Origin of the sequence: Nocardia sp. CA-145437 (assembly GCF_050956485.1) — a bacterium.
In the GTDB taxonomy this organism is placed as follows: domain Bacteria; phylum Actinomycetota; class Actinomycetes; order Mycobacteriales; family Mycobacteriaceae; genus Nocardia.
On the sequence record NZ_CP191204.1, the window covers coordinates 2845998 to 2899843 of the forward strand.

At 67.7% G+C, this 53846-nt stretch carries 61 protein-coding genes, 4 tRNA genes and 1 riboswitch (2 of these 66 cut by a window edge); of the genes, 30 read left to right on the top strand and 35 right to left on the bottom strand.

All coding sequences use genetic code 11. From position 1 onward, the window contains the following. A protein-coding gene (locus ACQPYY_RS13045) for an alpha/beta fold hydrolase (protein WP_433593918.1) crosses the window boundary here: on the bottom strand, positions 1-401 show its 5' end (the start). It extends 1162 nt beyond the left edge of the window; the window shows 401 of its 1563 coding nt (coding positions 1-401); it begins with the start codon at positions 399-401; its stop codon lies off the left edge, out of view. 232 nt (positions 402-633) lie between these two features. On the opposite strand from ACQPYY_RS13045, the gene zapE reads away from it, so the two are divergent. From zapE to ACQPYY_RS13060, 3 genes are all read left to right on the top strand, one after another. Next, positions 634-1656: a cell division protein ZapE gene (zapE, locus tag ACQPYY_RS13050; RefSeq protein ID WP_379097110.1), complete on the top strand. Its 1023-nt coding sequence runs from the start codon at positions 634-636 to the stop codon at positions 1654-1656. 146 nt (positions 1657-1802) lie between these two features. Beyond that, positions 1803-2606, top strand: coding sequence for a tyrosine-protein phosphatase (locus tag ACQPYY_RS13055; RefSeq protein ID WP_433593919.1), 804 nt, complete (start codon positions 1803-1805; stop codon positions 2604-2606). A 310-nt stretch (positions 2607-2916) separates the two neighbouring features. Next, a complete protein-coding gene (locus tag ACQPYY_RS13060) occupies positions 2917-4842 on the top strand; it encodes an ABC-F family ATP-binding cassette domain-containing protein (RefSeq protein ID WP_433593920.1) in 1926 nt (641 codons plus the stop codon). Here ACQPYY_RS13060 and ACQPYY_RS13065 read toward each other — a convergent pair. Both ACQPYY_RS13065 and ACQPYY_RS13070 read right to left on the bottom strand, forming a co-directional pair. Further along, complete coding sequence (locus tag ACQPYY_RS13065) at positions 4823-5359, bottom strand: GNAT family N-acetyltransferase (RefSeq protein WP_433593921.1); 537 nt, start codon at positions 5357-5359, stop codon at positions 4823-4825. The two genes, ACQPYY_RS13060 and ACQPYY_RS13065, sit on opposite strands and share 20 nt — an antisense overlap. Positions 5360-5367: 8 nt before the next feature. After that, entirely contained in the window at positions 5368-6600 is a 1233-nt protein-coding gene (locus tag ACQPYY_RS13070) for an MFS transporter (protein WP_433593922.1), read from the bottom strand. Positions 6601-6916: 316 nt separating this feature from the next. Between ACQPYY_RS13070 and ACQPYY_RS13075 the strand changes: the two genes are divergently transcribed. Further along, positions 6917-7900: a hypothetical protein gene (locus ACQPYY_RS13075; protein ID WP_433593923.1), complete on the top strand. Its 984-nt coding sequence runs from the start codon at positions 6917-6919 to the stop codon at positions 7898-7900. A gap of 127 nt (positions 7901-8027) precedes the next feature. Continuing rightward, positions 8028-9455, top strand: coding sequence for a rifampin monooxygenase (gene rox / locus ACQPYY_RS13080; RefSeq protein WP_433593924.1), 1428 nt, complete (start codon positions 8028-8030; stop codon positions 9453-9455). Between the two features lie 187 nt (positions 9456-9642). On the opposite strand, the gene ACQPYY_RS13085 is transcribed toward rox, so the two are convergent. From ACQPYY_RS13085 to ACQPYY_RS13125, 9 genes are all read right to left on the bottom strand, one after another. Continuing rightward, on the bottom strand, positions 9643-10854 hold the full coding sequence (locus ACQPYY_RS13085; protein WP_433593925.1) for a hypothetical protein: 1212 nt from the start codon (positions 10852-10854) through the stop codon (positions 9643-9645). An 82-nt stretch (positions 10855-10936) separates the two neighbouring features. Next, a complete protein-coding gene (locus ACQPYY_RS13090; RefSeq protein ID WP_357094104.1) occupies positions 10937-11242 on the bottom strand; it encodes a hypothetical protein in 306 nt (101 codons plus the stop codon). Between the two features lie 93 nt (positions 11243-11335). Continuing rightward, a tRNA-Gly gene (locus ACQPYY_RS13095) sits at positions 11336-11408 on the bottom strand. Positions 11409-11546: 138 nt separating this feature from the next. Next, entirely contained in the window at positions 11547-12896 is a 1350-nt protein-coding gene (locus tag ACQPYY_RS13100; RefSeq protein WP_433593926.1) for a hypothetical protein, read from the bottom strand. Then, complete coding sequence (locus ACQPYY_RS13105; RefSeq protein WP_433593927.1) at positions 12893-14566, bottom strand: cutinase family protein; 1674 nt, start codon at positions 14564-14566, stop codon at positions 12893-12895. Before ACQPYY_RS13105 ends, ACQPYY_RS13100 begins: the two co-directional genes overlap by 4 nt. Positions 14567-14583: 17 nt before the next feature. Then, positions 14584-15240 carry a hypothetical protein gene (locus ACQPYY_RS13110; RefSeq protein WP_379097140.1) on the bottom strand — a complete coding sequence of 219 codons (657 nt, stop codon included), beginning with the start codon at positions 15238-15240 and terminating at the stop codon, positions 14584-14586. A 515-nt stretch (positions 15241-15755) separates the two neighbouring features. After that, positions 15756-16634, bottom strand: coding sequence for a MinD/ParA family ATP-binding protein (locus tag ACQPYY_RS13115; protein ID WP_433593928.1), 879 nt, complete (start codon positions 16632-16634; stop codon positions 15756-15758). Positions 16635-16637: 3 nt separating this feature from the next. Further along, the gene (locus ACQPYY_RS13120) at positions 16638-17498 is read right to left on the bottom strand and encodes a hypothetical protein (RefSeq protein ID WP_433593929.1); all 861 of its coding nucleotides are present in this window, start codon (positions 17496-17498) and stop codon (positions 16638-16640) included. 757 nt (positions 17499-18255) lie between these two features. Next, positions 18256-19629: a hypothetical protein gene (locus tag ACQPYY_RS13125; RefSeq protein WP_433593930.1), complete on the bottom strand. Its 1374-nt coding sequence runs from the start codon at positions 19627-19629 to the stop codon at positions 18256-18258. Between the two features lie 362 nt (positions 19630-19991). Here ACQPYY_RS13125 and ACQPYY_RS13130 point away from each other — a divergent pair, with 362 nt between their 5' ends. Further along, the gene (locus ACQPYY_RS13130) at positions 19992-20648 is read left to right on the top strand and encodes a hypothetical protein (RefSeq protein WP_433593931.1); all 657 of its coding nucleotides are present in this window, start codon (positions 19992-19994) and stop codon (positions 20646-20648) included. 4 nt (positions 20649-20652) lie between these two features. On the opposite strand, the gene ACQPYY_RS13135 is transcribed toward ACQPYY_RS13130, so the two are convergent. From ACQPYY_RS13135 to ACQPYY_RS13150, 4 genes are all read right to left on the bottom strand, one after another. Next, complete coding sequence (locus ACQPYY_RS13135; protein WP_433593932.1) at positions 20653-20967, bottom strand: DMT family transporter; 315 nt, start codon at positions 20965-20967, stop codon at positions 20653-20655. Between the two features lie 9 nt (positions 20968-20976). Further along, positions 20977-21040: riboswitch (guanidine-III (ykkC-III) riboswitch) on the bottom strand. Positions 21041-21123: 83 nt separating this feature from the next. Beyond that, positions 21124-21741, bottom strand: coding sequence for a LysE family translocator (locus tag ACQPYY_RS13140; protein WP_433593933.1), 618 nt, complete (start codon positions 21739-21741; stop codon positions 21124-21126). Between the two features lie 39 nt (positions 21742-21780). Then, a complete protein-coding gene (locus ACQPYY_RS13145; protein ID WP_433593934.1) occupies positions 21781-21981 on the bottom strand; it encodes a DUF397 domain-containing protein in 201 nt (66 codons plus the stop codon). Beyond that, a complete protein-coding gene (locus tag ACQPYY_RS13150) occupies positions 21978-22877 on the bottom strand; it encodes a helix-turn-helix domain-containing protein (protein WP_433593935.1) in 900 nt (299 codons plus the stop codon). Before ACQPYY_RS13150 ends, ACQPYY_RS13145 begins: the two co-directional genes overlap by 4 nt. A 142-nt stretch (positions 22878-23019) precedes the next feature. On the opposite strand from ACQPYY_RS13150, the gene ACQPYY_RS13155 reads away from it, so the two are divergent. Together ACQPYY_RS13155 and ACQPYY_RS13160 are read left to right on the top strand one after the other, a co-directional pair. After that, positions 23020-23223 carry a hypothetical protein gene (locus ACQPYY_RS13155; RefSeq protein WP_433593936.1) on the top strand — a complete coding sequence of 68 codons (204 nt, stop codon included), beginning with the start codon at positions 23020-23022 and terminating at the stop codon, positions 23221-23223. A 4-nt stretch (positions 23224-23227) separates the two neighbouring features. Beyond that, entirely contained in the window at positions 23228-23452 is a 225-nt protein-coding gene (locus ACQPYY_RS13160) for a hypothetical protein (protein ID WP_433593937.1), read from the top strand. Positions 23453-23471: 19 nt separating this feature from the next. Here ACQPYY_RS13160 and ACQPYY_RS13165 read toward each other — a convergent pair whose 3' ends face one another. Next, positions 23472-23837, bottom strand: a complete 366-nt coding sequence (locus ACQPYY_RS13165; protein ID WP_433593938.1) for a hypothetical protein — start codon at positions 23835-23837, stop codon at positions 23472-23474. Positions 23838-23846: 9 nt separating this feature from the next. After that, positions 23847-24494 carry a hypothetical protein gene (locus tag ACQPYY_RS13170; protein ID WP_433593939.1) on the bottom strand — a complete coding sequence of 216 codons (648 nt, stop codon included), beginning with the start codon at positions 24492-24494 and terminating at the stop codon, positions 23847-23849. Positions 24495-24782: 288 nt separating this feature from the next. Here ACQPYY_RS13170 and ACQPYY_RS13175 point away from each other — a divergent pair, with 288 nt between their 5' ends. Beyond that, the gene (locus ACQPYY_RS13175) at positions 24783-25499 is read left to right on the top strand and encodes an LppP/LprE family lipoprotein (RefSeq protein WP_433593940.1); all 717 of its coding nucleotides are present in this window, start codon (positions 24783-24785) and stop codon (positions 25497-25499) included. A gap of 131 nt (positions 25500-25630) precedes the next feature. Here the strand turns inward: ACQPYY_RS13175 and ACQPYY_RS13180 are convergent, their stop codons facing one another. Then, positions 25631-26359, bottom strand: a complete 729-nt coding sequence (locus ACQPYY_RS13180) for an Imm52 family immunity protein (RefSeq protein WP_433593941.1) — start codon at positions 26357-26359, stop codon at positions 25631-25633. A gap of 235 nt (positions 26360-26594) precedes the next feature. Between ACQPYY_RS13180 and ACQPYY_RS13185 the strand changes: the two genes are divergently transcribed. The 5 genes from ACQPYY_RS13185 (at position 26595) to ACQPYY_RS13205 (ending at position 30161) form a co-directional block, all read left to right on the top strand. Then, the gene (locus ACQPYY_RS13185) at positions 26595-27434 is read left to right on the top strand and encodes an acyl-CoA thioesterase domain-containing protein (protein ID WP_433593942.1); all 840 of its coding nucleotides are present in this window, start codon (positions 26595-26597) and stop codon (positions 27432-27434) included. A gap of 86 nt (positions 27435-27520) precedes the next feature. Continuing rightward, entirely contained in the window at positions 27521-27772 is a 252-nt protein-coding gene (locus ACQPYY_RS13190) for a hypothetical protein (RefSeq protein ID WP_433593943.1), read from the top strand. Between the two features lie 62 nt (positions 27773-27834). After that, positions 27835-28551, top strand: coding sequence for a PP2C family protein-serine/threonine phosphatase (locus tag ACQPYY_RS13195; RefSeq protein ID WP_433593944.1), 717 nt, complete (start codon positions 27835-27837; stop codon positions 28549-28551). 5 nt (positions 28552-28556) lie between these two features. Next, positions 28557-28964 (top strand): hypothetical protein, encoded by a 408-nt coding sequence (locus ACQPYY_RS13200; RefSeq protein ID WP_433593945.1) that lies wholly within the window; start codon positions 28557-28559, stop codon positions 28962-28964. Between the two features lie 786 nt (positions 28965-29750). Next, positions 29751-30161, top strand: a complete 411-nt coding sequence (locus tag ACQPYY_RS13205; RefSeq protein WP_433593946.1) for a hypothetical protein — start codon at positions 29751-29753, stop codon at positions 30159-30161. 103 nt (positions 30162-30264) lie between these two features. Here ACQPYY_RS13205 and ACQPYY_RS13210 read toward each other — a convergent pair whose 3' ends face one another. From ACQPYY_RS13210 to ACQPYY_RS13245, 8 genes are all read right to left on the bottom strand, one after another. After that, entirely contained in the window at positions 30265-31428 is a 1164-nt protein-coding gene (locus tag ACQPYY_RS13210; protein ID WP_433593947.1) for an IS110 family transposase, read from the bottom strand. A gap of 542 nt (positions 31429-31970) precedes the next feature. After that, positions 31971-32351, bottom strand: a complete 381-nt coding sequence (locus ACQPYY_RS13215) for an effector-associated constant component EACC1 (protein ID WP_379097203.1) — start codon at positions 32349-32351, stop codon at positions 31971-31973. A gap of 47 nt (positions 32352-32398) precedes the next feature. Further along, the gene (locus ACQPYY_RS13220) at positions 32399-32764 is read right to left on the bottom strand and encodes a hypothetical protein (protein ID WP_433593948.1); all 366 of its coding nucleotides are present in this window, start codon (positions 32762-32764) and stop codon (positions 32399-32401) included. 150 nt (positions 32765-32914) lie between these two features. After that, entirely contained in the window at positions 32915-33904 is a 990-nt protein-coding gene (locus ACQPYY_RS13225) for a TauD/TfdA family dioxygenase (protein ID WP_433593949.1), read from the bottom strand. After that, positions 33901-34323: an arsenate reductase ArsC gene (locus ACQPYY_RS13230; protein WP_433593950.1), complete on the bottom strand. Its 423-nt coding sequence runs from the start codon at positions 34321-34323 to the stop codon at positions 33901-33903. The genes ACQPYY_RS13225 and ACQPYY_RS13230 overlap by 4 nt, the downstream gene beginning before the upstream one ends. A 16-nt stretch (positions 34324-34339) precedes the next feature. After that, positions 34340-35056 carry an aquaporin gene (locus tag ACQPYY_RS13235; RefSeq protein ID WP_433593951.1) on the bottom strand — a complete coding sequence of 239 codons (717 nt, stop codon included), beginning with the start codon at positions 35054-35056 and terminating at the stop codon, positions 34340-34342. Next, complete coding sequence (locus ACQPYY_RS13240) at positions 35053-35430, bottom strand: ArsR/SmtB family transcription factor (RefSeq protein ID WP_433593952.1); 378 nt, start codon at positions 35428-35430, stop codon at positions 35053-35055. The genes ACQPYY_RS13235 and ACQPYY_RS13240 overlap by 4 nt, the downstream gene beginning before the upstream one ends. 63 nt (positions 35431-35493) lie before the next feature. After that, complete coding sequence (locus tag ACQPYY_RS13245) at positions 35494-36024, bottom strand: ArsI/CadI family heavy metal resistance metalloenzyme (protein WP_433593953.1); 531 nt, start codon at positions 36022-36024, stop codon at positions 35494-35496. Positions 36025-36126: 102 nt separating this feature from the next. Between ACQPYY_RS13245 and ACQPYY_RS13250 the strand changes: the two genes are divergently transcribed. Then, complete coding sequence (locus ACQPYY_RS13250; protein WP_357289140.1) at positions 36127-36486, top strand: Rv2640c family ArsR-like transcriptional regulator; 360 nt, start codon at positions 36127-36129, stop codon at positions 36484-36486. Positions 36487-36531: 45 nt separating this feature from the next. Here ACQPYY_RS13250 and ACQPYY_RS13255 read toward each other — a convergent pair whose 3' ends face one another. From ACQPYY_RS13255 to ACQPYY_RS13285, 7 genes are all read right to left on the bottom strand, one after another. Next, positions 36532-37146: a class I SAM-dependent methyltransferase gene (locus tag ACQPYY_RS13255; RefSeq protein WP_433593954.1), complete on the bottom strand. Its 615-nt coding sequence runs from the start codon at positions 37144-37146 to the stop codon at positions 36532-36534. Positions 37147-37251: 105 nt separating this feature from the next. After that, complete coding sequence (locus ACQPYY_RS13260) at positions 37252-37695, bottom strand: nuclear transport factor 2 family protein (protein ID WP_379097228.1); 444 nt, start codon at positions 37693-37695, stop codon at positions 37252-37254. 93 nt (positions 37696-37788) lie between these two features. After that, positions 37789-37861, bottom strand: a tRNA-Gly gene (locus tag ACQPYY_RS13265). A 217-nt stretch (positions 37862-38078) separates the two neighbouring features. Further along, positions 38079-38153: transfer RNA gene (locus ACQPYY_RS13270), tRNA-Val, on the bottom strand. Positions 38154-38170: 17 nt separating this feature from the next. Beyond that, positions 38171-38243: transfer RNA gene (locus ACQPYY_RS13275), tRNA-Gly, on the bottom strand. 116 nt (positions 38244-38359) lie between these two features. Continuing rightward, positions 38360-39232 carry a DMT family transporter gene (locus ACQPYY_RS13280; RefSeq protein ID WP_433593955.1) on the bottom strand — a complete coding sequence of 291 codons (873 nt, stop codon included), beginning with the start codon at positions 39230-39232 and terminating at the stop codon, positions 38360-38362. 114 nt (positions 39233-39346) lie between these two features. Continuing rightward, entirely contained in the window at positions 39347-39835 is a 489-nt protein-coding gene (locus ACQPYY_RS13285) for a MarR family winged helix-turn-helix transcriptional regulator (protein ID WP_357093990.1), read from the bottom strand. A 120-nt stretch (positions 39836-39955) separates the two neighbouring features. Here ACQPYY_RS13285 and ACQPYY_RS13290 point away from each other — a divergent pair, with 120 nt between their 5' ends. From ACQPYY_RS13290 to ACQPYY_RS13310, 5 genes are all read left to right on the top strand, one after another. Next, a complete protein-coding gene (locus tag ACQPYY_RS13290) occupies positions 39956-40456 on the top strand; it encodes a DUF1772 domain-containing protein (protein ID WP_433593956.1) in 501 nt (166 codons plus the stop codon). A 230-nt stretch (positions 40457-40686) separates the two neighbouring features. Beyond that, the gene (locus ACQPYY_RS13295) at positions 40687-42432 is read left to right on the top strand and encodes an N-acyl-D-amino-acid deacylase family protein (RefSeq protein WP_433593957.1); all 1746 of its coding nucleotides are present in this window, start codon (positions 40687-40689) and stop codon (positions 42430-42432) included. 163 nt (positions 42433-42595) lie between these two features. Next, positions 42596-43819 (top strand): C45 family autoproteolytic acyltransferase/hydolase, encoded by a 1224-nt coding sequence (locus tag ACQPYY_RS13300; RefSeq protein ID WP_433593958.1) that lies wholly within the window; start codon positions 42596-42598, stop codon positions 43817-43819. 295 nt (positions 43820-44114) lie between these two features. Further along, complete coding sequence (locus ACQPYY_RS13305; RefSeq protein ID WP_433593959.1) at positions 44115-45410, top strand: tyrosine-type recombinase/integrase; 1296 nt, start codon at positions 44115-44117, stop codon at positions 45408-45410. Between the two features lie 75 nt (positions 45411-45485). Next, positions 45486-46727 carry a hypothetical protein gene (locus tag ACQPYY_RS13310; RefSeq protein WP_433593960.1) on the top strand — a complete coding sequence of 414 codons (1242 nt, stop codon included), beginning with the start codon at positions 45486-45488 and terminating at the stop codon, positions 46725-46727. 12 nt (positions 46728-46739) lie between these two features. On the opposite strand, the gene ACQPYY_RS13315 is transcribed toward ACQPYY_RS13310, so the two are convergent. Next, on the bottom strand, positions 46740-47450 hold the full coding sequence (locus ACQPYY_RS13315) for a creatininase family protein (protein ID WP_433593961.1): 711 nt from the start codon (positions 47448-47450) through the stop codon (positions 46740-46742). Positions 47451-47695: 245 nt separating this feature from the next. Here ACQPYY_RS13315 and ACQPYY_RS13320 point away from each other — a divergent pair, with 245 nt between their 5' ends. From ACQPYY_RS13320 to ssb, 10 genes are all read left to right on the top strand, one after another. Then, on the top strand, positions 47696-47869 hold the full coding sequence (locus ACQPYY_RS13320; protein WP_433593962.1) for an excisionase family DNA-binding protein: 174 nt from the start codon (positions 47696-47698) through the stop codon (positions 47867-47869). Beyond that, complete coding sequence (locus ACQPYY_RS13325) at positions 47866-48036, top strand: hypothetical protein (protein WP_433593963.1); 171 nt, start codon at positions 47866-47868, stop codon at positions 48034-48036. Before ACQPYY_RS13320 ends, ACQPYY_RS13325 begins: the two co-directional genes overlap by 4 nt. 11 nt (positions 48037-48047) lie before the next feature. Next, positions 48048-48269, top strand: a complete 222-nt coding sequence (locus tag ACQPYY_RS13330; protein ID WP_433593964.1) for a hypothetical protein — start codon at positions 48048-48050, stop codon at positions 48267-48269. Then, positions 48266-49036 carry a hypothetical protein gene (locus ACQPYY_RS13335; protein WP_433593965.1) on the top strand — a complete coding sequence of 257 codons (771 nt, stop codon included), beginning with the start codon at positions 48266-48268 and terminating at the stop codon, positions 49034-49036. Before ACQPYY_RS13330 ends, ACQPYY_RS13335 begins: the two co-directional genes overlap by 4 nt. A 199-nt stretch (positions 49037-49235) precedes the next feature. After that, positions 49236-51110, top strand: a complete 1875-nt coding sequence (locus tag ACQPYY_RS13340; RefSeq protein WP_433593966.1) for a hypothetical protein — start codon at positions 49236-49238, stop codon at positions 51108-51110. Next, entirely contained in the window at positions 51107-51283 is a 177-nt protein-coding gene (locus ACQPYY_RS13345) for a hypothetical protein (protein WP_433593967.1), read from the top strand. The genes ACQPYY_RS13340 and ACQPYY_RS13345 overlap by 4 nt, the downstream gene beginning before the upstream one ends. Continuing rightward, positions 51280-52179 carry a terminase gpP N-terminus-related DNA-binding protein gene (locus tag ACQPYY_RS13350; protein WP_433594641.1) on the top strand — a complete coding sequence of 300 codons (900 nt, stop codon included), beginning with the start codon at positions 51280-51282 and terminating at the stop codon, positions 52177-52179. Before ACQPYY_RS13345 ends, ACQPYY_RS13350 begins: the two co-directional genes overlap by 4 nt. Beyond that, a complete protein-coding gene (locus ACQPYY_RS13355; protein WP_433593968.1) occupies positions 52176-52619 on the top strand; it encodes a hypothetical protein in 444 nt (147 codons plus the stop codon). Before ACQPYY_RS13350 ends, ACQPYY_RS13355 begins: the two co-directional genes overlap by 4 nt. Positions 52620-52660: 41 nt before the next feature. Next, on the top strand, positions 52661-53569 hold the full coding sequence (locus ACQPYY_RS13360; RefSeq protein WP_433593969.1) for a hypothetical protein: 909 nt from the start codon (positions 52661-52663) through the stop codon (positions 53567-53569). A gap of 174 nt (positions 53570-53743) precedes the next feature. Continuing rightward, positions 53744-53846 carry the 5' end (the start) of a single-stranded DNA-binding protein gene (gene ssb / locus ACQPYY_RS13365; protein ID WP_433593970.1) on the top strand. 365 nt of this gene lie beyond the right edge of the window, so 103 of the gene's 468 nt are visible here — the first part of the coding sequence; its start codon is at positions 53744-53746; the stop codon falls past the right edge of the window.

The following is a 53846-nucleotide window of genomic DNA, read 5'->3' on the forward strand; positions in this document are numbered from 1 at the left end:
GAGGACCGGTCGGATCCGGAGGTCAGCACCAGCGGCGCCACGTCCTTGGGCGTCCGGTCGTAGCGGGCGCGCAGCACCGCGTTCTTGAAGATGCCCGACACATTGCCCGCGATATCGATCTGCGCGGTGTACTCGGCGCATTCGAGCACCAGACCCTGCGGCGGCGCGCCGAGCGAGAGCAGGCTGAACGTCGGTGCGGTGCAGTCCTTCCACTGCAATTCCGCCTTGGGCACCTCGGGTGCGGGCGGGGGCGTGTCGGCGGGCGCGGTGGTGGGGGCGTTTCCGGCCTGGTGCGGGTGTTCCACGGCGACGGCGGGCCGGTCGGACGGCCCGGCCCCGCAGGCGGTGGTCACCAATACCGTCAGTGTCGACGCCAGCAGAGCGGCCCGAGTCCAGCGCATGCGCTACAGCCTGCCAGGTCGGGCACGCGGTTTCAGCCTCGGGTGCGGGCGCGTTGGACATCGGATGCAATCCGCGTCGGGTGCGGGATGCAATCCGCGTCAGGTGCGGGATGCGATCCGCGTCGGGTGCGGGATGCGATCCGGGTGCGGGCGCGGACGGGTTCTGTGAGCTGAATCGCATTCGGCACATGCTGCGTAAAGCCCCACGCGGGCCCGGATCTACGCTGACGCAGTGCAGAAACGCCTCGTCGACAGCCACCCGGAGGTTCCGGCCGACCAGCTCGTGGCCCAGATGGTTCCGCCGCCCACCTTCGACGAGGTGAGCTTCGGTTCCTACATCCCGGATCCGAAGGAACCGTCGCAGGCCGCGGCCGTGCTGAAGGCCGAACTGTTCGCCGATCAGGTCACCAAGCTGCGTAAGGCAGCGGACAAGAAGAGCCTGTTCGGCAAGAAGAAGCCGGTGCAGGGCATCGGCCTGTATCTCGACGGCGGCTTCGGCGTGGGCAAGACCCACCTGCTGGCCTCGATCTTCCACAGCGTGCCGAACCCGAAGTCGTTCGGCACCTTCGGTGAGCTCACCAATCTGGTTGGCGCGCTGGGCTTCAACAACGCCGTGGAGCGGCTGTCGGCCAACAGCGTGCTGTGCATCGACGAGTTCGAGCTCGACGATCCGGGCGACACCATGCTGGTCTCGCGGCTGCTGACCGAGCTGACCGCGCGCGGCGTCTCGGTGGTGGCGACCTCCAACACCCTGCCGGGCCAGCTGGGCGAGGGCCGTTTCGCGGCGCAGGACTTCCTGCGCGAGATCAAGAAGCTGGGTTCGCTGTTCGAGCCGATCCGCGTGGACGGCCCCGACTACCGGCACCGCGATCTGCCGCCCGCCCCGGAGCCGACCTCGCAGGAGCTGCTGGTCGAACGGGCCACGGCCACACCGGATTCCACGCTCGACGACTTCGACGAGCTGTTGAAGCACCTGAGCACCCTGCACCCGTCCCGCTACGGCGCGCTGATCAGCGGCGTGTCGGCGGTGTACGTCTCGGGCGTGCACCCGGTCACCGATCAGGCTGTCGCACTGCGCATCGTGGTGCTGGCCGACCGGCTCTACGACGCGGGTACCCCGGTGACGGTGTCGGGCGCGAAGCTGGACGAGATCTTCACCCAGGAGATGCTCGACGGCGGCTACCGCAAGAAGTACCTGCGCGCGATCTCGCGTCTGCTGGCGCTGTCGCGTTTCGAGGCTCCGGTTCACGCCTGATCCGGTTCCGGTGGGCTCGGGGTCTCCGGTGAGATCCCGGGCGTTGCCCACCCCGGTGGCTTTCATAGTTTGCCGGGGTAATAGATTTCGGTGGTCAGCCAAAACCGGGTCGAATTCGGTTTTCGGCCCCGGAAGGGAGCCCCACCTTGCGTAACCGTGCTGTTCAGGCCGCCGCGGCGGTCACCATCGCCCTGTCCGCGAGTCTCGGTTCGGTGGCGACCGCCTTCGCCGCCGACCCGCCGGCCGCCACCAGCAGCGTGCTGGTCAACACCGACGGCCGGGCCCTCGGCCTGACCGGTGTGCTCAACGCCCGCGACGCCGGCGGCTACCGGACCGCTGACGGCCACACCGTGCGCACCGGCCTGGTCTTCCGCACCGGCGAATTGAGCAAGGCCACCGACGCCGACCTGGCCAAGCTCACCGCCGACAACGTGGTCTCCGTACACGACCTGCGCACCAGCTATGAGCAGCTGATGGGTCGGGACAAGGTGCCCGCCGGCGCCACCGAGCACCACGACGACATCATCGGCCAGGCCCCGCCGCAGGTGCTGGCCTCCACCCTGTCCGCGGGCACCGCCCTCTACAGCGCCTTCATCACCGCGCCCGGCGCGAACGAGGGCTTCGCGAACGTGCTGCGCGACATCGCCTACAACCCCGGCGGCGTGCTGTTCCACTGCACCGCGGGCAAGGACCGCACCGGCTGGACCTCGGCGGTGCTGCTCACCCTCCTGGGCGTGGACAAGGACACGGTCTACTACGACTACCTGCTGTCGAACTACTACCGCGGCGCCAAGGACGGCGACATGCTCAACGGCGTGACCGCCTCGGCGCTGGACTCGGCCTTCGACCAGGCGACCAAGAGCTATGGCAGCTTCGACGGCTACGTGCGCGACGGGCTGAAGCTGACCGACGCGGACATCGCCGCACTGAAGGCGAAACTGCTGGCCTGACAAGGCGTTTCACACTGCGTGAGCAGCACGGTCGAGCGCCGGGCGGGTGATCCCGCCCGGCGCTCGCCGTGTTTGTGATCCAGATCAAAGTGGTTGACGACCCCGCCGCGTCACCGCTACCGTTCGAGTCCTCATGGGTTTCGGTTTCCTTTTCTTGTGATCGCGTCGCCGCGTTGAGCACCTGCTCCGCCGCGACTCCCTCCCCACGTGTATCCGCTGGTCAGTGGCTCGTATTCGCCTGTCGGCGACAGATTTTCGCGTGGGTTCCGCCACGATCCGGCTCGTCCGCGAGCCAGAACAGGAGACCCCTGTGCCTACCCTCCAACCCTCCGCGGTATCCCAGCTGACCCTGTCCGGCGTCACCAAGCGCTACACCGATCGCGTGGTGCTCGACGAGGTGAGCCTGTCCATCCGGCCCGGTGAGAAGGTCGGCATCGTCGGCGACAACGGGGCCGGGAAGTCGACTCTGTTGCGGCTCATCGCCGGTCGCGACCGGCCCGACAACGGTGATGTCGTCGTGCGGGCGGCGGGCGGTGTCGGCTATTTGACGCAAACCCTGGAGCTCCCGCCCGCCTCGACCGTCGCCGACGCGATCGACCTGGCGCTCAGCGATTTCCGGGACCTGGAGTCCCGGATGCGCACGGCCGAAGCCGATCTCGTCGCCCCGGGCCCGCTCGGCAAGCGGCTCGCCGCGTACACCGATCTGGTGGCCCGCTTCGAGGCGCGCGGCGGCTACACGGTCGATGCCCGGGTGGACGCGGCCCTGCACGGCCTGGGCCTGCCGGACCTGGACCGAAATCGACTGCTGGGCACGCTGTCCGGCGGTCAGCGGCGGCGGCTGGCGCTGGCGGCCACCCTGGCCTCGTCGCCGGAACTGCTGCTGCTCGACGAGCCCGCCAACGATCTCGACGACAGTGCGGTCGAATGGCTGGAACGTCACCTGCGGGAGCATTCGGGCACGGTGGTCGCGGTGACCCACGACCGCGTCTTCCTCGAGCGCATCACCAAGATCGTGCTCGAGGTGGACGGCGGCGCGGTCACCCGCCACGGCAACGGCTACGCCGGCTACCTCACCGCCAAGGCCGCCGAACGCCACCGCCGGCACCAGGAGCACGACCGCTGGCGTGCCGAACTGTCCCGCAACCGCCGCCTCGCGGAGTCGAATGTCGCACGCCTGGACGCGATTCCGCGCAAACTCCCCCTGGCGGTCTTCGCCGCGGGTCCCTTCCGGACCCGCAGCCGCGGCCACGGCGCGCAATCCCGCATCCGCAACGCCAAGGAAAGGGTCTCCCGCCTGACCACGAATCCCATCGCCCCACCCCCGGACCCGCTCCGCTTCACCGCCGATCTCGCCCTCCCGGGCGCGCCGGCCGCGCCGCAGCCGGAGTCGGTTCTGCCAGTAGATCCGGCGGTGTCGCAGGAGCCGGTGGCCTCGGTAGATCCGGTGGTGCTGCACGAGTCCGTGGCGTCACCAGATCCAGCGGTGCCGCGGCAGTCCCTGGCGTCGTTCGATCCGGTGGTGTCGCCGGAACAGGCGCGGTCACTCGGCGCTGCGGAGCTGCTGGGTCGGGCGATGCCGTCCGGCGCGGCGCTGCCGCCGGTCGCCGAGTTGAGTTCGGTTGTGGTGCAGGGCCGTTTGCGTCTGGCCGGGCTGCGGATCGGTGCGGCCGATCGGCTGCTGGTGACCGGGCCCAATGGCGCGGGCAAGACCACGCTGCTGCGGCTGCTGGCCGGTGAGCTGGCCGCCGACTCGGGCGTGGTCACGGTCCGCGGCCGGGTCGGGCATCTGCGACAGGAGGAGACGTCGGGTCCGGCGGATCGAACGGTGCTGGAGGCGTTCGCGGCCGGCCGCACGGGCTATCCGGACGAGCATGCCGACGCGCTGCTGGCGCTGGGCCTGTTCCGCCCGGCCGACCTGGGCCTGCGGTTGGGCGAGCTGTCCTACGGTCAGCGGCGCCGTGTCGAACTGGCCCGGCTGGTCACCGATCCGGTGGATCTGCTCCTGCTCGACGAGCCGACCAACCACCTGTCCCCGAGCCTGGTCGAGGATCTGGAGCAGGCCCTGGACGGCTACACCGGTGCGGTGGTCCTGGTGACCCACGATCGCCGTATGCGGCAGCGGTTCCGGGGCAGCCACGTCGAATTGGTCGCGGGCGATGCCGAATCGGCGGTTGCCGGTGCGGTCGCCGCTCGCGGGCGGCGTGTCAGAACCGGGGTCAGAACCGGTGCAGCATGACGTAGTCGTGGTGGAGCCGGCTGCCGACGGTGAAGGTCTTGGTGCCGGCCACGGTGAAGCCGTGTTTGGTGTAGAAGCGCTGGGCGCGCACGTTCTCCTGGTTCACGCCCAGCCACACCGCGATGTCGCCGCCGGTGCGCGCCGTCTCCAGGGCGGCGCGCATCAGGGTCGCGGACACTCCGTTGCCGTGCTGGCCCGGCAGCACGTACATCTTGCTGAGTTCGGTCACCGGGCGCTGTGTGACGACGGCGGCGACGTCGGGGTTCGCGGGCGGCATCGCGTTGAGCAGCGCGTAGCCGACGATCTTCTCGTCCAGGACCGCTTTGAGCACCGACCGTTCCCCGTCGTCGAGGTACTCGCGGAACCGGTCTGCCGACAGCACCTCCGCGATGAACGCCGCCATGTCATCCGGTGTCGATCCGGGCGGGCAGGCGAGGGGAAAGGTCACGGCGGCCACGGCGGCGAGCTCGTCGGCATCGTCCGCGACCGCCGGTTCGATTGCTACGGCGTCGCTCATGCGTCCAGTCAAGCAGGCTCCGCCGCTGGCTCGGTGGGCGAGGGGACCGTGGTGGCGCGCGGGTGGAAGACGCGCGCGAACCCGATCAGCAGCACCGCGAAGGCGAGCGGAATCGCGAATCCGGCCCGCATGTTCACGGCGTCGGCGAGCACACCCACCACCGCACCGCCGACCAGGGTGCCCGCGTAGTTGAACAGGTTGAGCCGCGCGATGAGCGCGTCGAGGTCGCGGCCACTGGTGAGTTGCCCGGCTTCGCTGAAGCACAGCGGCGCAATCACCGGCAAGCCGATTCCGGCGACCAGGAATCCGAGGATCGCCACCGCCGGTCCGGGTGCGGACACCACGATCACCAGGCCGATCGAGCCGACCGCGGCGGCGGTCCGCACCACGGTGCGCGGGCCGAAGCGGCGCACCCACAGGTCGCCGGTCAGGCGGCCGAGCAGCGAAGCGCCCTGATAGGCGGCCAGTGCGAGCGCGGCGGTCCGGGAGGACGACAGCAGTTCGTCCTTCAGGTACAGCGCCGACCAGTTGCCGACCGCGAGGTCGATGGCGAAGGCGAGCGCGATCACCGTGCCGAAGATCCAGAAGATGCGCACTGGCACCGAACTGGTCGTTTCCTGTTCGGCCGGACCCGCTTCGGCCTCGTCGGTGCCCAGCAGGCGCGGCCCGGCGGCCAGGCACCCGGCCAGCACCACGGCGGCGGCGATCAGGATGGAGATCGTCAGCGGCATGTCCAGCGTCTCGAACGCCGATACCAGCAGCGCGCCCGCGACCGATCCCGCGCTCCAGGCCGCATAGAACGAGACGAGCACGAAGCGGCCATAGCCGTGCTGAATGAACACCGCCTGCATGTTCGTTCCGGCGTCGACGATGCCCAGCGCGATGCCGTACACCGCGAGCGCCGCGAAGAGCGCGATCTTGTTCGGCGATACCGCGATCGCCACGCCCGCCACCACGATCAATGCCAGCCCGATCCGCAGCGCGGTCCGGCTCGACCAGCGCAGCGCGATCCGCTCGGCGGTGATGCTGCCGGCCCCGGCGAGCAGCGAGATCATCGCGACCGAGGCCACGATCAGGCCGTCGGTGAGCCCGAATTTGTCCTTCTGCTGCGGAAGTTCGGTGAGGATGACGGCCAGGAAGAACCCCTGCAGCGCGAACGCCACCGAGTTGGCGGCGCGCGCCGCCCTCAGGGTCGGGTGTAGCGCGCTGAGCTGCGGGTTCGGGGACTGCGGCGGGAGCATTTCGAAAGAGTAGCGGCGGGGGCGCGAGCGGGCATCCCGGACATCACCGGCGGCATCGCGGATGGACCGATTGGGGCGTGGCCGGTCACGACTATGGTCATGGCGCGAAGTTCGGTCTCGGCATCGCGGTCGACGATTACGAACCGCGACGCGCTTGATCACACGCGGCTCGCGGTTGCGTAACGAATCTGGTCGCTTTGCTGCCGGTGGGTGCATGCGCTGCGGCACTCTGGAAGTGACAGCTAGGGCTGGTGGTTTCCGATGAGGCGGGAGCGGCCCCTGCGGTGAGTGTGGTGGCTGGGGTGATCTTGTGAGCATGAGGCGAGCGGATGGTCAGCGCGACCGGTCGGTGGCTCTCGCCGACCCGGTCTCGCGCGTGAATCCCGCGGCGGCGGTGACGGATTCGCCGGCCGCGGCGGGCAAGGGTCGTGCCGCGGGCAACGGTCATGCGGCGGGGGAGCGGTGCCGGGAAACCGACTGTGCGGACTGCCGTCAGGATGTGCGACGGCTGGAGTTCTGGTTGCGCGGGCAGCTGCTCGCGGCCGGAGCCGAGGAGGTGCGCCTGGGTACGGTGGTCGGCGCGCACACTGTTGATGTGTTGTGGCGCAGGGGTGATCGCACCTGTGCGATCGAGGTATCCAGTGCGCCACCGGAATTGACGCGCGCCCGGCTGATCACGGCCGAGCTGCGGACCGGCGGGTGCGGTGAAGTCCTCTGGATCTGCCCGCCCGGGTTCTGGACCGCGCAGCTGCCCGCGCTGGGTCTCGACGATTTCGCCGCCGCGGGCCGCGAGTACCGGGTGACCGGCGGGCTGCTGACCGCCGGGCCGGGCGGTGTAGTGTCGGCGCGCCAAACCTCGTGCGAACTGGACGAATTCGTGACGGGCTGGGTGGCCGCCGAAATAGCGTTCGGCTGCCGCGACGAACACACGGGAGGATGGGCGACAGTGACCGACTGGGAGCGCCACACCCGCACGCAGGCCGCGGTCATCGCACGCCAGCGTCAGGAACTCACCAATCAGCGCACCGCGCTGGCGCTGGCCCGCAAGGCCACCCGCGACAAGTCCAAACAGCTGCTGCGCCTGAACCACCGCCTGGAGCGCGCCGAGATCGCGGCTCAGCAGCAGGCCGACGACCTGGCTCAGACCCGTCGCCGCATCGCCGACCACAATCGGGTGGACGCCACTTTGCGCCTGACGGTCGCGGCCCAGAAGTCGGCGATCATGCACTGGCAGCTGATCACCTGGTTCGCGGTCCTGGTGATCGTGACGTTCATCGCCGCGGGACTCGTCCTGAAGTAGACGATCGCGTTCGGATTTCCCTCCCCCTTCAACGTATATCGCAGTGGGGGGCTTGCGGCAAGGCCCCGGGTATGCCGCAGAATCGTCGACCGTAAGGCGATGACCTGCGGAAATCAGGAGGGCGTTCATGGTCGATGTGATCATTGTCGGGGCCGGGCCGACGGGGTTGATGCTGGCCGCGGAGCTGCGGTTGCACGGGGTCGGGGTGGTCGTGCTGGAGCGCGATCCGGAGCCGACCAAGGTCGTGCGGGCGATGGGGATGCACGCGCGCAGTCTGGAGGTGCTCGATCAGCGCGGGGTCGCGGATCGGTTCGTGGCGCTGGGCAAGCAGCACGACCCGAGCGCGTTCTTCGCCGGGATCGTCCCGTCGAAGCCGTTGACGTTGGACAGCTCGTTCCCGTTCGTGCTCGGCCTGCCGCAGCCGATCACCGATCGCCTGCTGGCCGAGTGGGCGGTCGAGCTCGGCGCGGAGATCCGCTACGGCGCGCTGGTGACCGGGCTGACCCAGGACGAGACGGGCGTGACGGCCGACCTGGCGGACGGTTCGACACTGCGCTCGCGCTACCTGGTCGGCAGTGACGGCGGCCGCTCTGCCATCCGCAAACTGGTCGGCGTCGACTTTCCTGGCGAACCGGCCCGCTTCGAAACCCTGCTCGGCGAGGTCGAATTGACCGCCCCTCAGGACGAGGTGATGGCGACGGTCATGGAGGTCCACAAGACCCACCGCCGTTTCGGTGCGGTCCCGCTCGGTGGCGGCGTCTACCGCCTGGGCGCCCCCGCTGACGGCCTCGCCGGGGACAGTGACACCCCGCCCACCCTCGACGACCTCACCCGCCAGGTTCGCGCCCTGGCGGGCACCGACTTCGGAGCCCATTCCCCGCGCTGGCTGTCGCGTTTCGGCGACGCCACCCGCCTCGCCGACCGCTATCGCGTGGACCGAGTCTTCCTCGCGGGCGACGCCGCCCACATCCACCCCCCGAATGGCGGCCAGGGACTGAACCTGGGCGTCCAGGACGCGGTGAACCTCGGCTGGAAGCTGGCCGCCGCCGTATCCGGCTGGGCCCCGGCCGATCTCCTCGATACCTACGAATCCGAACGCCGCCCCGTGGCCGCCGACGTCCTCACCACCGCCCGCGCTTCCAGCGAACTGACCTCCCTCGACCCCGGCCAGCAAGCCATCCGCCGCATCCTGACCGAACTCATGGAGTTCGAGGACGTCCACCGCTACCTCATCGAAAAGGTCACCGCCCTCAATATCCGCTACGACCTCGGCTCCGCCGACGACCTGATCGGCCGCCGCCAACGCGACGTCCCCTTGAAGAACGGCCGCCTCTACGAACACCTGCACCAGGCCCGCGGCCTCCTCCTCGACCAAACCGGCGCCCTCTCGATCACCGGCTGGTCCGACCGAGTCGACCACGTGGTCGACATCAGCGACCAACTCGCCGCCCCGGCACTCCTGCTCCGTCCCGACGGCCACATAGCCTGGGCGGGCTCGGACCAACAAGACCTCCTGATGGCGCTGTCCCGCTGGTTCGGGACCGCCACCCCGTGATCGCGCACCTGCTCGCCACCGGCGAGACATCCGACGAGCGGTCCGGCGTGATCGCGGTGCGCCGCTTCGTGTTTCCGTACCGGCGCCGGTCACAGCCGTGACCGGCGCGGTCCGTACCAAGATCACGGAGCGGTCCTGGCGGAGAATCGGGCGAGATTCGTCGGTGAATGCTCCCTGATCTCGGTGGTCAGCGGGTGAGGCGGAAGGGGCCTCGGTGCCACTGCCAGTCGTGGCGGTGGACCAGGGCGGCGAGGTCGAGGAGGGTGAGCCCGCTCTCGCTGCGGAAGGCGTCGAGGGCGGGCCAGGTGAGCGGGCCTTGGGAGAGGCGGCTCATCAGGGTGGACTCGTGGTGGGTGTCCACCTTGCGGGACAGCAGTTCTGGGAGGCCATGGCGGCTGCCGGTCCAGGTGAGCCAGCCCCAGCCGCGGGTGAAGGCGGCCGCGCGGGAGGCGGCGGCTCGGGTGCGCTGGGGGTGCAGGGCCGTGTGGGCGAGGGGGGAGACGTCGATGAGGACGGTGCGGCCGTCGGTGAAGGTGGCTGCGGCGGTGGGGTAGTGGACGCGCTCGCTGCCGTCGAGGTCGTAGGTGACGGCGACGGGGAGCTCGCGGAAGGTCTCGACCCGCGGGCTGGTGTCGAGCAGCCGGAGCAGGCGGGCCTGCAATGCGGTGTCGAAAGTCACTTCGCGGCCGAGCTTTTCGGAGAACATGTGGCCGCGACTGTCGTCGTCGTAGTCGAGGCGGCCCGCCGGGAGCGCGGGCAGCGGCTCGGGGCTCCCGCCCTCGGGCCATTCGACGCGGCGCGGCCACGGAGCCCAGACGTCGTCTCCCGCATCGGCGGTCGTGACCGCGGCGGTCCCGTCCTGCCCCGGCCCGGGCAGTAGATGCCAGCGTCCCTTCTGCTGCCAGCCCGCGATGCGCTGGAAGACGAAGCCCGCCAGGCGTTTCGCGTCCTGGAGGTCGTGTCCGGCGAGGCGGAGTTTCAGGTAGGCCCAGTCCTGGGCGGCGATATCGCCGTCGGTGGCATAGGTTTCGGCGAGCAGGGCGCGCACGAGGCGTTCGTCGCCGTGGCCGACGGGGTACCGCTGGGCGAATACCGACAGGTCGGGCTGGCCGGTGGCGAGGGTCTGGCGCAGCATGGCGCCGACCGCGCGGGTGTAGAGCTGGCGGGCCCGGTCGCGGGAGACCCCGAAGCGCGCGCCGAGCAGCGTCAGCGTTTCGGGGTTCTCGCCGTCGAGTCCGAGTCGGCAGGTGATGAGTTCGGCATCGCGGGGCCGGTCGGCCGCCACCTCGGCGGCGAGGCCCGCCAAGACTTCGTGGACGTGCTCCAGCCCGAAGTCGACCCCGTCTGCCGGGTCGTCGCGCAACAAGGTGCGCGCGGTGCGTGTGTCGCTCGTCGTCAAGGCGGCCCCTACCCGTGTTCGCCAGTCTGTTCGACGAGCGTAGCCGGGGCCACTGACAGTCGGCGCTGTACGCGCGGGAGGGTCAGAGGACGGCGTTCATGATGGTGCCCGCGCTGGTGGCGACGATGCCGCCGATCATCGCGCCGGCCACCATCTTCGGCGAGGCGAGCCCGCTGCCCGACCACTTCTCCCAGGCGAACCGGCCGCCGGCGTAGGTGATGGCCATGACGCCCGACAGCAGCACGAACCAGGTGAAGTAGCGAACCAGCTTCATGAGTTTGTCCGCGACCGGGGGAGTCTCCGGGGTCGGGTTTCCGAGCTGGGCGAGTGGGGCGGACACGAGGTCATACTGGGAGAGCACAGTGTCGTGGAAGGCGCTGAGCAACATGGTCACCCTGCAAAGGTACCGCGAATTCGGGCCGACATGCCCGGGAATGTGCGCCAGATCTAGTGCGCGAGAACAACTTTCGTTGTCGTGTTGAGCGGATGACGAGATTCGAACTCGCGACCCTCACCTTGGCAAGGTGATGCGCTACCAGCTGCGCTACATCCGCATCGCTTCCGTTCCGGCGTCTCCGCCCGTCCGGCTGCGAGAGAGAACATTAGCCCACCCGCGCGCCAATTCCAAAACGCCCTGGCTAACCCTGAGTACCCCTGCCTGCCACCTCGCCTTCCGGGCCGGGTCGTACCGGCTATTTCGGGGTGTCCTCGTTCATCGGGACCAGTGCCGAGATGAGGGTCGCGCCGCCGAACTGCGTGGTGATGACCAGTTGCGGGGCCCAGGTGCGTTTGGTGGCGTCGGGATGCTGCTCGGTGACGACCATGATGTGCTGGCCGTCGAACGGCCCGGGCATGATCTGCACGCAGTAGGTGGTGCCGACCGGTATGGAGTCGATGCCCGCCTGGATCTGTTCGATGGACGGCGCGGGTGCGTCGGGTGCGTACATCTCGCGCACGGCCTTGCCGGATCGGTCGACGTAATACCGGTTCTGGAGTGCGAGGATCGCCTCCGGCCCGGACCGCGTGCTACCCGGTCCGTTGCCGCGGACGGTGCCGCCCTTGGCCTCGTTGGGGCACAGGTTGGCGGGCAGCCCGGACGCGGGTTGATCGGTGGCGGCGGTCGTGGCGGGAGCGCCGGCGACCGGGGCCGCCGCGGGCGTGGTGGCCGCGGCCTTCGCACGCTGGTCGTCGCCCTCGCCGACCTTGGCGATCTGCACGACGATCGCCGCCGTCACCACGATCGCGGCCAGGGCGCCCAGCACGGGGACCGCCCACCCGCGTTCGCCGGTGGCGGGGAACCGGAATCGCGGCCCCGATCGGGTCGGGTGGGGCGCTCGCTTCAGCGGTCGGCGTTCGTCCGGGAACCCCCATTCCGAGGATCCGCGCTCGCGGGGCGGAGTGAAGTCGCTGGACGCCCGATCCTGCAGGGAGTCGTACACCGCCTGGGCGCGAGGGGAATCGTGTGCGGTCCGGGTGCGGTGCGCGGCGGCCTCACGGGACGACGGTGTCGGATGCGTTGATGGCTGGTGTGCTGACGAGGCCGGGTGCGGGGACGGCTGGTGTGCTGACGACGCCGGGTGCGGGGACGGCTGGTGTACCGGCGATGCCGGGTGCGCCGCCCGGTACCGCGAGGCAGGCTCGCTCTCCCGGGTCCGCGGCGGCTCCGAACTCCTCGCGTGCGACGGCCTATCGCCGGTCCGCGCCGGGGAAACGTGGTCCGCGGTCCAGACATCGGATCGTCCATGGGCTGATCGGTTGTCGGTCGTGCTGTGTTCGGCCCGGTGCCGCGCCTCGTATTCCGCGGCTTCGTAGTCCCCGGTCTCGTCGTCGTAGAACTCGTCGTATCCGTCGTCGGGATCGTCGTCGTACGCGTTGTGGACGTCGTGGCCGCGCGTCGACCCCGCATACGAGTTCCGCGGCGGCGGCCCGCTCGCGCCGGTGATCCAGTCCGCCCAGCTGCCGGTGTACGCGCCCTCGATTGCGGGGGTGGGCGGTTCCGCCCCCGGACCCGTTGTCCGCGACCCTGATTCGGTGGTGCTCATGGCGTCGCCTGCGGGATGAGGTTGGGAATCAGCGGTGCCCCGCTGCTCGGCGTCGTGGTGAGCACGCCGCTCGGCACGGTGGTGGCCGCGCCGCTCGACGGCGTGGTCGTGGCCCCGCCGAGCGGGAACTGCCCACCCGGCACGACCGTGGTGGTCGCGGTGGTGGTGCCCGCGAAATCCATTCCCACGCTGGGCTTGTCGCTACCGCCTCGCGGTGTGGCCCCGGGTGTCACGGCTCCCGACAGGTCGTGTGCGACGGCAGCGAACCACCGTCCCACCCAGTCGGTCGGGCTGGCCCCGAATCCCGCGCCCTGGGCGTGGGTGTAGTCGTGCTTCTGCGCGGTGTCCCAGTACCGCACCCAGGTGGTGATGTCGAGCAGATCCTTGTTGTCGGTGACGTTCTGGGTGACGGCGGAGAACGCCTGCGTGGTGAGTCTGCTGATGGTGGTGGGCGGCACCAGGTTGGCCGCGGCCCCGACCAGTTTCGCCCCGAACACGGCCAGTCCGGCGATCGGATTCGCGAGTCCGGCGGTGGCGATCTCGGCGATATTGCCCGGCGTGAGAATGTCTTTCACCACGGCCACGATGGAGTTGATGGCGATGGTGCCGACCTTGAGCAGCGCCTGGAACGCGCCCGGGATGTCGACCTGGGTGTTGGGGTTGGAGGCGTCGGCGATGCGCTGCGAGATGGATTTCTGCGGCTGATAGGACATGTCGGTGAGCGAGGTCCCCGACAGGTCCTTGTTCACCACGGAGGTGGCGGTCTTGATGGAGGTGAACGCCAGCGCCTCCGCGATCGACTTCAGTGATCCGATCGGGTCTCCGGCCGAAAGCTCCACCTGCCCGGCGATATTGGCGACGGTCCGCACCAGCGGCGCGCCGACGGGGGTGTCGCAGGCCAGGTCGCCTTCGGTGCAGAATTCGGCGACCCGCCCGACCAGCGACCCGAAGTTCTCCAGCGTGCCGGAGTCGGGTGCGATGCCCGCGCCGGAGGCGGTCTTGGTGGCGGGCGGATCACCCAGCCCGGCAACCGTTTTCCCGTCGGTTCCGGGTGCGGCGGTGGGCAGTTTCTGGTCCGGTTTGCCGGGGAACAGCGGCGCGTTGGCATTGCGGTTCGGGTCGCCGAACAGGGCCACGGCCGCGATCTTCTCGGCGGGCACGGTCCCCTTGCCCGCCCCGACCTCCTGCGCGAACACCGAGGCCACGTGCGCGCCCTGCGAGTATCCGGCGATGGCGAGCCGCGTGTTCGGGCACCGGTCGGTGATCTGTTTCGCCATGGACCGCAGCCGTTCCAGGCCGCCGGTCACCGACTGGCTGTAGGTGGTCTTGGAGACGGCGACCACGCCGCCGAAGGACGCCTCGTAGGGCACGTAGGCGCGGTCGACGAGGCCGTCCCCGGCGTCGGCCATCATGGGCCGGAACACTTCCGACAGCATCCCGGTGTCGGTGGTGACGGCGGCGTCGGGGGAGGATTCGCCGGTGCCCTGGATGCCGAGCGCGTACAGGGCCGGGCATGTGTCGATCGGCACCGTGGTGTCGGGCGGGCCGCCGTGGGCCACGGCGAGGTCGAACACGCCGGGCCCGGTGGCCGCGGTCCCCACCACGCAGACGGCGGCGGTGAGCAGCGCCGCGCTTCGGAACCATCGGGTGGACAGCAGTTGTCGATGCACGACGCACCTCGTTCAGGTTATGGGCCGACTGGGTCCGCGCCGTGTTGCGCGCGTTCGGTGATCCGGGTCCCGGCTGTGCGTGCCGCGGTGAGGATCTGCTCGGCCAGGAGCCGAACCGGTTGCGGGGGAGTGCGGGTGGGATCGCCTTCTTCCATCGGCGAGACTCCGGCGGCGGGATCCCAGGCCGCCATCTCGTAGGGTTCCAGCGCCCGCCATTGTTCGAGCCACCCGAGCCGCCAGGTGCGGGCGCCCAGCTCGATGGCCAGTCCTTCCATCTCCTCGCGCCGTTGCGCGACCGGAACCGGCAGCGGCCGAGCCGAATCCGCCACCGTCAGCACCCCGACGACCGCGCTCCCGGCGGGCGTCGCCCGCGCCTGATGCGCCAGCAGCGCGCGGTGCAGCGCGTTGACCCCGCGCAGATGACTCCGCCCGACCAGCACCACCAGCGGCGAGTCCATATCCGCGCCCGCGCCGATCCGCGCGGGCCAGCGCTGCCCGGCATCCCCGGCCCAGCGCAGACTGGCCGCGAGACTGCTGACCCCCGCCCCGCCGTGCACGCCGACCAGCCACAGCAGGGGCGGCCGGGGCGGCCGGTTCGGTACGGCCCGATGCCACATCGCGACCGGGGGCACGCCTGTCGGCGGGGGAGTCTGGTCGACGGCCTCGAAGAGCATGTCGCGGCCGCGCGATCGCTCGCTGACGTCGCCCTGGGGATGGTGCTGTCCGTCGTCCGGTTCCGGTGGGTTCGCGCTGCCGGGGCTTGTCCTATTTGCGTTGCCGGGAACGGTCAGGCTCGCGGTGCGCGGAGTCGTCGTCCTCGTGCCGCTGGGAGCCGTCGTGCTCGCGGTGGGCGGCGTCGTCGTGCTCGTGCTGCTCGGAATAGTTGGAGTTGTGCCGTTCGGAACGGTTGGAGGCGTGCCGCTGGCAACGATTGGAGTCGCGCCGTCCGGGGGCGGCGGGTTCGTGCTGACCAGGGTTGTTCGTGGCGTGCTGCTCGTGGGTGGCTGGATCGGTTCGCTCGGGGGCCGCTCGGCCGGGCTACTTGCGGCCGGTTGGTTTGTGCCGGAGGGTGTTTGCGGCCGGTTCGGGTCGGCTGGGGGCGTGGCGGCTGTACGCCAGGCTCCGGCCCCTCGGGGCTGCCACGAGGCGGACGGTCGGGGCGTCGCCGGTCCCGGGAGCTGGGTGCTGGTCATCGCAGCGCTCCCAGCAGGGTGAGGTAGGCGTCGCGGGTTTCGGCGGCGAGCCGGTGCCAGGAGATGGGGCCGCCGGTGGCGAGGTGCAGGTCGAAGGGGATCTGGACGACGGCGCGCACCCAGGAGCCCAGGTGGGTGCGCACGTGGTCGATGACGGTGGCGGCGGAGCCGGGCACCTGTTCGGTGAGCACGATGACGGCGTCGCCGACGACGAATTCGCTGAAGTTCTCGTCCAGCCAGGTGAGCGCGGGCTGCAATCGGTTGATGGCGTCGGGCCGTGCGGCCACCGTGATCACCAGCCCGACGCGGGGATCGGACAGCAGGGGAGCGGCCAACCGGCTGGTGACCGGCGCGCCGGCGTCGAAAACACCCAGTAGTCCGGCGTTTTCGAGATATCTGGCCACCGAGGTCAGGGATTCCCTGCGCGGCAACGGGTCCGGTGTCCGGGGCAGCACCCGCACGCCGGTGGAGGTCTGTCCCGAGCAGGCCCCGACGCTGGCGGCGGTCCCCGGATCGCGGGTGCCGAGCCAATTCTGGAGTGAGCTCACGGGTGCGGCGGTATCGCAGCCCCGCAAGGCCACGTCCCCGCCGCCGAGCGTGGCGTCCACCACGACCGGCCACACGTCGCCGTCGCTGTCCACCGCGGCCGCGGCGGCCAAGCCGAGCGCGGTGGTGCTGGCTCCCGACGACCCGGATCCGCCCAGCACCAGCGCCGCGGGCACCGCGGCCCGCACGAGTCGGCCCCGCCCGCCGTGCAGTGGCACCGCATCGGTGGGTGACCCGGCGGGGCCGGGCCGCATCAGGTCACTGTCGTACGACTCCCCGTCGCCGCCGTGGCCGGCCGGTGGCCGGATCCGGTCGTCGATATCGACCATGGCTCACCGGCTTCCGGCGATGATCGAGGTGATGGTGGTGCGCCCGTCGCGGGTGGCGGTGGTGATGACCTGCTGCCACGAGGTCTGGGTGCCGTCGGGGTGCTTCTCGTCGACGGTGACGTTCCACCGGTCGCCGTCGGCCTCGGTGATGGTCACGCAATGCTTTGTCCCGGCCGGGGTCGCCGAGATCGCGTCGCGTGTGGCCTGTTCCGGCGCGACGCGGGCATCGGCGCTGAGCACCGACCGCACCGCCGCCGCGTCCCGCAGCACGTACCACGCGTACTCGAGCCGCATGATCACCCCGGGCCCGCTGTCGAGGTTCCCGGCCCCGGCCCCGCTCACCCGCTGCGGCGTATCCGACTCCCGGCACCACACGGCCAGTCCCGGCTGATTCCCGCTGGCGGTACTTGTGCCCGCCGGGCCCGCGGACGTGCTCCCCGCACTGTTCCCCGGAACGGCCTGCGGCTCACTCGAATCCCCGGCCGACGACACCAGCCACGCCACGCCCGCCACGATCACGAGCGCCAGCGAAACCCCGGCAATCGCCAGGGCTCGTGCCCGGATCCGCATCCGCCGTTGCGTCTGCACTGCCCGCCGCCGCGCCTCGTCGACCAGCGCCGCCATCGGATCCTCGGCCCGCAGATCCTCCACGGCCCGCCACTCGTCGTCCCACCCGGAGTCCCGTCCCACCGAAACCGGCTCCGCGACGGCCCCTTCCGTCAGCCACGAGGCCCACCCCGCCACCTCCACCGGCTGGGTCCGGGCCTCAGGCACGCCCCCGACCGGCACGATCTCCGGCATCACCGGCCGCCGCCCAGCCCCTTCACCCGCCACCGATTCCCCACGGACCGCAGGTTCGGTCACCGGCTCCTGATCCTCGGACGGGCCCGATTCGCGTCGATGCCGCGACGCGCCAGGCTTGGGCACCCGCCGCGTGGCCGCGGAGTCGGCCTGGTGTGTAACGGGCGTGGCTGCGGAGTCGGCCTGGTGTGCGACCGGCGTGGCTGCGGAGTCGGCCTGGTGTGTAACGGGCGTGGCTGCGGAGTCGGCCTGGTGTGTAACGGGCGTGGCTGCGGAGTCGGCTTGGTGTGTAACGGGCGTGGCTGCGGAGTCGGCCTGGTGTGCGACCGGCGTGGCCGTGGAGTCGGCCTGGTGTGCGACCGGCGTGGCCGCGGAGTCGGCCGGGAGTGCAACGGGCGTGGCCGCGGAGTCGGCCTGGAGTGCAACGGATTCAGTCCGGTGCGGACCGGATTCGGTCTGATCCGCCCCGGATTCTGTCTGCCGCGCCCCGGATTCCGTCCCATCGGCGGTCTCGGCCCGTGATCGGTGAGTCCCGGCTGGTCCCGCTTCCGCCTGCTGGGCGGTGGGTTCGGTTCGGGGCGTGGCGGTTTCTGGACGCGCGTGGCTGCCTGGTCGCGCGGTCGAGACGGGTTGGGGCTCGGGCGCGCTGGGCTCGAGCCGCAGGAAATCGCTGTCCGGCCGGTCCGGTCCGGGCTCGTGGTGGTGCGCCGCGGCGGCCTGGTCGGCGGCGCGGGGTTCATGCTGGGCGGGTAGGGGGCCGGGGGCGGAGTCGCTGCCGGCGTTGTCGTCTGCGGTCACGGCGTCATCCGTGTCGTTGCGGTCACGCGCCCGGCGGGGCGGGCTGCAGGGCGGCGATGAAGGCTTCCGGGGTGATCGCGGGCATCTGCGCCACCGCGGCCCGGAACGAATCGACTTGCGCGTTCACGCCTTCCACCACCTGCTCCACCACGGGCGCGGCCTGCGGCACCGCCGCGGCAACCTGCTGCCCCGCATCGGCCACCACCTGCTGCACCACCGGCGCGGCCTGCGCCACCGGCTGCTCCAGCACCGGAGCCACCGCCTGCGCGACCGGCGTCACCTGCTGCTCGATCGCGGCCCCGACCTCCTGCACCGCGGGCACCGGCTGTTGCGCCACCGGCGCAACCTGTTCGATCGCCGTAGCGACCTGCTGCACAACCGGAGCCGCCCTCTGAGCCATCGGCGCGACCTGTTCGATCGCCGCCCCGAGCTGCTGCAACGCGGGCGCGAGCATCTGCGCGACCTGCGCGGGCACCCAGGGCAGTGCGATGATAGCCGAAACCGGCTGCACCCCAGGTGAACCCACGGCAGGCCCCGACCCCGGCACCTGCGCAGCGGTATCGATCAAGGCAGGGGGAGCGGGAGGCGCTGGTTGGGTTGCATCTCCGCCACTGAGTGCACCCGCTCCAAGCGCAGCGAGAGCGCCGCCCCCGACGACCAACGGAACACTGACAAGTCCGCCGAGCGAACCGCCGCCGACGCATCCTGCGATACCACCGACGATTGCGCCTGCGGGCGCTCCGATTCCGGCGGTCGGGATGCCAGCGATGGCTGCACCGGCGAGGGCACCGACTGCTGCACCGACGCCACATCCGATTGGGGCTAGAACGGCGGGCGCGGCGATGCCGACTGTTCCGGCACCGATCAAAGCGCCCATCGAGCTCGAGGCCGCCATTCGATCGGCGTCATCTCGAGAGAAGCCCATGCGGTCGTAGGCGGCTGCGATCTGCCATTCCGCCATATCGAGATAGGCCTGGGCCTTATCGCGGGTCTTCAGATCGATCCAGTCGGGCAAATCGACCCGTCCGGTGCCGACGCGCAGCTTGTGCGGGTCGGCGGGAATGACTTCGGGTGCTTCGACTACCGGCTGATCCGGCTGGGTCGCGTCGGGCTGCGTGCTCTGTGGCTGCGTGGCCTTCGGCTGGATGATCGTGTCCTGCTGCGGCGTCGTCTGCTGCTTGGGTCGCGGCCGGTTCGGGGCCGGGATGGGCGGGTCGGGGATGTAATCCGCCGGGCTGGGCGCCGCGGGCGGTGGGGGCTGGGTGCTCAAACCCGGCTGCCCGTCGCCGGGCACGGCGAGCCCCGGTTGCCCCGGCGCCGCGACGGCGACCCCTTGGCCCGCGACCAGCGCGATGGGCAGCATCGACAGCAGGATCGACGTTCGTTTGGTCTTCATCTCCCCGGTTCCCCTTCCCCGAACGGACAGCAGCGGGCTCGCGACCCGATCCCCCCGAACGCCAGGGCATTACGCACCACTGGCAGATGACACAGGCGGCCCACCGGAACCAGGTCCCGATGATCCATCATCAACCCCACCACCTGCGATGATCATGTTGCGGCCCTGATGTTACCCGGATCGCGGGTCCCCGCAACCGGTTCCGTGACAGGAGTGACGAATTGTTAAACCGATCCGATCAACACTGCTGGACCCTCCGTCCGGCCCGTCCGCGTCATAGAGTGAGCCCGACCGCGCGGCCGCCGAACTCGCGTCCCCGCAACGCTTCTCGACCGTACTCGGGTTGTCCGGGAGGAATCATCGTGCGCGCCAATTCAGCACACCACGCGCAAACTTTCACCGCCGCATTGGCGGCCCTACTCGTCTCGGCGACCGCCGTCACCGTCTCTGCCTGCGGTCTAGGCGACGAGCCCGCCGCCAAATCGACCACCACGGCGGCAGATCCGTCCCGCCCGCCCGCCGACGTGCGCTGGGAAAACTACCAGGGCGTCCAACTCCCCATCGGCGGCCACGACGGCCCCAGCAAACTCGGTACCACCGCCGCGGGCTACACCCGCACGCCCCAGGGCGCGGCTTTGGCCGCCATCAACCACAGCACTCGCCTGTCCCTGGCCCCCGACGGCATCTGGCCCCAGGTGGCCGCGATCTCCCTGATCCCCGGCGTCGCCAAGGATTCCTGGGTCCTGGCCCGAGCCCAGATCTCGATCACCGCCCCCGCCAACCAGACCGTCGCCCCCCACATCGCCGCCTACAAACTCACCGCCTACACCCCCGACCGCGCCGACCTCACCGTCTACGCCACGTACTCCGACGCCAGCGTCACCGCGTCCACCGAAACCGTCGTCTGGGTCTCGGACGACTGGCGACTCCAGCTGCCCGACCCTTCTGCCAAAACCCCGACGATCCAATCGGTCCCCGCCATCCCCGGCGACGCGGTGAAGCTGGCCCCGGCCAAATAGCCTTCTACCCGACCAGCTTCAACCCCATCACACAGGCGACGATCCCGCCGAGCAGCACCAGCTTGACCGCGCTGACTGCGGCCTCCCCGGTGGCCATCGAATACACGACCGTCAACACGGCCCCGATGCCCACCCAGACGGCATATGCGGTCCCCACGGGCAGCCCGCGCATGGCGTACGCCAGCCCCGCCATACTCACCACGAGTGCGACGCCGAACACGGCGGTCGGCCCGAGCCGGGTGAATCCCTCCGACTTCCCGAGCGCGGTAGCCCACACGGCTTCGAAAGTCCCGGACACCACCAGCACCAGCCACGACATGACAACCTCCGAAGGCCGTCTTGTCGCACGCCGGGTACGGCTCCCTCGTCCGGGCCCCTGATCGGGACTACCTCCACCATCGCAAACGCCCAGCGATCCGGGCAAATTTCCAGATGGTGATATCGGCCTCCACCCCCGACCCCGCACAGCTCACACCTATTGGTTCTGCACGGCCAGCCGTCCCGCGAGTGCGATGAACGAGACCCCGAACACACGGCGCATCCACGTCATCACAGCGGGGCGGGAAATGATGCGGCCGCGCACCCCCGCCGCGAAGGCTCCGTACACGGCGAACACCACGAAGGTCGCGAGCATGAACAGCCCGCTCAGTTCCAGCATGCGCACGGTGGCGCCGGTCGAACCGGTCGGCACGAACTGCGGCAGGAACGCGAAGAAGAAGATCGTCAGCTTCGGGTTGAGCACATTGAGCAGAACGGCGGACACGATCACCCGTCCCGCCGTGGGCGCGGCCTCGGAACCCTCCTCCGAGATGACCAGAACTTCCTTGTCCCGCAGCGTATTCCACGCCATGTAGAGCAGGTACGCCACGCCCAGGTACTTCAAGGTCTGAAACGCCACGGCACTGGCGTTGAGCAGCGCCGCCAGCCCGGTGATGGCCGCCACCATATGCGGCACGATCCCGAGCGTGCACCCGAAGGCCGCGATCACGCTGGCCCGCACCCCGCGCGCCAACCCCGCGGCCAGCGTGAACAGCACCCCGGTACCCGGCGTCGCCACAATGACAAGCGTCGTCAACAGAAACTCGATGCTCATCTCCCGCACAGTAACCGAGCGCCGAGTCCAGCGCCGCGATTAACGACGCCAGACTTCGCTGCCCAGGAACCGATCCCACTGCTCCCCGGAGAAGGTGAGGATCGGGCCCGACGGATCCTTGGAGTCCCGCACCCCGACGGCGGTGGCGCTGTCGTCGAGGAATGCGACCTCGACGCACTCGTTGGCGTCGGCCGAGTGGGACGACTTGAACCATCTGGCATTCGACTGATCGGTTATCACGCCGCGTACTCCTTCGCGATGTCCGACATCAGAGCTCTGGTGTCATTCTCGCTCAACGCTACTCGCTGGAGGCTCGAGATCGCGTTCCTGAACCGCTCGATGACGCGGTCGCTCTCGAGGTAGAGCGCACCTTCCGCGCCGTCGATGTAGACGCACGGCGGCTCCTTCAAATGGCATGACAGGGGCGGGAATTCGAGCAACGTGAACGACAGGATCCCGTGCCCCGCATGTGAGTCGGAACTGAACGGTACGACGCGGATCGAGACGTTGTCCCTCATTCCGACCTGCGCGAGGTAGCGCAATTGGGCGGCCATGACGGATGGGCCGCCGAGTCGGTGGCGCAGCACCGCCTCCGACAGGATCGCGTCCATGCGGAATCCCGGTTCGGCGCTGCGTTCCTGCCGTCGGGCCGCGAGTTCCAATCGCCGCTCGATATCGTTCTCGGCCAGGTCCGGGTATGCGGCTCCGATAATGCTCCGGCGATATTCGGCAGTCTGCAACAGGCCTGGCACGTGTACGAGCTGGTGGCTGATCCAATGATTACTGGTCGCTTCGAGTCGCAGGTAATGGTCGAAATGTGGGGCGTACTGATCGGCGTACGCCTGCCACCACCCCTTGTAGGTGCCCTGTAGCTTGGCGGCCTTGTCCTGTTGCCGCACCTCCTGCCACATCTCGAGGGCTTCGAATCTGACCTCGGGACTGACTTCGTACAGATCCAGGAGTGATTTGAGCTGTGGCGTAGTGATTTTGGTCGGGAGCCCATCCTCCAACCGAACCACCGTTTGCTTGGAGGTGTCTATTTGCAGGCTGGCGGTTAGCAATGAGGCCCCGACATGCTCGCGAAGTCCGCGCAGGAATCGACCGAATGCCCTTTTGGGGATGGTGGATCCGACCATTTCGTTAGCCTCTCTATCTGGGGAGTGCCTTTCGTGGGGTGGCCCGCCGTGGAACGCCAGCGCAATTCGTTGAAGCTCTTCCGCAATGGTGGCTGTGCGATCACAGTTGAGTCAACCAAGAATTCGCTACAAGGAGGCCGAAATGCCCTGGGACGCATGGGCCCTGCTCGCCATCATCGCCCTCTGCACCGCGATCACTGCCCGCACCGCCGTGGACTCCTACCGTCTCTCGCGGGAGTCCCGCACCGACACCCTCCGCCTGTCCCTCACCGGCGGCGGCCACCTCGACATCCCTTGCCCGCCCGGCCATCCCACCGGCCGCCACCGCACCCACGACCCGAGGTGACCCCATGACCCCCGCCGAAATAGCGGTCCTCACCGCTCTCCACCCGGACCGCACCCTGACCGCCCCGCAAATCCAGCAGTCGGCCAGCCTCACCGGCCATCGCACCCGGACCGCCTTGTCCCACCTCGAATCCCGGGGCCTCATCACCCCCAGCCGCCCCCGGGGCCGTTACCGCATCACCCCTCGGGGCCGGGCCGCCCTCGCCACCAAGGCCCGCAGGTTCTCCTGATGCCGCGCCGGAACAAGGGTCAGTGCTCGATGGCGTCCTGCATTCCATCCGGCTGGTCGCGCGCGGGCTCCGCCTTGGTTCTGAACGCGGTGGCGAGCAGTACCAACGCCGTGACGATCAGGACGTGGGCGGTGAGCATCACCGCCATGGGGAGGGCGAAGCCTTCATTGGTGAGAATGCCGTGGTCGCCCACGCAGTACAGGGTGTAGTTGGTGGAGGTGCCTTCGGAGTCGTGGAAGGTGTCGGAGACGACCATGGGTTCGGTGGCCGAACAGAACAGGGGAGCGGTGAGTTTCGCTTCGCCGGGCCAGATGGCGACGGGCACGACGATGCTGAAAGCGCCGACGGCGAGGCCGGTCGACAGGGCTGCCATCACACGGGGCATCGTCTACACCTACTGGGCTCGGAGGAACACGCCGGCGCGGTCGAACTCGACGACCACCTCCGAGCGCGCGGAGACGACATTGGCGACCATGCGGATGTCCCGGCCGAAGCGGCTCACCAGGACGGCGGTGACCTGCCCGTCGGGGATCTCGCTGCGTGTACGGGCCGTATCGACGAGGTCTTCGATCCGCGAGAGCCCCGGAACCTCGCTGACCCTGAAGTTCTCGCCGTCCAGGTCGTCGAAGGAGGAAACCCGCACGGGGCGTGGGTCACTCAGGTCGCCGAGCGTGAACGAGTAGTCGTCCAGCACGCGTGGTGGTCCGGGCGGCCGGACCCGCACCCGGACCGTGGGTTCGCGCGCGGTGAAATCACCCCCGTCGAAGAACCTGGTCACTTGGGCGGGTTGGTTGTTCACAACCAGTCGGAACTGGGTGGAGTTCGGTGCAGTCAGCAAGATGACATTCACCTCCGGATCGCTCGCCCCGATGCGCTGCGCCAGCGCGGCGATAGCGCCCTGCGGCAGCGCACTCACCAACCCGCCCCCGCGGGCCCGTATCTCCTTCTCGAAATCCGCCCGATCCACCGCCCCGATGCACCCGCTGGTACTCCCGAGCACGGCCAAGCACACCACGACACGAAACCACCCGCCACCACGCATATCCCGAATGCTATGCGTAGCGAACCACTTGCGCCGCGCCGCTCCTCGACCGCGTGTGCTTGTCATGAGCCGAGCCGCCGCCAGCCGCAACTTCTTGCCGTTGGTTGAATCTATCTGTCGAACATGCTGTTTGCGGAAGCCTGAGTACCGATTGCGCAGCCGCCCTTGATTTTTGGGGCATACCGCCCGCAGGCGTTCCGATTAACGCCCGCCTGATTGAACCCGATGACCAGTATGTCCTTCCATTCGGTTGGAAGTCGGGGATGAGGTGTCGATGCGAGGAGAAACATGAAGGCCAAACCAGTGCTGTTCGCCGTGTTCGCCACCGCCCTGGTGGCGGCCGCGAGCGGATGCTCCGGCAGCTCGTCGACCCAGGCGGGACCAGCGAGCACGACAGTGGCCGCATCCCCGAGTAAGACCGCACCGGCGCAGGGCGACCAGTCGGCTCCGCCGCCCGCCCAGGCCCCGGGCAACCAGGGCGGCGATCCCTCTGCGGGCGAGGCCAATCCGCCACAGGCCGCACCGGCCACCGGTGCCGCGACCGACTCGCCGCAGTCCACGATCGTGCCGGTGACCACGAATCCGGCACCCAACGGCAGCGGCCACGGAATGTGCTTCGACCTCAATTCCGGGCTCTCCAATTCGGCGATCAAGAGCCTCGCCCCGGCCTCGACCGGCGCGTGGGGTAATCCGTTCGCGAGCGAAGACCCGATTTCGGCGGGCTGCGAGGGCATACTGTCGTGGATGACGGTGGAATCGGGCAATATTCACCCGTACACCCATGTCCTGTTCTTCACCAACGGCACCTACCTCGGTACCGCGACGTCCAGCCCCTACGGCTACACCAAGGTCATCGGAAAGACCGCGAATACCGTCTCGGTGCAATACAAGTGGGCGAAATCCAGTGACGCCCTGTGCTGCCCTAGCGGCGGCCCCAGCGTGGTGACCTTCACGCTCTCGGGCGGCAAGGTGGTGGCGAAGGGACAATTCCCGCCGAGCAATTGAGTGTCCGATGTTCGGAAGGGCTGACCTCGTCGCGATGTAGCGGCTGGCATCATGAGCGGAATCATCAAGTGGGGGCGCATTCCGCTCCAGCCCATGGCCGCCCAATAGCAGGGTGAGGGCGAGCGCGGGTATCAGAACGTAGCGCGGTCGAACGGGATCGGGAGCTCGTCCATTGCCCCGGCGGCACGTAGTCGGATGTTCGCTTCGAGGATCGTCTCGATGGCCGGTGACTGCGTGCCGTCACCGGTGAGGTCGATGACCAGCCCATCGTGTGCGGTGTGGACGTAGGTTGCGGGCAGCCCTTCGGGCGCCAGGGCGGCCCGGCGAGCGGAGAGGAAGACCGCACCCCCACAACGGGGTGCGCTGTTGGCCAAGTCGAATCGTTCGGTCACCGCGCGGTACTGGTGCTTGTCGTAGACCTGTCCGGCGTCGATCTCCCAGTGCTCCGCGAGCAGACGCAGGATCTGCGGAGCGCGCCGAATCACCTGCGCGGTCTCGTCGATCTCGCGTGACCGGAAGGCGAGTACGACGGAGTTCACCGCGTAGCGCGAGGTACTGCCCGCGTGAATCGCCATGGACACGTGCGCTGTACCGGTGTTCTTCGCCCACAGCGACGTCGTGTATCCGATGACGTCGAGGTCGGGTCCGGTATTCGTGCGCTCGATGTAGTCCGCCAGTGCGGGGACCGAGGGCTCCACCACGGGATCGGACGGGAGGTCCGCGCCGGCCTCGTGCCATCGCTCGAACGTCGAGCCATCGATGTCCGCGAGCACGCGCAGCGTGGCGTACCACCGTTCAGCGATGCCCGGCACGGATTCCCCGCGGAGGCCCCAGAATCCGTTGACCACGACGTACAGCACGACACGTTCTCCCTCATGTGTTGACTGGCTGCCCTGTGCGGCGTGGCCGCCACCATAAGACGCGGGGCCGACAGCCCGACCATGCAACGACGATCAGCTGGCCGATGAACTGCACAAGGCGTGGCTCGAACGTGAGGAAGACCTCCGCAGCCAACAGGTCACGTACACCATCGAGGAGGGCAAGCTTGATCGAGGCATTTCGACCTTCTCCTACGCGACTGATAGGCGGTTCACCATGACGACGCCGTTGCAGATTCCGACCCCGTTCGGGGACGTGCGCCTGGAAGCGGAAGACTCCGGGTTCCGATCGATCGTGCCGCCCGAATTGTGCTATCAGGGAATAGGTTTCGGGGGCTACTCCGCGGCGGTCGCCGCGCTGGCGGGGTTCGCGCACATGCCGGGCCGCACATTGCGCAGCATCCACACCGTGTTCACCGCGCCCACCAAGCCCGGCGCGCTGCGGGTGGCGGCGCGGGTGCTGTCGGCCGGCCGCAGCTGCGGATTGTGTGAGGTCACCATCGAACAGGAAGGCGCCCTGGTGTTGACCGCCTTGGCGTGGTTCGTAGACCCGCAGATGGTGAATGGCCTCGAAGGTGAAGGCACCCAGCGGATCTCGTTCAGCGACTGCGACCGTGTGCCCTGGGTGACCGAATGGGCACCGTTCTTGAAGGGACTGAACCTGCGAGCAGTGGATTACCCGCTGACCTACGACGACTTCTATGACGGACAAGCGCGCGTCGCGCTGTGGGCGGTGCCGGACGCCACAGACTCCGAGCACCGATCCACCGAGATCTGCGGACGCTTGACCGACATCATGTTCTTCGACGCATTCCTCTTGGACGCCGGGATGCGGACCGAGTCTCCCCTGACTCGCATGGTCAGCCTCGATCTGTCGGTCATCTGGTCGTCAGGCCACGCAGCACCCGCGCCCACGCTGTTGGAAGCCGACGGGCGAATCGACCACCAACTGGCCGGCATGCAAGGGACTCTCCGCGATACGACCGGGGCGGTACGGGCATCGGCCACCACCCAGGCCCGAGTCTTCCGGACAGCACGCGAACCCCACGGTTCATAACTGGTCACGCCTTCGGCCGGCCGTGCAGGTTCTCCGGCATCCGCTGCGATCATGGGCGGGGAATCACTATGGAGTCGGGAGTCGGCATGGCCAAGCTCGATCGTGAGCAGCTCATCGAACTGGTCGCGCGTGTGGCGCGCGCCGAAGGTAGTGACGAGCAGCTGGATGAATGGCTCACTCAGCTACACGATTCGGTGGCGGACCCGCACATCTCCGACCACATCTTCTGGGACTTCTCCGACCCGCCGCTGACTCCTGAACAGATCGTGGACAAGGCGCTGGCCTACCAGCCGATCGTGCCGGTCGGACCGGAACAGCCGACGATTCCAACGGAGTGATCTGCTGCCGAGGCGCTCGCCCAATCGGGCGTCGGCGTTTCGCCGTGGATAGCCTTGACGCTGTGGATGGTCTCGACATCAGAACCGCCGTGGGCAGCGATACGGGTAACCGCTATTCGGCGAACTTCGACGTCACTTACCTCGTTGAGAAACCTTTGTTCGCGGTGCTGGCCGACGGTATGGGAGATGGAGCGGGCAGCGCGGCCGCGGGGCGGATCGCCGTCGATACCTTCGTCGACTACGCCACGCGTGTGGCAGAGCCGGGGCCCGACACGCTGCGCGACGCGGTGGCAGCAGCTCATGCCAGGGTGAGCCGTGCCGGCCGTGAATTGCGGGACCTCGCCGGGTGCACTCTTACCGCCATGATCGCTGCGCCACAGGGTTGCTGGCTCGTTCAGATCGGTGACTCGCGTGTATATCGGTGGCGTGCCGGGCTGCTCGAACTGTTGACCACCGACCACACGATGGCATGGCTAGGGGCTGTGCACGGTTTGTATCCGTTCGACTCGGCACAGGCCGCGGCAGCGCGGTATCAACTGACCCGCTATGTCGGCCATGGGTCCGCGCCAGAACCCGATGTGTTCAGCGTGACGATGAGACCCGGTGACCGATACCTGCTGTGCACCGACGGCGTATCCGAGCAGGTCGGCTACGACGACCTACGGACCTTCCTCGGTCGGGATACACCGCCGGACTCCGTCGTCACCGCCCTTCTGGCGGCCTGCGAGACAGCGGGCGGAAACGACAACGCCTCCGCCATCGTGATCCGAGTCGACTGAACAACATGTCCGAGGTTGTGAACTTGACGGCGGTTGATTCCGCGGGCGTGCAGTGGCCGGTCGTGCTTCGTCTGGGTGAGCCTTCCGTGGCGCGGGTGGAGTTAGTGGGTCATGGCGTGTTCGGGTCGGCCGATGACGACTACCTGAGTTGCCTGCTCGCTGTCCGCGAGTATCTGGAGGCCAGGGGCCGACTGTTGTGCTGTCAGGGCGCTCGGCCAGACGTGTGGCCGTCGGGCACGTTGCGGCAGTTCGACAATGGCCGGCGCGCACACGTTCTCGACCATGATCGGCGAGGTGCGGAGCTCGAGGTGGTGGACATCTTCGCGCCGGCGCCGGCGGAGGTGGTCGTGAGCGTGTTGGATCAGGGCAAGGCCGTGTTCGCGTTCCACGGCTTGCCCTGGCGAGGAGAGTAGCCGCCACCTCACCGCCGGAAGATCGGCGCAGACCGGGAATATCCTGTCTTGCCGGATACCACGCTGCCCGAACCGGCCAGCGCGGCACCTCGGAAGATCAACGGGCAGACCGCCGTAGGGCCGCCGGCAATGCGCACTCATGCCGAGTTGAGGGTGTGGATGACTCCGGCTTCGAAGATCGATCGACGCTGTGCCGATCCCCGCCGTCATCAGTCGCAACGGCTTCCGCGCTTGATCGGCCGCCACGGGCCCCTTCCTGTGTTCCGCATTGCCCCACAACATGATTAGGGCGATTGACCGATAGCGGCTGATTTCCTTGATCGCTACCATCGAGTTGGTTGTTGGGCAGACACTCTCAGCATCTCGAACCGAGGATGGTCCACTATGCGCTGGATGCGATCGAGAGTCTTCGCTGATCCGCCGGTGGAACTCACAGACGCGGAACGCAAACGGGGCGAGCGGGCAGCTCGTCAAGCGGCTCGCGACGCGCGGAAGTCCCTGGTAAGGACAAAGCGGTACCAGTATCGGCGCTACCGGGAAAAGGCCGGTGACAAGTATCTGGATTGGCAACAGTGGCGCATCACGTATCTCGAGGAATACAGAAGCGGACCCCTCCCCGAGTCCACGAGGGGCGGCATCTCCGCAGGGGACAGCTTCAGTGCGAGCTGACGCCGTGGGTCGGGCTGAGCGGGTCAGCCTCCGAAGAAATGCCGTGAGTGCACGGTTGCACTCCATTCGATCTGGTCGCTGACGCAGGCAATTCAGGCGCTACGGAACCATCCGCTCATGCCGCTCACGGGTCGATCCGGAGCGGCCGGCACGGTCCAGCTGAAAATCGAACGCCCCGAGATCATCTCGGGGCGTTCGTGTGTCTGGAACGTCCGCAACTGCGAATACCGAGTGGCGCATGCCGGTGAGCCAGTATCTTGCGAAGCGAAACTGTTTCACATCAAGTATCGGGGAATACTCATGCGTCGTATCCTTGCCCTCGTCGTGCTCACCGCCGCGGTCCTCACCACCGGAACGGGTTTGGCCGCAGCCGAACCGCTGTCGACCGGTTCAGCCTCGGGTTCGGCCTCGGGTTCGGCCGAGACTGTCGCCACTGTTCTCTGCGCGGTGGTCAAGATCTCGGCCTGCTCGATCTCGGTTCCTGAAAGCAACCTGCCGGTCTCGATGCCCGAGAACAACGTGTGGTGAATAAGTCCACGCCAGCGGGAGGATCGCCGATTGCTCCGTCGGTGGTGGGGCGGGCACCGGACTGAGCGGCTGACGTGACGCACTGAAATGGCTCCCCTCTATGTCAAGACGTCGGCGCGGGTGCGGGGTTAGCCTGGTTGTTGGGTCCGGGATGTGGCTTGTCCGAAGGATCGGTGTGCGGGTTGGAGCCGGTCGCGCTGGAGTCAGGAGTCGTTCCCGATTGCCCTCCCGGGCCTGCCAATTCGCGGTGTCGTTCATCGGTGAGCATCCGAACGTAGATGACGTTCGAGAGTCGTCGTTTGAGGGCGCGGATTGCTTCCATCGAGGTCTTTCCGCCTGCTTTGCGGCGGTCGTAGTAGGCGCGGCCGGTGGTGGTGCGGGTTCGTAGTTGAACGATGGCCATGATGTGCAGGACCCGGTTGATCTTGCGGTTGCCGGCTCGGGAGAGCCGATGTCGCTGCTGATCACCGGAAGAGGCGTCCAGGGGTGCGGTGCCGTTCCAGGACGCGAACCGATTCCGGTCGTGGAATCGCCTAATGTCACCGACGTCGGCCAAAAGCCTTGCCGCGGAGGAAGGTCCGATTCCGTGTAGATCCATCAGGGTGGATCCGCGTTCGAGGACCAGTTGCCGCAGTTCTTTGTCCGCGGCCCTGGTTTTGCGGTCGATGGTTTCCAGGTCTTCGATCAGCTCGGCAACCAGCCGCAGCCGGATCGCGACGGCCGCGTCCGATGGTGTGATTGCAGCGATCAACTCGCGGGCCTGGCGCACGGAGAGAAAGACTTTTGCGCCACCAGGGATCAATTCCAGTAGCAATCGGTGCAGCCGGCAGAGGGTTTCGGTGCGGGCGCGACCGAGTTCGTCGCGGTGGTCGGCGAGCATGCCCAGGGCGATCAGTTCCGGATCGGCGGTGACGCGTCGCAGATTCGGTGCGCGCAGGGCAGCCAGCGCGACCGAGTGGGCGTCGACCGGGTCGGTCTTGCGGCCGTTGCCGGTGGCGAAGACCCGCACCTGCGCCGACAGTTTCGCGGGCACGTCGATCACGGATTCGCCGTCGTGAACGAGACGGTGCGCGAGGTGCCGGCCGATGCCGTTGCAGCCCTCGACCGCCCATACCCGGTCGTTGAATTGTTGTGTAGCAGCGAGCATTTCCGAATAGCCGATGTTGTCGGTGCTGTATCGGCCGGTGACCAGGACCCGTCCGGTCGGGTCGATGGCTTCGATGGTGGCCGAGCGTTTGTGCGGGTCCATTCCGATGATGACGGTCATCGCTGTTCCTCCCGTGTCAGCGAAACATGGTGTCCGTGCGGGAGGGCACCGCTAGTACGAGCGTCGGGCAGACCCCTCTTCAGCCACTCCCTGCACGGCACCCGGCGGGAGGCAAGCCATTAGAGAGCCACACCAATCCAGACGGTGGGCAGCCGCATGAACGGAGCATCCCACCGGGCACCTGGATCAAATCCTGGCCGGGATCCGATCCTGACACCAGTCTCTTACTAGCCGCATACCGCGCTGCCCGAAGCGGCCAGAGCGGGGTGCTGGGACTCGGTGCAGCGCAGAACGTCCGCTCATGCCGAAATGCCGAGTGGCACATGGTGGAGGTGATATTGGACAAAATCCTCCAGGATGTGCCACTCGGCGACGGGATCCGGATGCACTGTAATGCCGCGCCGACCGAACCGGCTGGCACGTGGCGGATGCCAGTCGAGACCGACTGCGGCGCAGAACCATCTGCTGCTGCCGACTTCGTGTGTCGCCGACGAGTCCTAGGGATTCGCCCGAGCCCCTCTTTGACCTCGGTCGGGACAGGACTACGCCTCCTCGATGTGCTCCGGGTCCGGCTTCTGGACCCCGTTGGGGCGGATCTGTTCGAGGGCCTGCCGTACGACGTCCTCGGAGACGTCGCCCTTGACCGAGATTTCCGAGTCGCCGATTCGCAAGGTGAATTTGGTTGTGCGGCTGGCGATCCAGGCTGTCACGCATGCGGTGACCGCACCCATCAACGGCGCGGATTCGACCACCAGTTTGATGAGTTCCGTTGCGCCGAGCGCGTCCGGGACGGGTTCGCCGCTGATCAGGCGTTTGTGGACGGCGCGTAGGTCGTCGTCCACCACGATCGCCTCGAACAGCGAGGCCAGTTCGGCGATGTCGTCGTCGGCGTCGGTGATCGAGATGGTGATCGTTGCGGCCACGTGGATCCTCCCCGGTTGGTCTGTGGCCGCAATTCTAGGGCGAACGGTCAGTGCGCGCGCGAGTGGCAGTGGGGGACGGGAGGATTCGCGCGTCGGATGCAGTACCGTCCCTCCGGGGAATCACCCGGGGGACGGTCCGCACCGTCCGTGCGCCGCTGCCGGCGGTCGCGTTCGATGATGCGCGCCGCCAACCGGACGACGGCCTCCTCGAGCCGCATCCCCAGCGATTCGGCTCGCAGCGCCGCCAACTCCAGGACGAATTCCTCCTCGGTGGAGGCCAGGTCGCTCAGGATCTCGTCGAGGGCCATCCCGTCGATGGCCTGCTCCCGGGTCAGATCCCGCCCCGGCAGCCAGCTGAGCACCCACCGGCTCCCGGCGGGACCGGGAACCAGATGCGCGGTCTCAGGCGTCATGTCACTGGTGATCGCCTGTCCGGAAATACGTAGCGCCATAGCCTTTCACCCCCTCGGAGCTGGACTCCCCGAAAATGTATGGTCCGGCGCTTAACGATCGCTATCGATTTCCTTACCGGGACCGGTCACGTCCCGGAAGGCGCCCGGTGATCAGCCCCGGCGTGGCGGGATCCCCTCGCGCAGCATGTCCTCGACGGTGGCGAAGGAATGGGCGGTGAGCCACAGGCGCAGCAGGTGGCGGCGACGGGCGGGGTCCTCGTGGTCCGTGTAGGCCTCGCGGCTGTGCAGGATCTTCGCGTTGTTGAGGATCTGGATGTCGCCGGGGGCGAATTCCATGGGGAGGTAGAAGGCGGGGTCGTTGGCGGTGTCCTCGAGCATGCGCATGGCCTCGAGTTGCAGGCCGGTCAGGGGCGGGACGCCGGGGTGGCGTTGGGCGTCGCGGATGTACCAGCCGATGTAGAAGATCCGGGGTTCGCCGTTGATGTCATGGATGGCTGGCAGGGTGAAATACGGTGCCTCGCCGGGGGATTGCTCGTCGTTGCGGTCCCAGTGGAAGGGGCTGCGCAGCACTTCGAGGAGATCGGGCCGTTCGGCCAGGATGTGGTTGTAGACGGCCAGCGAGCTCGCGATGCGGCTCTCCCCACCGGTTTTCGCGGGGTTCAAGCACAGCAGCCCGACCAGGTCGGAGCCGTCGGTGTGGAAGTCCTGACGCTCATTGGTGGTGTAGAGCCGCACCGCCGGGCCGGTACGCGGGAGGCGCTCGTCGCGGACGTGGCCCAGCAGGTCACCCGCCGCGTTCTGGCTGACCGGAGTGCCCAGGTGCAGGCCGAGACCGACATAGGCGAGCTCGGTCTCGGCCTCGGTCAGCAGATCGACGGGGAACCGGCGGAGGAGAACGAAGGCGCGGCCCTGCGTCAATGTGACCGTCCACTCGCGCAGCAGATCGGCCAGGCCCGGCAGCGGGAAGTCCTCGCGGCGCAGGTTCGTGGCGTCACGCCCGGCGGCACGGGCCGCGCGCGTGGCGTCGACGATCTCCGCGCGCTGCGCGTCGGTCAGGACGGTCGCCCATTCGGCGGAGTCGCTGAGGTCCGCGCCGCGCCAGACTGCCGGCGACTGCGCGGGTCGGGAGACGGCACTCATCGCGGATCCACTCCTGATGTCCGCAACTCTTCGATGAGTCGTTCCACCCGGGTACGGATTTCGTCGCGAATCGGCCGCACGGCCTCGACACCCTTACCCGCGGGATCGTCGAGGGTCCAGTCGCGGTAGTCGACGCCGGGGAAGTAGGGGCAGGTGTCGCCGCAACCCATGGTGATCACCACGGTGGAGGTCTGCACCGTGTCGGGGGTGAGGACCTTCGGCGTCTGGGCGGTGATGTCGATACCCAGCTCGGCCATGGCCTCGACCGCGGCCGGATTGATGGTGTCGGCGGGCGCGGTTCCGGCCGAGCGGACTTCGATGGCGTCCCCGGCCAGGTGGGCCAGGAAGCCCTGCGCCATCTGGGAGCGGCCCGCGTTGTGGACGCAAACGAACAGGACGCTCGGCGTGACGGAGGTCATTGGTGGGCGGGCCCTTTCACGAAGTCGGAACGTCGAGCGCGGCGCGCTCAGCCGGAGCGGAGTCGGGGTACAGTGCGCCGACCAGCGCGAATCCGAGTGCGGCCCCGAGGAGTTGGGCGGCGACGAACGCCGGCGCCGAGGCGGGCGCGATACCGGCGAAGGTGTCGGAGAAGATCCGGCCGACGGTGACGGCGGGATTGGCGAAACTGGTGGAGCTGGTGAACCAGTACGCGGCACCGATGTAGGCGGCCACCGCGACGGCCGCCAGCGCGGTACGGCCGGTGCGGACCAGGGCGAAGATGACGGCGATGAGCCCGGCGGTGGCCACCACCTCACCGACCAGATGGCCGGTGCTGACCCGGTGATGGGTCGAGATCTGCACGGCCCGCTGATCGAACATGATGTTGGCCAGCACCGCCCCGGCGATGCCGCCGGGCACCTGCGCGCCGATATAGGCGACCATCTCGGCGGTGGTGAGACCGGCGCCGCGGCGACGGCCCGCCCACCAATCGGCCACCGAGACAACGGGATTGAAATGCGCCCCCGACACCGGCCCGAGGATCAGGATCAGGACACCGAGCCCGAACACGGTGGCGGTCGAGTTCTCCAGCAACTGGAGGCCGACATCCTGCGCGGACAGCTGCTGCGCCGCGATGCCGGACCCGACGACCACGCACACCAGCAGTCCGGTGCCGACGAACTCGGCCAGCAGCCGCCGGGTCAGCGCGCTCATCGGACGGCCGCCTCGGGGAGAGCGATGTCCAGCAGCGACGACAGCTGTCGCAGGGCATCGGGCTCGACGCGGTAGTACACCCACGAGCCACGGCGCTCACTCGACAGCAACCCGGCTTCCCGCAGCACCTTCAAATGGTGGGAAATGGTCGGCTGGGAGACGTCGAACCCGTCGGAGATATCGCACACACAGGCCTCTTGGCCGACGTGGCTGGCGATCACCGACAACAGCCGCAACCGCACCGGATCCGACAACGCCTTGAACACCGCCGCCAACTCGGTGGCGGCCGGCGGGGTCAAGGGTTGCCGGACCAGGGGAGTGACCTCACAACCGGGTGAGGTCACCGCGGTGAGCGGCAGTTCTCGTTTCGACACACGTCGATATTGACGGGTGTCGAAGTCGGGTGCAAGCGAACAACCGGCGAACTCACAGCGACGTCAGCCGCAGCAGGACTGGCCCGAAGCGACCGCCTCGGCCTTCGCGGTGCTGCCGCAGCAGGCTCCCTCCGCGGCGGCTTCCTCGGCGGTGCCGCAGCACACCGCCGTGGCCTGCGCATCCGTCGCCGGCTCCCCGGAGGCGAGAACCGGTGCCGTGCCGAAGGTTTCGCTGTCCGCCAGCACGGTGTAGACCTCCCACCGTTCGGCGTCGGGGGCGGTCACCCACACCTTGTCCTGGGTGGCGAAGCAACAGGTGGTGGCGATCTGTTCCTCGGTGAACAGGCCCGCCTCGGACAGGCGGGCGATCTCGCCGTGGACCTGCTCGCTGGATTCCACCTCGACCCCGAGGTGGTTGAGGCTGCCGCCGTGGCCGGGGTTCTCGATCAGGACCAGCTTGAGCGGGGGTTCCGCGACGGCGAAGTTGGCGTAACCCGGCTTGCGCTTGGCGGGCTCGGTCTTGAACAGGGTCGAGTAGAACGCGACCGCCTGATCGAGGTCGTCGACGTTGAGTGCGAGCTGGATGCGGGACATGGGACCGTACCTCCACTTGTGAGACATATGTCGAAGAACTTCTGTGACCGAGTCTGCGCCACCTCTTCGACATATGTCAAGAAGGTCGGTAAGGTTGATCGCATGCCCAAGGCACTACCAGTGATCGACATGTCCGCCCCGGTCTGCTGTGCCCCGGTCGCCGCAGGCCCGGTCGACGACGCCGCCGCGCTCGAAATCGCGCTGCGGCTCAAGGCGATTGCCGACCCGGCTCGGGTGAAACTGCTGTCGTTGCTGCTCACCAGCCCCGCGGGCGAGGTGAACACCGGTGACCTCGCGGAGACCGTCGGCCTGGCCGAATCGACCGTCAGCCACCACCTCGGCCAGCTGAAGAAGGCGGGCCTGATCGAATCGGAACGCCGCGGCATGAACACTTTTCACCGCGCCTACCGCGATGCCCTGTCGGCGCTGTGCCTGGTCCTCGACCCGAACTGCTGCCGCTGAATCCAATCCCAGGGCGGCGTCGATCAGCTGGTCGGTCCTTCGATGTCAGCTCGCCCGGGAGAACACCGCCACCAGAAAGTCCGCGTCGGCGGTGAACGGCCGCAGATCCCAGGTCGACAGGAGCAGATCCGGTGTGAGCCCGGAGGTTTGGGCGTCGGAGAGGAACTGGGTGAAGTCGTAGCCGCGGTCGGCGCCGAACCCGATCACCGCGCGGCCGGTGGGAGCCAGGTGCCGGGCGAAGGCGGACAGGACGGCCCGGCGGGTGGAGGGCGCCAGGAACGCCATCACATTGCCCGCGCAGACGATGGCGTCGAAGTCGGCGGGCACGCCCCGCCCGGGCAGGTCCAGTTCGGCCAGGTCCCCGACCAGCCAGGTGGGGCCGGGGTGGTCGTGCTCGGCCGCGGCGATCAGCACCGGGTCGACGTCGACACCCACCACGGTGTGACCCACCTGGTGCAGGTGGCCGCCGATCCGGCCCGGCCCGCACCCCGCGTCCAGGACGCGGCTGCCGCGCCCCAGCATGGCGTCGATGAGTCGCGCCTCGCCGACGATGTCGGTGCCCTCGGCGGCCAGGTTGCGGAAACGCTCCACGTAGCGGGTCGAGTGGGTGGGATCGGCGGCGATGATCTCCTCCCACTGGCTGGGGGTGCGTCCGCTCATGGTCTGAACCTCCTCGCTCGGGGCGCGTCCGCTTCACTCTGCCAGTCCGGGAATCGATGTCCGGGCGGGGGCTGGCGAGTAGCGGACGCGCCGAGGCTGTCGCGCCTACGCCAGGCGAGTCGGCAGCGGGGCGAGGGTGTAGTTCTGCCAGACGTAGTTGTCCATCTGGTGCTGGTCACCGGAGAGGTTCACGACGCGGTCGACCTTGCCGTCGGCGTTGAAATGCCAGACGAGCGCCCACATGGTGTCGACCTTGCCCTCGCCGGCGGTGGAGTAGCCGCGGTGGATGTCGACGACATATTCGTCATTGGCCTCGAGGAAGAACGTCTCGGCCTTCATCCCCGCGGTCGAGAGCTGGTTGAAGAATTCGACGACCTCGTCGATACCGTGCTTGGTGCCCGACAGCGGGTGGCGGCCGGGAATGGTCCAGCTGATGTCCTCGGTGAGGACGGCCCGCATCCCGTCGAGGTCGTAGCGGGCGTAGGCCTCGAAGAAGGCGGCGATGGCGGCGATCTTCGGATTCTGTTCGGTCACAACGTTTGTCGTCATGCCAACAGGTTATTGCCGAGCTACGGCGGGGAGAAGAATCGATCCGGAATGGATCTGGAACGGATCGTTATCAATTGATCCGGACTTCGGTTGAGCGGATGACGAGATTCGAACTCGCGACCCTCACCTTGGCAAGGTGATGCGCTACCAGCTGCGCTACATCCGCGTGCTCACCCGGCCTTGTGGGCCGATCGGCTTGCGGGACAGAACATTAGCCTATGGGTGGGTGGGTAATGCAAATCGGCTGGAACCGGCGGTGCGGCCCCACCTCTTCGGGCTCGATCGGCATTGTTTTCCGGCGAGTCGGGCTGAGGGAGCCCGACGACGTCGGTACCCGGAAACGCAGAAAGACCCGGCGGTAGCCGGGCCTTTCTGTATGAACGTGGTGCGCGATACTGGGATTGAACCAGTGACCTCTTCCGTGTCAGGGAAGCGCTCTCCCGCTGAGCTAATCGCGCGGGTAAATCCCCCTTTGAGCGGATGACGAGATTCGAACTCGCGACCCTCACCTTGGCAAGGTGATGCGCTACCAGCTGCGCTACATCCGCGTGCTCACCCGGCCTTGTGGGCCGATCGGCTTGCGGGACAGAACATTAGCCTATGGGTGGGTGGTTAATGCAAATCGCCAGGAAAACGGGCGATTTCGGGCATGTCGCGGTGCCGGTCAGTCGGTCTCGGGCAGCGGGTCGGCCAGCGGCGCGGCCTGGGCGCGGGAAAGGCGCACCGCCGCAACACACATGACGACCACCGAGAGAGCGACGAAGGCGGTGCCGACCGGACCGGACCGCAGCCGCTCGTCGAGGACGGTCATGCCGAGGAAGGCCGCGCCCAGCGGCTCGGCGACGGTGAACGCGGGCAGCGAGGCCGACAGCGGACCCACCTGATAGCCGCGCTGTTGCAGATACAGACCCAGCAGGCCGCAGGCGGCCAGGACGTACAGCTCCCAGCTGGTGAGGGCGGTTCCGACGCTGATCGTGAACAACTGGGTGACGTTGTCGGTGAGGGCGGCCGAGACGCCGAAGAGCAGACCGGCCGCGCTGCCGAGCAGCAGGGCTTGCAGGGTCGGCACGCGCACGGTGGTAGCCACCACGATGCTGACCGCGATGACACCGGCCGCCAGGCCCAGCGGCAGCGCCCAGCGATGCCAGGGCGCCTCGGTGACCCCCTCGGTCGGTTCCCCGACCACCAGGAAGCACGCCAGCGCGATCGACAACGCCGCGGCCTGCAACCACATCACCGTGGTCACCCGCCGCCCGCTGTAGTGCGCGGCCAGCGGCAGCGCGAACACCAGCGCCGTCACCAGGATCGGCTGCACCACCAGCACCGAGCCCAGGGCGAGCGCCGCCACCTGGAACGCGAACCCGCCCGCGTCGCCGATCACCCCGGCCACCCATCGTGGACTGCGAATCAGATTGGCCAGCAACGCATCCCCTTGGGGGACATCCGCCGCCGCCCGTTGCTGCGCCACCGCGGACACGGCGAACAACACCGCGCCGATGAATGCGCACACCACCGCTGCCACAGGTAGGTTTCCCACCTGGTCAAGTCTGCCCGACAAGGTCGTCCAGGTCGGTTGGCGGGGCCGTCGAACGGGGCCCGAAATCGGCGGTCGAACCATCGGGCGCTGCGGCCCGGCCCCCGTGGACCGTGGTCAGTCGATCTCGTCGGCCCAGGCTTGGAGCCCGGCCAGAAACCCTCGCCGCTGCGTCGGAGTCAGCCGCCCCATCGCCCGCAGCAGCGCGTCCGACCGCCGGTTGATGAAGGTTGCCACGTCGTCGCGGCGATCGTCGGGCAGCGACAGCAGGGTGCGGCGATTGTCGGCGGGATCGTTGTGCCGGCGTAACCACCCGGCTCGGTTCAGCTCCCCGGCAAGCTGACTCGCATTCGTCAGGCTGATGCCGAGCCGGCGGGCCAGATCGCTGACGCTGAGACTGCCCGCCGCCAGCACCTGCGCGAGTACCGCGCCGTGCCGATTGCCGAGCCCGCCCGCGTCGAAGGATTCGCGCAACGCGGCGGGCATATCGCCGTGGGCGCGCCGGAAATGCGTGGCGATCAGGGGTGCGAGCGCCTCCAGTTGCCGCTGGTGTTCCGCACTCACCGGTGCGCCCGCGGCGTCCGCCGCTCGCTGTGGCCGAGGCACGAACCCCTCCCATCGATGTCGTACTGCGGTCTTGACAGATCCAGGATACAGGTTCGAAGATTTGAACTATTCTGAAAACTGAACCAATAGGAGACGGTGCTCTCCGCGAAAGGCTCACCCATGCGCACTCGACTGCTCACCGCGGCCGCCCTGCTCACCACCGGATATCTGTGCGGCGCCTTCGGATACGGATTGATCAATGTCGCGCAAGCGTTCAAGACGGTGCCGCTGGACGTGCGGTTCACCTTCCATACCGCGCTGATGAAGGTCAACGGCCCCGTCATGCAATCGGCGATGGGCTTGGCCGCCCTCACCTCACTGCTGCTGGCGATCTACAGCGGGGGAGTCGTGCGCCGCTCGGCCGCAACGGCTTTCGGCCTCGTGCTCACGTCCTTCGTCATCACCCGATTCGGCAATGTCCCGATCAACGGCAAGATCAAGCAGTGGGCCGTCGGCCCCCGTCCCGACGACTACGCGCAGATCCTGCACCGCTGGGAGCTGTTCCACATCGCCCGCACCGGCACGGCGCTGCTGGCCTTCCTGATCATCATCGCCATCGCGGTCTTCGCCCGGCCCGCTCCGGCGGACCGGGATCAGACAGTTCTGTCCGCCCCCAACTGAATTCGCGCGGCCGGGGCGGCGATCTGCCGCGGCGCGATCTGCTCGGCCGCCAGGTAAGCCCGCCGCCACCGCCGAATCCTCCTGGGCGCCACCATGATTTCCGGCCTGGGACCCCGTGGCGGAGCAAATTTCGCCACAGGTCGTAGCGGATTTGGCCGAATCGGATATCGCTGACGCTGTGTCTAGTTAATCTGTGCGGTGTTAGTGAACCTGGAAGGCTAGGATCTCGCGTGAGCTACTCACTCATCATCGAGAACGGCACCATCGTCGACGGGACCGGCGCCGAGCCGTACACCGGCGATATCGCCGTCGAGAACGGGCGCATCGCCGCCATCACCCCACCGGGCCGGCTCGCGGACACCGAGGCGGAGAACCGGATCGACGCGAAGGGGCTGCTGGTCACCCCCGGCTTCGTCGACATCCACACCCACTACGACGGCCAGATCACCTGGGATCCCCAACTGACCCCCAGCTGCTGGCATGGTGTGACGACCGTGGTGATGGGCAACTGCGGGGTGGGGTTCGCGCCGGTCACGCCCGAGAAGCGGGAGTGGCTGATCGGCCTCATGGAAGGCGTCGAGGACATTCCCGGCGCCGCCCTCTCGGCCGGAATCCGCTGGGACTGGCAATCCTTCCCGCAGTATCTGGACGCGATCGACCGGCTGCCGCTGGCCGTCGACGTCGGCACCCAGGTCCCGCACGGCGCGGTGCGCGCGTACGTGATGGGGGAGCGCGGCGCGAAGAACGAGGACGCCTCACCCGAGGACATCGCCATGATGGCCAAACTCGTGCGCGAGGGCATCGAGGCGGGCGCCCTGGGCTTCTCGACCTCCCGCACCATCGTGCACCGGGCCATCGACGGTGAGCCGGTTCCCGGCACCTTCGCCGCCGAGGAGGAGCTGTTCGCCATCGGCCAAGCCCTGGCGGACGCGGGTGCGGGAGTCTTCGAACTCGCCCCCGCCGGCATCATGGGCGAGGACCTCGCCGCGCCCGACCGTGAACTCGCCTGGATGGTGCGCCTGGCCGAACAGACCGGCCGCACCGTGAGTTACGGCCTGCTGCAACACGATGGCGCGCCCGACGACTGGAAGCGGCTGCTGGACACCGCCGGTGCGGCCTTCGAGGCCGGGATCCCGATCCGCCCGCAGGTCTCGGCCCGGCCGCTGGGCCTGCTGATCGGCCTGCAGACCTTCAACCCGTTCTCGTTCCGTCCCAGCTATCAGGCCGCGGTCGAACGCGCGGGGCACAGTCTCGACGCCCTGGTCGCCGAACTCCGCGATCCGGTCCTGCGCCGGACGATCCTCACCGAGGCCGACCTCCCCGACAACCCGATGGCCTTCGTCAGCATGGGTTTGGACCGCACCTTCACCCTGGGCGATCCGCCGGACTACGAGCCGGATCCGGCGGCCGGCCTCGCCACCGACGCGGCCCGTGCGGGCATCGAACCGTTCGAGTACATCTACGACCAGCTGCTGACCCGCGACGGCACGGCCCTGTTCTACCGTCCGCTGCTGAACTATTCGGGCTTCACCCACGACCCGATCCGCGAGATGCTCATGCACCCGGCCAGCGCGGTCGGCCTCGGCGACGGCGGCGCGCACGTCGGCGCGATCTGCGACGCCTCCAACACCACCTACCTGCTGACCCACTGGGCGCGCGATCGTTCCCGGGGCGAGCGGATTTCCCTGCCGCTGGCGATCCGCAAGATGACCCTCGACACCGCCCAGATGTACGGCCTCGATGACCGCGGCGTCGTGGCGGTCGGCAAGAAGGCCGACTTCAATGTCATCGACTTCGAGGCCCTGCGCCTGCTGCCGCCCACCATGGCCCATGACCTGCCGGCCGGCGCCCGCCGTCTGCTCCAGCGCGCCGAGGGCTACCGTCACACGATCGTGTCCGGTGAGGTGGTGCTGCGTGACGGCGAGGACACCGGGGCCCGCCCCGGCGCTCTGATTCGCTCCCGGCGCGGTAACTGACACTGCGGGCTCGGCGTGTACGGGTCAGACCGCGCGGAGTCTGGCCGGTATCGATCACGGTGCGCGGTAACCGAATCAGGTGACAGACGCCCTGATTGCGATCTTCGCGGGAATGGGTTGCGATACGTTTGCTGAACAGGATTCGGCAACCGGGAGGTTCGCGATGATCTCTGAGGATTCGTATCTGCTCGCCCCGGTCGTGGGCGATTTCATGTCGGTGCGGGCGGTGACGGTTCGCGGCGGGGACGAGGAGATCGGCGCCGATCTCGCCCGGCTCGGCCGCTCGGACTTCGCCGCCCGGATCGCGCCGTACAGCGATCCGGCGTACGCGCAGGCCCGGCGCATCTATTTCGAACGCAATCATCCGGCGCTGGCGGCGCGGGCCCGCGGTGTGGCGTCGGTGTTCGGCGTTCCGGTCGACGGCGACGAATTCGACACCACCGCGGTCGGATACGACGTCCCGGGCGGTCCGGCGTGTTCGGCGGTGTGGTTCCCGCCGTCGATCACCACCACCGGGCGGCCGCTGTTCGGCCGCAATATGGATTGGTTCCCCCTGCCGCTGAGCGCCACCACCGGCATGGCGCCCGGTCCGGACGAGCACCCGTCCTGCTCGCGGACGGTGCTGATCACCACCCTCGGCGAATCCGGCCGCGCGGTGGCCCAATTGGGCTGCCACGACCTGATCAACCCCGGCTACGACGGTGTCAACGACGCGGGCCTGATCATGGCGCTGCTGGTCGATCACACCGCGCCCGGCAATCCGGGCACCAGCGGCGCGGGCTTCCTCGACCACGGCCTGTCGTCGATGCAGCTCGTCGGCTACGTGCTCGCGACCGCGACCACCGTCGCCGAGGCCAAGCGTGCGCTGCTGACCCAGCACATCTTCGTGCCGGTCGCCGAAAGCCAGCATTGGCTCATCGCCGACGCCCACGGCGCGGCCACGGTCTTCGAGATCGACCGCACCTCACGCCAGTACCGTTTCACCGACGCCCCCGGCGACGCGCCGTTCATCATCACCAACCACGCCCTGCACACCTATCCGGGTATCGACACCTTCCCGCAGGTGGATCCGGGACGCGAGCACGACTCCTTCGTCCGCTACCGCATGCTGGCCGACGCCATCGCCGCGCACGACGGGCTGTGGGGCCCCGACGATGTCGACGCCCTGCTCGATGTCGTGCTGTGCGCTTTCGTCGACAACACGGCCGCGGGCATCACCGGCGGGCTGCCCGAGCGCACGCTGTGGAACTACGTGGCCGACCCGGTGGACCGCAGCTACCGGTTCCGATTCCACCAGCGCGATCTGGGCCCCGAACCGGGCGCCAACCACATGCGGGTGCAGCGCACCGACCACCTCGACTGGAGTCTGGACAAGGCGCTGGCCTGACTCGGAAATGCAGAAAGGCCCGGCGTGAGCCGGGCCTGATCTGTATGAAACGTGGTGCGCGATACTGGGATTGAACCAGTATCGCGCGGTGCGACGCCACATGCTTTGAACAGTGAAAATAGCTAGCTACCAGTATCTTTCGCGGACATCGCCGATTGCGCTGGTGGTCAGGAAGGTGCATCGATACACTTTTCTCAGTTCACGTTGAGTTCAGTTGGACTGTCGGCAGATTCAGTAGACGTGAACTCAATCTGAACTGAGATCCGGAGACCGTGCGAGTTAGGACGGTGGTGGCATGGTGCGGGGGAAGGGGAGGCAAGACCGGAAGTCCGGCACCTTCGGATCGGTCGATCGCCTTCCGAGCGGGCGGTATCGCGCGCAGTACTTCGGACCGGATGGTCGTCGTTACAAAGCGCCGACCAACTTCCTCACGCAGCAGGACGCACGGGCGTTCCTGTCGGTTGTGCAGGCGGACATCATCAAGAAGGCGTGGCAGCCGCCCGGCGTCGAGGTCGCCGAGGAAGTGAAGCTGACGTTCGAGGAGTATGCCGAGCGTTGGATCAAAGAACGGGATCTTGGCGACCGAACGCGAGAGGACTATCGAGATTGGCTGGATAGTCACATCCTTCCGGTTCTGGGCCGCTATCCGATCGGCTCGATCGAGGAGAGCGATATCCGGCTGTGGTACGGCAAGCTGAACCCGGATACGCCGACCCTACGAGCGAGGGTGTATGGGTTGTGTACAACGATCTTCAACACGGCGCTCACGGACAAGAAGGTTCCCGTTCACCGAAATCCGTGTTGTATCAAGGGCGCTGGAAGCGCGCCGAGGGCGAAGGTGATCCGGCCGGCGACTCTCGGCGAACTCGAGACAATCGTGATGACCTTGCCGCCGCGATTCAAGCTGATGGCGCTGCTCGCAACCTGGTGTGCCCTGAGGTTTGGTGAACTTACTGAGCTTCGTCGCAGTGATATCGACCTTCCACGGAGAAGGATCTACGTCCGGCGCGGTGTTGTTCGTCTCAAGAGCAAGACGCGAGGTATACCGGTCCGGAAGGTTAAGTCTCCCAAGTCTGACGCCGGCATCCGGGATGTTTCCATTCCGCCGCATCTTATCCCCGTGATTGAAGACCATTTGCGTGATCACGTGGGTGCCGGACTTGCCGCGCTTCTGTTCCCGTCGGTGACTGATGACACGGAACATCTTGCCCCGTCTACATTTTCACGCCACTGGTACCGTGCGTGCCGCGTTGCGGGACGCTGGGTTGAAGGAGACAGCGACGATCCGGATGGCAAGGATCATGCCGACCTCACCTTGCACGACCTGCGCCATACCGGCGCGGTACTCGCGGCTCTCACCGGCGCGACCCTGAAGGAGCTGATGGACCGCCTCGGGCATTCAACTCCTGGTGCCGCGATGCGCTACCAACACACAGCCAATGACCGGGATACCGCGATCGCGGTCGCTCTCTCGAAGTTCGTTGAGCCCGAGTCTGATATCGATGATCCGGGCAATGGTCGAGCGACGTTGCGGCCTGCCCGCCGACCCCGGCCGAGCGGTTCCGGCTCCCGAAGGCGGCCGCGGTCATGATGAGGAAGCCATGCATGCAATCTTGAAAATGTGTCGGCATTCCATGTTGTACTGGGGCGGCATGGGGAGGCACGGATGAATGTAACTGGACAAGAGCTCACTCGGCCGAATGAGCGCCTGAACCAGCTCATTACCAAGCTTGGCGTTGGGAACAAGACGGTTGCTCGAAAGATGGTCGAGTGCAGTGCGGCTGATGGGGGAGAGCCGGTCAGCCCTGGCGGTAGCACAATCGGGCGTTATCGGTCAGGTGTTCATCGGCCGAACGCCCGCAGCGCAGAAGTGCTCGCAGCGGCGCTGAGCGAGTTTGCTGGTCGGCCGATCGCTTTGGAGGAAATCGGCTATCCGCCTAAGAATTCCGATCGAGTCGAGTCCGGCTTGCTTCACGGTGGTTACCTGGGCGTTAGTTCTGGGCTCATGCCGTTCACGTCCGATGTGATCGATCCAGCGTTCGTTGACCATCTGCGGTTCCTGCTGGATGAGCACGTCCGGATGGACGCGCTCACCGGCCCTCGCTACGTCCTCGATGCGCTGCGGGGTGAACTGGCTGTGGTTGAGGAGCTCTGCGGGAAGGCGCGAGGGGGTATGAGACAGTCGTTGCTTGAGGTTGGTGCGCGTTTCAGCGAATTCGCTGGCTGGCTGTTCCAGGACTCGGGCGACCTCGAAGCGGCCATGTACTGGTCGAATATCGCGATGGACTACGCCGAGGAGCTGGGAAGCACCCACCTAACTTCCTACGTATTGATGCGGAAGAGCAATATCGCGACGGATCGTGGATACGCCGCGAAAGGGCTGGGACTCGCGAATGCCGCTTTGCGGCGCTGGGACCACATCACTCCAGAGCTGAGAGCCGTCGCTCTCCGCCAGCTGGCGAACGCGCACGCGATGATCGGTGAGGTTGACGATTGTCGCAGGGCGCTCGACAAGGCCATGGCCGAAGCTCTGGAGATCGACCCGAATAGCCCCGGAAACCTGGCGAAGTACTGCACGCCGTCTTACATCGAGATGGAGGCCGCGCACAGCTGGGTCCGCTTGGGCGAGCCGGGGCGTGCGATTGAGACCTACGCTTCAGGTCTGGCCGACTGGCCGACCTCTCAGCGTCGCGATCAAGGACTCTGCTCGGCCCGGATGGCTTCCGCATGCCTGGGTGCCGGTGAGTTCGAAGAGGCGACTCGGGCGGCAACACAGGCCACGGAATTGTTCCGCTCAGCACCGTCCGCTCGATCCCTGGCTGTCCTGCGCGACCTTTCAAAGCGAGCGGGAACAATTCGTGGTGATGCTGTCAGCGAGTTGAAACTGACTCTGTCGCAGGTCCTGTAGTGGAAATCGGCGTTATTTGGTCAGTGCTTCGAGATGTTGCTTGAACGACGCCGATAGTGATTCCAGCGCTCGCTTTCCTTTTTCTGCGGTACCCAGTGACGGGAATCCGATAACACCACTCTGGGTGTATTCGGACATGCCCTTCAGAAGTAAGAATCTTCTGTCGTCGACCCGCCAATCTGCGCGATCGTAACCGGTGCGAAGAAGTTCCGGTGCGATGTGAAGAAGTACGGAGGTCTCCAGCTCGCCGGCATGCATATCCTCATGGGCGTTTGTCTCCATGGCGGAGTCGGCGCGTGCTTGATTCCAGTCGATCGGCAGCGGGAACAGGGTCATTCGGCGTTCTGTGGCGTTGGCTTGCTGCGCGATGTTCTGCAAGACGTAATTACCGCCATGGCCATTGACGAGAACGAGATGATGGATACCGGAAGAATGGAGCGAGTCGGCTATATCGTCAATGATTGCGATCAGGGTTGTCGTCCGAATGCTCACCGAGCCAACGAAATCAGAATGCTCGTGGGAGAGGGACATCGTGATCGGCGGCAGTAGGAACAGGTCGTAGTCGTCAGCGATCCGCTTCGCGATTGCGCATGCGACCACAGTGTCTGTAGTCAGCGGGTGAAACGCACCATGCTGTTCGAAACTCCCGATCGGTAGCACGGCGACGGTGGGCTTCTGCGCTTGTACGTCCGCAGATGTCGCGCTCGGTAGCAGATGTTCCACGCGCACCAACATACCGCCCGTGTCAGTGGAGTACCGGCACTCCGGCAAAGGGGTGTACGGGGGTGCACGGGTTCGGGGGTGCACACCCTTGGCGTCTTGTGTGCTCACTACTGCACCTATGCCTTCGCGAGTTCTTCTGTATCTCAACGGGTTTCAGCGCCCGAGGATCACAGAAAGGACTGATCATCTTGACAAGGTCGAAGAAGCGCAGGGGAGGCGAAAAGCCCAGGTCGAGCGCCACGTATATGCGATTGCAGGAAGTAGCCGAGCTCTTCGGTGTGCACGAAGTCACCGTGCGCCGTTGGATCTCCGCAGGTCGGCTGACCGGTTACATGGTTGGGCCGAACACGATCCGAGTGCATCGCGATGAGGTTATGGCCTTGCCGCATCCCATCCCGACGGTTGGAGGTGCGGCATGATCCGGGTTTCCTTCCTGCTGATCGTTGTGGTGCTGGCGCTCACTGTGTTCGTGCCTCAGGCTGCGGTGTTTCTGCTGATGGCGGTGTTCTTGCTGGGTGTCGTCGGTGTCGTTTGGACCTACTCGGGTCCGTTCGGCGGGAGGCGGCGGCGGGGCGGTCGGCGATGAACGACTATCTGATGTTCAGAGATCATGACCGGGCGGGCGTGCCGATCTCCCCGTTGGCGCTCGCGGTGTTGATCCTGCTCGGCCTGGTGTTCGCGACGGGCCTGTATGCGGGTGTCCTGCTATTCGGGGCCCGTGAGGGTTTGCCGACGACGGTGGTGACCTGTCCGGCGCCGGGGACGGCGCAGGTGGCGGTGTGGCCGCGGGAGTGCCCGCGTGAGGCGGTGACTCGATGAGTGAGCCGCAGATTCGGTTGCAGGCGTGGGAGACCCGCCTGGAGGAGTTCATCGCCCAGCAGTACGGGTTGTCGTTCGACACGGTGGGCCGGGCGATGGGCCGGGGCCCGCGGGCGGCGTCGGATTTCGCCCGCCGGTTGAAGAAGCTCGGACACGCCGACGTGGCCCGGATCGACTACGGGTCGCGCGGGCCGTGGCGGAACTCGACGACCTTCGACGAGTCCGACGTGGTGCCGCACGGTCCGCTGTGGTTGTCGCTGACCCGCGCGACCGCGTGGGGCTATTTGGAATTCGATCCCGGCGAGTGGACCCCGAAGGCGTCGACGGCCGCGCACCTGACCGCCGTCACGGAATTGCGGTTGGCGCTGACCGGTCTGGACACCGATCCACGGGTGTGGACGAGTGAGCGACTGTTGCGCCGTCGGCTCCGGGGCGAGTCCGGACGACCCGAGGTCCATATCCATGACGGCTGGTTCCGGGACTTCGCCGATCCGGACAAGGTGTGGGCGGTCGAGGTCGAGCTGTCGCGCAAGTTCGGAGACGGCCGTCTGACGCGGGCGATTTCGGCGGCGCTGGACGCGGCCGACCGCAACGACTTGGCCGGCGTCGTGTACTTCGTGCGCGGCGAGGGCCTGCGGCGCGCGGTTGAGACGGCCGCGACGCGGATTGCGCACGACCGCAACGTCGATCGGCTGCCGAATCTCGAAATCCATGATCTGGACGCCACGGTTGCGCGTGGCATGCAGCCGCGAGAGCAGGTGAGCTGAGATGACCGATTGCGTTCCCTTGATCACCCCGCTGGACTGCGGAACCGCCGCGGTCCCGACCCCGGGGCTGACGTCGGCGCTGCCCGTGCCCGGATCACCGCAACCGCTGGTGGTGAGTTCGGTTGCCCCGCAGACTCCTTCGCCGGACCGGTTCGAGAATTCGGAGCTTCCGGGCGGGTGGCGGGCCCCGGACTGGCATTTGCACTTCTCCAGCGTCACCGAGGTCCTCGCGTTTCTGGGCACGGTCCTGCTCGGCGTCGGCTTCGTGGCCGCGGTCGCGGTCGCGATGAACTGGTTCGCGAACTGGCGGCGCTGGGACGCCCGGCAGGTCCGCAACTACGCGCTCGGCTCGCTGATGTTGCCGGTCGGGGCGATGGTGCTCACGAACTCCTGGTTCGCCGCGCCGCGCTTGTGGTGGCAGGGCCTCCACGTTCTGACGGCGTCGGGTCCCAGATCCGGTGCTCTGGTGGCGATGGCCGCTGGGTGCCTGCCTGTGGCATGGGGTGCGGCTGCGGTGTATCGGGCGCGGTTCCTGTCACGGCTGGGGACCGAGGGCGTGGATTCCCCGTGGAAGACGCGGCGGCTATTGCGCCGTCAGCAGCACGGTCAGGCTCGCGCGGCGCGGCAGGCCGCGAAGTATGGTGCGCCACTGACCACGGGCTGGTTGAACAACCGGGTGGTCCTCGGGCCGCTGTCGGAGCGGACGGATGCGACGCAGCCGACGACGGTGACGCAGTTGGTGGCGAAGCGGTCGGCGAAGTTGGAGATCCCGATCGAGGGTCTCGGACACATGATCGTGCTGGGCAAGTCGCAAAAGGCCGGCAAGACCACCATGCAGATCCGTCTCGGCACCGCCCTGTACGAGGCGTACTGGCGGCGCTACGTGCGGACCGGGGAGAAACGCCCGCTGCTGATCTTCTTGGACTGCAAGGGCGGCAAGCCCGGGTTGGCGACGGGCCGTCAGGTGGTGAAGATCGCGCACCGGCAGGGGGTGCGGCCGGAGCGGATCGCGTTGTGGCCCATCACGAATCGCTTCGACTTGTGGGACATGTCCGCCGAGGACCAGTGCGCCACGTTGGAATCGATGATCAACCCGGTCCAGGCCACCGACGCGGGCGCGGAACACTTCAAACAGAACCGGATCCGCGTTGTTCAGCTGGCGGTGACCGCGCCTGGCGGCAAGCCGACCAGCAAGGACGACTTCCAGCAGCGCCTGAGCCTGGACTGGTTGAAGGACGCGTGGGCCGGGCATGACGCGATCCTGGCCGAGATCGCGGATTTGCAGCAGAACAAGCCGCCCGCGGTCGGGGATGTGGCGGGCAAGTTCCGCAACATCTTCAACGCCATCGGCGAAGGCTTCGATGGCGGCCGCTCCCTCGACAGCTTCGACGTCATCTACGCGACCACACCGGGCACGGTGCGCGGCGAGTACGCGCGTGCTCAGGTCGCTGCGATCACGACGCTGATTTCGCAGTTCGCGTGTGGGGAGCATGACCGGCAGATCGTGTTGATCGTCGATGAGATGTCGGCGGTGTCGGACAAGACCGGCGGTATCAACCAATTCACCATCGCCGAACGGCTTTTGGGCATGGGCGTCGTCGCGATCTTCTCCGCACAGAACCAGTACGGCCTCGGCCAAACCCAGGACGAGCGGCGCCGACTGCTGGAAGCCTGCCCGTCGGGTGCGCTGCTGATGGCGCTGGAGGGCGCTGGCAAGGTGTCGGAGGTATTCGGGACCCGCCCGGTCACCGAGAACTCCCGCCACTCCAAGGGCGGCAAGGTCGGCGATGAAGGGACCCTGGGCAACCGGGAAACGTTCTTCATCGACCCGAACCGGCTCGCCGAGTTCGACCGCGGCGACGTCGTCTGGGTACACGCACTCAAAGCCCAATGGGGACATGTGATCCCGGTTGATCTGGATGAGATTGCTGAACTGCCGGCGGACCCGTATCCGGAGCGGTGGGCGCGCAACATGCAGCCGCGGGTACCGCTGCGGGCGGTACGCGATCTGGATTCCGGGCGGGCCCGGCGCGCCGATTTCGGGTTCGACGGCGAGGGCGGTGAGGTCGCATGACCGACTACCTGCGCTCCATCACCGCCTACGTGGTCACCCAGAATAGCCACCGCCACAACAACACTGACCGCCCTGACCAGACCATTCAGGGCTGCGTGTCCGCCCCGGACAGCGAGGTGGACACCACCGAGGCCACCCCGGACAGCAAGGCGGACAGGGGGTGGACACGATGACCACTCGAACCGACAAGCCCCGCGGTCAGCTGGTGGCGCGCACCGGATTCGTATTCGGGTCGCTGACCTCGGTGGCCACCAACGTCCTGCACACCTACCTGCCGACGGTGCAAATGCCCGATGGGATGGCACTGGTCATCGCTGCCCGGCTCGGGGCCGCGATCTGGCCCATCGGTCTGCTGCTGAGTATCGAGGTGCTGGCGCGGGTGGCGTGGCGACGCGGCCCCGCCTGGACTGCCGCGCGTTTCGGTGGGGCTGGTGCGGTCGCGTTCGGATCGGCGGTGATCTCTTATAGCCACGTCCGAGAAGTGCTGTTGGCCTGGGGATATGGGCACCCCGCCGCCGAATTCGGTCCCCTCACTCTCGACGGCCTGATGGTGGTTTGCGGGTTCGCGCTCCTGTCCCTGACCCCGCCCACCGCCGACTCGAACCTGTGTAACCACGCGGTTCACCATCTAGCACAACCGATTCCAGCAGCTGCACCGATGCCGCGAGCATCGCGAGAGATTCCGCTGGCAGCCCAGATTGAGGCACTGGCCGAGCCGACCCTCCCGGTTGCCGAAGAGGTGTTCCCGGTGTTCGGACAGGCGGACACCGCCTCCGGGAGCGCGGACATCGGGGAGGACGGCGATGCGGCCGACCGCCGAGAGCGTGCCCGTGCATTACACGGCCAGGGCTGGACGCATGCGCGTATTGCCGCCGAACTGGCGGTCAGCAAGCGCACCGTCCGCCGCTATTTGGCCAGCGAGGCGGACACCGCCCGGGCCGACACCGGCCGGGCGGACACCCCCGAGGACACGGCCGAGGCTGCCGCCGAGCTGACGGCCACCGCAGCGGACTGGCTGACCGGGATCGAGCCCAACCATCACGACAACCATCAAGGAGTTCTGGCATGAGCACGAACAAGGGCATCGATTGGGACGGTGAGCTGCAAGCGCTCATGGAGTCCTCGGGCATCAAACACGCCGAACTGGCCCGCCCCACCTGGGCGACACGCGCCCGCCGAAAGGCCCTGGGCGCCCGCCCCTTCCTGGCCGTGATCGCCGTCACCGGCCCGCTGATGTGGGTGATCACCGCGTCCGGTGCACCGGCCGCGGCCGTCATCCCGCTGCTGGTATGGCTGGCGGGCTGGGTCGGGTACGGCGCGTGGATCAGCCTGGGCCGCCCCGACGCGACCATCGCCGCGCACGCCATCGCCGGCCACGGCGGAATCGCTTTCGCCGCGGTGTCGCGGTTCTGCTTCGCCCATTCCCGACCGGCCCGTGCCCGGTGGCGGGCCTGGCGCACCGCTGCCGGACGCGACCGCGCAGCCGCCACGGGCGAGGCGACCGCCTGATCACCCGATCACTCACATCCCTGAAAGAGGAAGGAAATCCTATGTCCGGTAACGAAGTTGATGAGCTGGCTCGCAGTTGGCCGCAGCTGGCGGCGCTGATCTTCCAGTTGTTGCAGCGGATCCAACGTGCCAGCGCCGATGGATCGATCCGCCTGTCCCGGGCCGACTACAAGCAGTTCGTCACCGAACTGCGCGACGCCCAGAAGACCCTCACCCACGAGATCAGCAACACCCAATCCTGGTATCAGGCCCGCACCGAGGACTACCAGCGCGAATCCCGTGCTGCCAGAAGCCGCGCCACCGCTGGCGCTTCGGCTGAAGAGCAGACCAAGGAGGCGGCGTACCTGTCCGGGCTGAGGGCCAGCATCGAGCACACCATCCACGACACCGTCCTCACCGCCGAACAACGCGGCCAGATTGTGAAGACCCTTGAGGGGATCGACAACGATCCGTCGAAGCCAGTCGCCCGCAACGTGTTCGAACCGATCATGGGTGACGCCGCAGTCCGGGCCCGGCTGACGGCCGCCGCGAGCGAGCAGCGAGTGCACGAGCACCGTGAACGCCTCACCCACGCCGCAGCCACCACGGCCGGGCAGCTGACCGGCGCCGATATCACGGAGCTTCGGCAGGAGAACGCCCGCCGTTTCGATGACCTCGCCGGGCGGTTGGAACGCCTCGAAGGCCAGATTAGCCAGCTGCGACCCGAACAGACCGCAACCTTGGCGACCAACGGCTACAGCGCGTTCCCCGGGACCCGCAAGCCCCGCCCCAGCGCCGGGCAGCGGCAGGAACAACACCCCGAAGCCGACCAGGCCCACGGCACGTCGATGACCCCGCAGGCCGCCGCCGAGCCCGAGCAGGACTCCCAGGCGCCGCGGCTCGCCGCCGAACAGCCTCGCTCGGAGGCTGCGTGGGAGGAGTGGGCCGCGCGGATGCAGGCCGAGGCGTAGCAGGACTGCTGTGCCCTAAGGGTTTTTAACAACAACACAGAAATGGAGGAACCGCTATACGACAGCTGCAACGCCCGTGATGCCTTGGCATCACATCCCTGAGGCTTGGACAACCTCACCGAGACCACTGGTTTCGGAATCTGAATTATTTCAACAACTTTCAGGAGTTATGACATGTCCGGAGAGACGACTCTCACCATCATTGGCAACCTGACCGCCGACCCGAGTATCCGTTTCATGAACGACACGGGTGACGCGGTGGTCAACTTCACGGTCG

What these genes read in the sequence shown, in the direction of transcription:
- ACQPYY_RS13065 (WP_433593921.1), bottom strand. Translation starts at nt 5,359, where the DNA reads ATGAGCGACGCCGTAGCAATCGAACCGGCGGTCGCGGACGATGCCGAC.
- ACQPYY_RS13070 (WP_433593922.1), bottom strand. Translation starts at nt 6,600, where the DNA reads ATGCTCCCGCCGCAGTCCCCGAACCCGCAGCTCAGCGCGCTACACCCG.
- ACQPYY_RS13075 (WP_433593923.1), top strand. Translation starts at nt 6,917, where the DNA reads ATGAGGCGAGCGGATGGTCAGCGCGACCGGTCGGTGGCTCTCGCCGAC.
- rox (WP_433593924.1), top strand. Translation starts at nt 8,028, where the DNA reads ATGGTCGATGTGATCATTGTCGGGGCCGGGCCGACGGGGTTGATGCTG.
- ACQPYY_RS13090 (WP_357094104.1), bottom strand. Translation starts at nt 11,242, where the DNA reads ATGTTGCTCAGCGCCTTCCACGACACTGTGCTCTCCCAGTATGACCTC.
- ACQPYY_RS13100 (WP_433593926.1), bottom strand. Translation starts at nt 12,896, where the DNA reads ATGAGCACCACCGAATCAGGGTCGCGGACAACGGGTCCGGGGGCGGAA.
- ACQPYY_RS13110 (WP_379097140.1), bottom strand. Translation starts at nt 15,240, where the DNA reads ATGCTCTTCGAGGCCGTCGACCAGACTCCCCCGCCGACAGGCGTGCCC.
- ACQPYY_RS13115 (WP_433593928.1), bottom strand. Translation starts at nt 16,634, where the DNA reads ATGGTCGATATCGACGACCGGATCCGGCCACCGGCCGGCCACGGCGGC.
- ACQPYY_RS13125 (WP_433593930.1), bottom strand. Translation starts at nt 19,629, where the DNA reads ATGAAGACCAAACGAACGTCGATCCTGCTGTCGATGCTGCCCATCGCG.
- ACQPYY_RS13135 (WP_433593932.1), bottom strand. Translation starts at nt 20,967, where the DNA reads ATGTCGTGGCTGGTGCTGGTGGTGTCCGGGACTTTCGAAGCCGTGTGG.
- ACQPYY_RS13140 (WP_433593933.1), bottom strand. Translation starts at nt 21,741, where the DNA reads ATGAGCATCGAGTTTCTGTTGACGACGCTTGTCATTGTGGCGACGCCG.
- ACQPYY_RS13150 (WP_433593935.1), bottom strand. Translation starts at nt 22,877, where the DNA reads ATGGTCGGATCCACCATCCCCAAAAGGGCATTCGGTCGATTCCTGCGC.
- ACQPYY_RS13155 (WP_433593936.1), top strand. Translation starts at nt 23,020, where the DNA reads ATGCCCTGGGACGCATGGGCCCTGCTCGCCATCATCGCCCTCTGCACC.
- ACQPYY_RS13160 (WP_433593937.1), top strand. Translation starts at nt 23,228, where the DNA reads ATGACCCCCGCCGAAATAGCGGTCCTCACCGCTCTCCACCCGGACCGC.
- ACQPYY_RS13165 (WP_433593938.1), bottom strand. Translation starts at nt 23,837, where the DNA reads ATGCCCCGTGTGATGGCAGCCCTGTCGACCGGCCTCGCCGTCGGCGCT.
- ACQPYY_RS13170 (WP_433593939.1), bottom strand. Translation starts at nt 24,494, where the DNA reads ATGCGTGGTGGCGGGTGGTTTCGTGTCGTGGTGTGCTTGGCCGTGCTC.
- ACQPYY_RS13175 (WP_433593940.1), top strand. Translation starts at nt 24,783, where the DNA reads ATGAAGGCCAAACCAGTGCTGTTCGCCGTGTTCGCCACCGCCCTGGTG.
- ACQPYY_RS13185 (WP_433593942.1), top strand. Translation starts at nt 26,595, where the DNA reads ATGACGACGCCGTTGCAGATTCCGACCCCGTTCGGGGACGTGCGCCTG.
- ACQPYY_RS13190 (WP_433593943.1), top strand. Translation starts at nt 27,521, where the DNA reads ATGGCCAAGCTCGATCGTGAGCAGCTCATCGAACTGGTCGCGCGTGTG.
- ACQPYY_RS13200 (WP_433593945.1), top strand. Translation starts at nt 28,557, where the DNA reads ATGTCCGAGGTTGTGAACTTGACGGCGGTTGATTCCGCGGGCGTGCAG.
- ACQPYY_RS13205 (WP_433593946.1), top strand. Translation starts at nt 29,751, where the DNA reads ATGCCGCTCACGGGTCGATCCGGAGCGGCCGGCACGGTCCAGCTGAAA.
- ACQPYY_RS13210 (WP_433593947.1), bottom strand. Translation starts at nt 31,428, where the DNA reads ATGACCGTCATCATCGGAATGGACCCGCACAAACGCTCGGCCACCATC.
- ACQPYY_RS13220 (WP_433593948.1), bottom strand. Translation starts at nt 32,764, where the DNA reads ATGACGCCTGAGACCGCGCATCTGGTTCCCGGTCCCGCCGGGAGCCGG.
- ACQPYY_RS13225 (WP_433593949.1), bottom strand. Translation starts at nt 33,904, where the DNA reads ATGAGTGCCGTCTCCCGACCCGCGCAGTCGCCGGCAGTCTGGCGCGGC.
- ACQPYY_RS13230 (WP_433593950.1), bottom strand. Translation starts at nt 34,323, where the DNA reads ATGACCTCCGTCACGCCGAGCGTCCTGTTCGTTTGCGTCCACAACGCG.
- ACQPYY_RS13235 (WP_433593951.1), bottom strand. Translation starts at nt 35,056, where the DNA reads ATGAGCGCGCTGACCCGGCGGCTGCTGGCCGAGTTCGTCGGCACCGGA.
- ACQPYY_RS13245 (WP_433593953.1), bottom strand. Translation starts at nt 36,024, where the DNA reads ATGTCCCGCATCCAGCTCGCACTCAACGTCGACGACCTCGATCAGGCG.
- ACQPYY_RS13250 (WP_357289140.1), top strand. Translation starts at nt 36,127, where the DNA reads ATGCCCAAGGCACTACCAGTGATCGACATGTCCGCCCCGGTCTGCTGT.
- ACQPYY_RS13255 (WP_433593954.1), bottom strand. Translation starts at nt 37,146, where the DNA reads ATGAGCGGACGCACCCCCAGCCAGTGGGAGGAGATCATCGCCGCCGAT.
- ACQPYY_RS13260 (WP_379097228.1), bottom strand. Translation starts at nt 37,695, where the DNA reads ATGACGACAAACGTTGTGACCGAACAGAATCCGAAGATCGCCGCCATC.
- ACQPYY_RS13290 (WP_433593956.1), top strand. Translation starts at nt 39,956, where the DNA reads ATGCGCACTCGACTGCTCACCGCGGCCGCCCTGCTCACCACCGGATAT.
- ACQPYY_RS13300 (WP_433593958.1), top strand. Translation starts at nt 42,596, where the DNA reads ATGATCTCTGAGGATTCGTATCTGCTCGCCCCGGTCGTGGGCGATTTC.
- ACQPYY_RS13305 (WP_433593959.1), top strand. Translation starts at nt 44,115, where the DNA reads ATGGTGCGGGGGAAGGGGAGGCAAGACCGGAAGTCCGGCACCTTCGGA.
- ACQPYY_RS13310 (WP_433593960.1), top strand. Translation starts at nt 45,486, where the DNA reads ATGAATGTAACTGGACAAGAGCTCACTCGGCCGAATGAGCGCCTGAAC.
- ACQPYY_RS13320 (WP_433593962.1), top strand. Translation starts at nt 47,696, where the DNA reads ATGCGATTGCAGGAAGTAGCCGAGCTCTTCGGTGTGCACGAAGTCACC.
- ACQPYY_RS13325 (WP_433593963.1), top strand. Translation starts at nt 47,866, where the DNA reads ATGATCCGGGTTTCCTTCCTGCTGATCGTTGTGGTGCTGGCGCTCACT.
- ACQPYY_RS13330 (WP_433593964.1), top strand. Translation starts at nt 48,048, where the DNA reads ATGTTCAGAGATCATGACCGGGCGGGCGTGCCGATCTCCCCGTTGGCG.
- ACQPYY_RS13335 (WP_433593965.1), top strand. Translation starts at nt 48,266, where the DNA reads ATGAGTGAGCCGCAGATTCGGTTGCAGGCGTGGGAGACCCGCCTGGAG.
- ACQPYY_RS13345 (WP_433593967.1), top strand. Translation starts at nt 51,107, where the DNA reads ATGACCGACTACCTGCGCTCCATCACCGCCTACGTGGTCACCCAGAAT.
- ACQPYY_RS13350 (WP_433594641.1), top strand. Translation starts at nt 51,280, where the DNA reads ATGACCACTCGAACCGACAAGCCCCGCGGTCAGCTGGTGGCGCGCACC.
- ACQPYY_RS13355 (WP_433593968.1), top strand. Translation starts at nt 52,176, where the DNA reads ATGAGCACGAACAAGGGCATCGATTGGGACGGTGAGCTGCAAGCGCTC.
- ACQPYY_RS13360 (WP_433593969.1), top strand. Translation starts at nt 52,661, where the DNA reads ATGTCCGGTAACGAAGTTGATGAGCTGGCTCGCAGTTGGCCGCAGCTG.